At 71.5% G+C, this 57,671-nt stretch carries 45 protein-coding genes (1 of these 45 running past the window's edge); 18 read left to right on the top strand and 27 right to left on the bottom strand.

The annotated features are described in order from the left end of the window. Positions 1 to 133: the start of a beta-1,3-glucanase family protein gene (locus AB0G04_RS22410; RefSeq protein WP_360985792.1), read on the bottom strand. Its footprint begins 1,487 nt before the window's first position; only the first 133 of its 1,620 coding nucleotides appear in the window; its start codon is at positions 131 to 133; the stop codon falls past the left edge of the window. Positions 134 to 285: 152 nt separating this feature from the next. After that, positions 286 to 1,452: a dipeptidase gene (locus AB0G04_RS22405; RefSeq protein ID WP_360985789.1), complete on the bottom strand. Its 1,167-nt coding sequence runs from the start codon at positions 1,450 to 1,452 to the stop codon at positions 286 to 288. A gap of 170 nt (positions 1,453 to 1,622) precedes the next feature. On the opposite strand from AB0G04_RS22405, the gene AB0G04_RS22400 reads away from it, so the two are divergent. Continuing rightward, on the top strand, positions 1,623 to 2,669 hold the full coding sequence (locus tag AB0G04_RS22400; protein WP_360985786.1) for a glycosyl hydrolase: 1,047 nt from the start codon (positions 1,623 to 1,625) through the stop codon (positions 2,667 to 2,669). Between the two features lie 159 nt (positions 2,670 to 2,828). Here the strand turns inward: AB0G04_RS22400 and AB0G04_RS22395 are convergent, their stop codons facing one another. Beyond that, entirely contained in the window at positions 2,829 to 5,831 is a 3,003-nt protein-coding gene (locus AB0G04_RS22395) for a hypothetical protein (RefSeq protein ID WP_360985783.1), read from the bottom strand. A 238-nt stretch (positions 5,832 to 6,069) separates the two neighbouring features. Between AB0G04_RS22395 and AB0G04_RS22390 the strand changes: the two genes are divergently transcribed. Continuing rightward, positions 6,070 to 6,915, top strand: coding sequence for an isocitrate lyase/phosphoenolpyruvate mutase family protein (locus AB0G04_RS22390; RefSeq protein ID WP_360985780.1), 846 nt, complete (start codon positions 6,070 to 6,072; stop codon positions 6,913 to 6,915). 330 nt (positions 6,916 to 7,245) lie between these two features. On the opposite strand, the gene AB0G04_RS22385 is transcribed toward AB0G04_RS22390, so the two are convergent. Together AB0G04_RS22385 and AB0G04_RS22380 are read right to left on the bottom strand one after the other, a co-directional pair. After that, positions 7,246 to 9,933 carry a DUF6493 family protein gene (locus AB0G04_RS22385; RefSeq protein WP_360985777.1) on the bottom strand — a complete coding sequence of 896 codons (2,688 nt, stop codon included), beginning with the start codon at positions 9,931 to 9,933 and terminating at the stop codon, positions 7,246 to 7,248. Further along, on the bottom strand, positions 9,930 to 11,264 hold the full coding sequence (locus AB0G04_RS22380; protein WP_360985774.1) for an SWIM zinc finger family protein: 1,335 nt from the start codon (positions 11,262 to 11,264) through the stop codon (positions 9,930 to 9,932). The genes AB0G04_RS22385 and AB0G04_RS22380 overlap by 4 nt, the downstream gene beginning before the upstream one ends. Positions 11,265 to 11,492: 228 nt before the next feature. Between AB0G04_RS22380 and pgi the strand changes: the two genes are divergently transcribed. The 4 genes from pgi (at position 11,493) to AB0G04_RS22360 (ending at position 16,924) form a co-directional block, all read left to right on the top strand. Next, on the top strand, positions 11,493 to 13,121 hold the full coding sequence (gene pgi / locus AB0G04_RS22375; RefSeq protein ID WP_360985771.1) for a glucose-6-phosphate isomerase: 1,629 nt from the start codon (positions 11,493 to 11,495) through the stop codon (positions 13,119 to 13,121). Between the two features lie 33 nt (positions 13,122 to 13,154). Further along, complete coding sequence (locus AB0G04_RS22370; protein WP_360985768.1) at positions 13,155 to 14,222, top strand: winged helix DNA-binding domain-containing protein; 1,068 nt, start codon at positions 13,155 to 13,157, stop codon at positions 14,220 to 14,222. Between the two features lie 61 nt (positions 14,223 to 14,283). After that, positions 14,284 to 15,648, top strand: coding sequence for a glycosyl hydrolase family 18 protein (locus tag AB0G04_RS22365; protein ID WP_360985765.1), 1,365 nt, complete (start codon positions 14,284 to 14,286; stop codon positions 15,646 to 15,648). Positions 15,649 to 15,769: 121 nt separating this feature from the next. Next, positions 15,770 to 16,924: an alpha/beta fold hydrolase gene (locus tag AB0G04_RS22360; protein WP_360985762.1), complete on the top strand. Its 1,155-nt coding sequence runs from the start codon at positions 15,770 to 15,772 to the stop codon at positions 16,922 to 16,924. 13 nt (positions 16,925 to 16,937) lie between these two features. On the opposite strand, the gene AB0G04_RS22355 is transcribed toward AB0G04_RS22360, so the two are convergent. Continuing rightward, the gene (locus tag AB0G04_RS22355) at positions 16,938 to 18,092 is read right to left on the bottom strand and encodes an acyltransferase (RefSeq protein ID WP_360985759.1); all 1,155 of its coding nucleotides are present in this window, start codon (positions 18,090 to 18,092) and stop codon (positions 16,938 to 16,940) included. A gap of 26 nt (positions 18,093 to 18,118) precedes the next feature. On the opposite strand from AB0G04_RS22355, the gene AB0G04_RS22350 reads away from it, so the two are divergent. Next, the gene (locus tag AB0G04_RS22350; protein WP_360985756.1) at positions 18,119 to 19,147 is read left to right on the top strand and encodes an alpha/beta hydrolase-fold protein; all 1,029 of its coding nucleotides are present in this window, start codon (positions 18,119 to 18,121) and stop codon (positions 19,145 to 19,147) included. 5 nt (positions 19,148 to 19,152) lie between these two features. Here the strand turns inward: AB0G04_RS22350 and AB0G04_RS22345 are convergent, their stop codons facing one another. From AB0G04_RS22345 to AB0G04_RS22315, 7 genes are all read right to left on the bottom strand, one after another. Beyond that, complete coding sequence (locus AB0G04_RS22345; protein WP_360985753.1) at positions 19,153 to 20,058, bottom strand: nucleoside-diphosphate kinase; 906 nt, start codon at positions 20,056 to 20,058, stop codon at positions 19,153 to 19,155. A gap of 27 nt (positions 20,059 to 20,085) precedes the next feature. Continuing rightward, positions 20,086 to 23,568: an ABC transporter ATP-binding protein/permease gene (locus tag AB0G04_RS22340; RefSeq protein WP_360985750.1), complete on the bottom strand. Its 3,483-nt coding sequence runs from the start codon at positions 23,566 to 23,568 to the stop codon at positions 20,086 to 20,088. 106 nt (positions 23,569 to 23,674) lie between these two features. Continuing rightward, positions 23,675 to 24,088, bottom strand: a complete 414-nt coding sequence (locus AB0G04_RS22335) for a hypothetical protein (RefSeq protein WP_360985747.1) — start codon at positions 24,086 to 24,088, stop codon at positions 23,675 to 23,677. A 28-nt stretch (positions 24,089 to 24,116) separates the two neighbouring features. Further along, positions 24,117 to 24,494 (bottom strand): VOC family protein, encoded by a 378-nt coding sequence (locus AB0G04_RS22330; RefSeq protein WP_360985744.1) that lies wholly within the window; start codon positions 24,492 to 24,494, stop codon positions 24,117 to 24,119. A 62-nt stretch (positions 24,495 to 24,556) separates the two neighbouring features. Then, positions 24,557 to 25,369 (bottom strand): methyltransferase domain-containing protein, encoded by an 813-nt coding sequence (locus AB0G04_RS22325; protein WP_360985741.1) that lies wholly within the window; start codon positions 25,367 to 25,369, stop codon positions 24,557 to 24,559. After that, positions 25,366 to 26,547 carry a metallophosphoesterase gene (locus tag AB0G04_RS22320; RefSeq protein WP_360985738.1) on the bottom strand — a complete coding sequence of 394 codons (1,182 nt, stop codon included), beginning with the start codon at positions 26,545 to 26,547 and terminating at the stop codon, positions 25,366 to 25,368. Before AB0G04_RS22320 ends, AB0G04_RS22325 begins: the two co-directional genes overlap by 4 nt. A gap of 58 nt (positions 26,548 to 26,605) precedes the next feature. After that, the gene (locus AB0G04_RS22315; RefSeq protein WP_360985735.1) at positions 26,606 to 27,283 is read right to left on the bottom strand and encodes a nucleoside/nucleotide kinase family protein; all 678 of its coding nucleotides are present in this window, start codon (positions 27,281 to 27,283) and stop codon (positions 26,606 to 26,608) included. Positions 27,284 to 27,419: 136 nt separating this feature from the next. On the opposite strand from AB0G04_RS22315, the gene AB0G04_RS22310 reads away from it, so the two are divergent. Continuing rightward, on the top strand, positions 27,420 to 28,352 hold the full coding sequence (locus AB0G04_RS22310; protein WP_360985732.1) for a ScyD/ScyE family protein: 933 nt from the start codon (positions 27,420 to 27,422) through the stop codon (positions 28,350 to 28,352). Positions 28,353 to 28,546: 194 nt separating this feature from the next. Here the strand turns inward: AB0G04_RS22310 and AB0G04_RS22305 are convergent, their stop codons facing one another. After that, a complete protein-coding gene (locus tag AB0G04_RS22305; RefSeq protein ID WP_360985729.1) occupies positions 28,547 to 29,203 on the bottom strand; it encodes a hypothetical protein in 657 nt (218 codons plus the stop codon). Between the two features lie 271 nt (positions 29,204 to 29,474). On the opposite strand from AB0G04_RS22305, the gene AB0G04_RS22300 reads away from it, so the two are divergent. Further along, positions 29,475 to 30,287 (top strand): polysaccharide deacetylase family protein, encoded by an 813-nt coding sequence (locus AB0G04_RS22300; RefSeq protein ID WP_360985726.1) that lies wholly within the window; start codon positions 29,475 to 29,477, stop codon positions 30,285 to 30,287. After that, a complete protein-coding gene (locus AB0G04_RS22295) occupies positions 30,284 to 31,342 on the top strand; it encodes a glycosyl hydrolase (protein WP_360985723.1) in 1,059 nt (352 codons plus the stop codon). The genes AB0G04_RS22300 and AB0G04_RS22295 overlap by 4 nt, the downstream gene beginning before the upstream one ends. Here AB0G04_RS22295 and AB0G04_RS22290 read toward each other — a convergent pair. From AB0G04_RS22290 to AB0G04_RS22265, 6 genes are all read right to left on the bottom strand, one after another. Next, entirely contained in the window at positions 31,332 to 32,501 is a 1,170-nt protein-coding gene (locus tag AB0G04_RS22290) for a glycosyl hydrolase (RefSeq protein WP_360985720.1), read from the bottom strand. The two genes, AB0G04_RS22295 and AB0G04_RS22290, sit on opposite strands and share 11 nt — an antisense overlap. A gap of 24 nt (positions 32,502 to 32,525) precedes the next feature. Continuing rightward, a complete protein-coding gene (locus AB0G04_RS22285; RefSeq protein ID WP_360985717.1) occupies positions 32,526 to 33,308 on the bottom strand; it encodes a DUF1616 domain-containing protein in 783 nt (260 codons plus the stop codon). Continuing rightward, positions 33,305 to 35,563, bottom strand: coding sequence for a hypothetical protein (locus AB0G04_RS22280; protein ID WP_360985714.1), 2,259 nt, complete (start codon positions 35,561 to 35,563; stop codon positions 33,305 to 33,307). The genes AB0G04_RS22285 and AB0G04_RS22280 overlap by 4 nt, the downstream gene beginning before the upstream one ends. Positions 35,564 to 35,658: 95 nt before the next feature. Beyond that, positions 35,659 to 36,984, bottom strand: coding sequence for a glycosyltransferase family A protein (locus AB0G04_RS22275; protein WP_360985711.1), 1,326 nt, complete (start codon positions 36,982 to 36,984; stop codon positions 35,659 to 35,661). Continuing rightward, on the bottom strand, positions 36,981 to 37,937 hold the full coding sequence (locus AB0G04_RS22270; protein ID WP_360985708.1) for a glycosyltransferase family 2 protein: 957 nt from the start codon (positions 37,935 to 37,937) through the stop codon (positions 36,981 to 36,983). The genes AB0G04_RS22275 and AB0G04_RS22270 overlap by 4 nt, the downstream gene beginning before the upstream one ends. Before the next feature lie 48 nt (positions 37,938 to 37,985). Then, positions 37,986 to 39,035, bottom strand: coding sequence for a glycosyltransferase family 2 protein (locus AB0G04_RS22265; protein WP_360985705.1), 1,050 nt, complete (start codon positions 39,033 to 39,035; stop codon positions 37,986 to 37,988). 865 nt (positions 39,036 to 39,900) lie between these two features. On the opposite strand from AB0G04_RS22265, the gene AB0G04_RS22260 reads away from it, so the two are divergent. From AB0G04_RS22260 to AB0G04_RS22250, 3 genes are all read left to right on the top strand, one after another. Next, entirely contained in the window at positions 39,901 to 40,836 is a 936-nt protein-coding gene (locus AB0G04_RS22260) for a sulfotransferase (RefSeq protein ID WP_360985702.1), read from the top strand. A 68-nt stretch (positions 40,837 to 40,904) separates the two neighbouring features. After that, complete coding sequence (locus AB0G04_RS22255) at positions 40,905 to 41,816, top strand: hypothetical protein (RefSeq protein ID WP_360985699.1); 912 nt, start codon at positions 40,905 to 40,907, stop codon at positions 41,814 to 41,816. Positions 41,817 to 42,126: 310 nt separating this feature from the next. Beyond that, positions 42,127 to 43,077, top strand: coding sequence for a serine/threonine-protein kinase (locus AB0G04_RS22250; RefSeq protein ID WP_360985696.1), 951 nt, complete (start codon positions 42,127 to 42,129; stop codon positions 43,075 to 43,077). Positions 43,078 to 43,140: 63 nt separating this feature from the next. On the opposite strand, the gene AB0G04_RS22245 is transcribed toward AB0G04_RS22250, so the two are convergent. Then, positions 43,141 to 44,535 carry an amino acid permease gene (locus AB0G04_RS22245; protein ID WP_360985693.1) on the bottom strand — a complete coding sequence of 465 codons (1,395 nt, stop codon included), beginning with the start codon at positions 44,533 to 44,535 and terminating at the stop codon, positions 43,141 to 43,143. Positions 44,536 to 44,756: 221 nt separating this feature from the next. On the opposite strand from AB0G04_RS22245, the gene AB0G04_RS22240 reads away from it, so the two are divergent. Beyond that, the gene (locus AB0G04_RS22240; protein WP_360985690.1) at positions 44,757 to 45,104 is read left to right on the top strand and encodes an STAS domain-containing protein; all 348 of its coding nucleotides are present in this window, start codon (positions 44,757 to 44,759) and stop codon (positions 45,102 to 45,104) included. Positions 45,105 to 45,193: 89 nt separating this feature from the next. Here the strand turns inward: AB0G04_RS22240 and AB0G04_RS22235 are convergent, their stop codons facing one another. From AB0G04_RS22235 to AB0G04_RS22215, 5 genes are all read right to left on the bottom strand, one after another. Beyond that, positions 45,194 to 45,565, bottom strand: coding sequence for a TfoX/Sxy family protein (locus AB0G04_RS22235; protein WP_360985687.1), 372 nt, complete (start codon positions 45,563 to 45,565; stop codon positions 45,194 to 45,196). An 89-nt stretch (positions 45,566 to 45,654) separates the two neighbouring features. Then, complete coding sequence (locus tag AB0G04_RS22230) at positions 45,655 to 46,902, bottom strand: cytochrome P450 (protein WP_360985684.1); 1,248 nt, start codon at positions 46,900 to 46,902, stop codon at positions 45,655 to 45,657. Between the two features lie 59 nt (positions 46,903 to 46,961). Continuing rightward, positions 46,962 to 49,121 (bottom strand): glycoside hydrolase family 9 protein, encoded by a 2,160-nt coding sequence (locus AB0G04_RS22225; RefSeq protein WP_360986033.1) that lies wholly within the window; start codon positions 49,119 to 49,121, stop codon positions 46,962 to 46,964. 80 nt (positions 49,122 to 49,201) lie between these two features. Then, entirely contained in the window at positions 49,202 to 50,437 is a 1,236-nt protein-coding gene (locus AB0G04_RS22220) for a hypothetical protein (protein WP_360985681.1), read from the bottom strand. A gap of 15 nt (positions 50,438 to 50,452) precedes the next feature. After that, positions 50,453 to 51,415 (bottom strand): alpha/beta hydrolase-fold protein, encoded by a 963-nt coding sequence (locus tag AB0G04_RS22215; protein WP_360985678.1) that lies wholly within the window; start codon positions 51,413 to 51,415, stop codon positions 50,453 to 50,455. Positions 51,416 to 51,677: 262 nt separating this feature from the next. On the opposite strand from AB0G04_RS22215, the gene AB0G04_RS22210 reads away from it, so the two are divergent. The 3 genes from AB0G04_RS22210 (at position 51,678) to AB0G04_RS22200 (ending at position 56,411) form a co-directional block, all read left to right on the top strand. Then, positions 51,678 to 52,121 (top strand): DUF5990 family protein, encoded by a 444-nt coding sequence (locus tag AB0G04_RS22210; RefSeq protein ID WP_360985675.1) that lies wholly within the window; start codon positions 51,678 to 51,680, stop codon positions 52,119 to 52,121. A 129-nt stretch (positions 52,122 to 52,250) separates the two neighbouring features. Continuing rightward, complete coding sequence (locus AB0G04_RS22205; protein ID WP_360985672.1) at positions 52,251 to 55,283, top strand: SNF2-related protein; 3,033 nt, start codon at positions 52,251 to 52,253, stop codon at positions 55,281 to 55,283. A 66-nt stretch (positions 55,284 to 55,349) separates the two neighbouring features. Continuing rightward, the gene (locus AB0G04_RS22200) at positions 55,350 to 56,411 is read left to right on the top strand and encodes a hypothetical protein (protein WP_360985669.1); all 1,062 of its coding nucleotides are present in this window, start codon (positions 55,350 to 55,352) and stop codon (positions 56,409 to 56,411) included. 68 nt (positions 56,412 to 56,479) lie between these two features. On the opposite strand, the gene AB0G04_RS22195 is transcribed toward AB0G04_RS22200, so the two are convergent. Beyond that, on the bottom strand, positions 56,480 to 56,671 hold the full coding sequence (locus AB0G04_RS22195; RefSeq protein ID WP_360985666.1) for a hypothetical protein: 192 nt from the start codon (positions 56,669 to 56,671) through the stop codon (positions 56,480 to 56,482). A 264-nt stretch (positions 56,672 to 56,935) separates the two neighbouring features. On the opposite strand from AB0G04_RS22195, the gene AB0G04_RS22190 reads away from it, so the two are divergent. Beyond that, a partial coding sequence (locus AB0G04_RS22190) for a hypothetical protein (protein WP_360985663.1) occupies positions 56,936 to 57,671 on the top strand: 736 nt, incomplete at its 3' end.

Genomic DNA, 57,671 nt, shown 5'->3' with positions numbered 1-57,671 from the left:
TGTTGTTGGTGATGGTGACCGGCAGCAGGTCCGGGCCGATCGCCGCGGCGGGGATCTGGGCGACCGTGACAGCGATGGGGACGGCCATGACGGCGGCCGCCAGGGCACGGAGTGCCGTGGATAGGACCTTCATCGGCGGGCTCCTCTGGGGGTGATGTGAGAGCGCTCTCACAGCGTTATGCCGCGCAATGTCCGTGTCAATATCTTCAGTTAACTTTCTTGAAATATCGCCGTTCATCTTTGCCTGGCGGTGCGCCGGGCCGGTTCCGTGATCGCTCACGCCGCTCATCGGGGCCAGAGCGGCTCCTCGGCGTACTCCTCCGCGTCGCGTAGTGCGCGCAGGATGTTCCGGTTGGCGAGCCGGTCCAGATCGGCCTGGGACCAGCCGCGCGTGTGCAACTCCTCGAACAGCCGCGGATAGCACGACACGTCGGCCAGCCCGTCCGGCACCTCCGGGGTGCCGTCGAAATCACCGCCGATCCCGACATGGTCGATGCCGGCCACCTCACGGGCATGCTCGACATGATCGGCGACCTGGGCGAGGGTCGCCGACGGCTTCGGGTGCGCGGCCAGCCACGGGGCGAACGCCGGCTCCGCCGCGAAATCGTGGAAGGGGACCACCGGCACGTGCGCCGGCTCCTCGCCGGGAAGCGGGCCACGCGGCCAGTCCGCCCCGTACGCGGGAAGCCCCAGCCTGGCCCACTCGGCGTCGGCCGCCCGCATCCAGTCGCGGACCGCCGGCGAGACGAAGAAGGAGACGAACGTCAACTGGATCACGCCGCCGTTCCCGGCCAGCCGGACCAGCACGTCGTCCGGCACGTTGCGGGGATGGTCCGTCACCGCCCGGGCGCCGGAGTGGCTGAAGATCACCGGCGCGACGGCCTCGTCCAGGGCGGCGTGCATCGTCGCGGCCGAGACGTGCGACAGGTCCACCAGTACGCCCAGGCGCTGCATCTCCCGTACGATCGCCCGCCCCTGCTCGGTCAGGCCACCGTGCACCGCATCCTGCGTCGCCGAATCCGCCCACCCGGTGTGGTGGTTGTGGGTGAGCGTCACGTAGCGCACGCCCAGCCGGGCCAGCGACCGCAGCACTCCCAGCGAACTGCCCAGGCAGTGGCCGCCCTCCACGCCGATCAGCGACGCGATCCGGCCCCCGGCCACCGCCCGCTCCACATCAGCCGAGGTGTACGCGATCGCCAGGTCCTCCGGGTAGGCGGCCACCAGCCGGTGCACCAGGTCGATTTGCTCCAGGGTGCTCGTCACCGCGGCCGTCTCCGGCAGGTCCGACGGCACGTACACCGACCAGAACTGGCCGCCCACCCCGCCGGTCCGCAACCGCGGCAGATCCGTGTGCAACGGTGGCCGCTCGTTCTCCAGCCCCGACACGGCCGAGCCGTACCACTCGCGCAGCCGCATCGGCAGGTCGTTGTGGCCGTCGATGATCACATCCATTCCCTTTGGCTACCGGGCGCCGCCCGCCGGTGCAAGCGGATCACCCTTTCCGGTGCCGGAACACCGCAACCGGGTGGCACCGGCACGGGCACTCGGCCCGCACCCGCCGCCCTGGAATCTCTTTCACATGCCCGGCCGACAACGAGCCGGACAACTGGGGGAGTTACTGAATGCGACTGGCCAAGCTGCCGAAGTTCCTGACAGCTCTGACCGCCGTCTTCGCGGGGACTACTGCCGTCATGGCGCCGACCACTGCCGCGACCGCGGCCCCGGCTGCCAAGACCTGCGTCACCGACAACAAGCTCGTCCCGTCCTGCGGCGTCCTCTGGGGCGGCGCGGCCGGCGGATTCACCAGCACACCGCGTGACCAGGCCCTCAAGACCTGGGAGAAGGCCAGCGGCCGCACCGCGACGCTGTTCCACCAGTACCACAAGGGCGACGAGGTCTTCCCGACCAAGGCCGAGATCGCCATGACCCAGGACCCCGCCAACCCGCGCGTCCTGCTGCAGAACTGGAAGATCGCGTACGGCTCCTCCTGGGCCAAGGTTGCCAAGGGTGAGCAGGACAAGCGCATCGACGCCTTCGCCAAGCGCGCCAAGGCGTACGACAAGAAGTTCTTCCTCGTCCTCAACCACGAGCCGGAGAACGACGTCGTCGCGAAGAAGGGCTCCGGCTGGGAGGCCAAGGACTTCGCCGCCATGTACCGCCACACCATCGAGCGCCTGCGCAAGCAGGGCGTGACCAACGTGGTCAACGTGATGGCCTACATGGGCAACGAGAAGTGGATGTCGCAGTCGTGGTGGGCCGACCTCTACCCCGGCGACAAGTACGTGGACTGGATCGGCCTGGACTCCTACGTCTCGGTCGAGAAGGGCTACTACCACTACGGCACCTTCGCCGACCTGCTCGACCGTAAGCCCAAGAAGGGCGGCCTCGGCTTCTACGACTGGGCCGCCACCAAGCACAAGAGCAAGCCGATCATGGTCGCCGAGTGGGGCGCCTACCACCGCGTGGGCAAGATCACCGACAAGTCGTTCGTCTACAACAGCGTCGTCAACGAGCTGAAGAAGCGCCCCGCCATCAAGGCGATCGTGCACTTCGACACCAAGAAGGACGACCAGGGCGACCGCGACATCAGCATCGACAGCACCAAGGCGAGCCTCGCCGCGTTCAAGAAGCTCGCCGCCAACCCGATCTTCCAGGTCAAGATCGGCTGACTGCACTCCCCCTGAAAGAGAGACGCCGTCCGGTCCCCCGCCGGGCGGCGTCTCTCTTTCTGTGGTACGCGGCCTTTGCCGCCTTTTGCGGTGCGTGGCCTTTGCGGTGCGTGGCCTTTTGCGGTACGTGGCCTTTTGCGGTGCGCGGCCGGCTGCGTCTCACCGCGTCAGCAGGTCGTGGAGCCGGCGGGCTTCGGTGATCAGCCGGGACGAGCCCCGCCGGTTCGCGACCTCGGTCAGGCCGGGAATCTCACCGCGCGCGCCGGCCGCGTGTGCCACCTCCGCCGCGAGCGCCAGCATGTCCGGAAGGCCGCGTGGCGCCACCGGCAGCAGATGCGGAAGAGCCGTGCCGAGCAACTCCCACACGTGTCCGGTGACGCCCGCCCGGTGCGCGTCGGCCAGCGCCGGGACCGATCGGGCCACCTTGACCAGATCACCCAGGCCACCGAGCCGCCCCAGCTCGATGCCGGCCGCCGCCGCGAACGACCGGCCTCCGGCCGCGCGCGTCCCGGTCATCACGGTGGCTGACCCGCTCTTCGCCGCGGCCGGCCCGGTTCCCGCGGTGGCTGGCCCGGTTCCCGCGGTGGCTGGCCCGGCTCCCGCAGTGGCTGGCCCGGTCCCCGCAGTGGCCGGTCCGCCTCGCGCCGGACGTTGTGCGTCTTCGGCGGCGAGGGCCAGGAAGAGGTCCACGGCCGCCGCCCGGTCCGCTTCGTGCCGGGCGGTCAGGCCGTACACCAGCGCCAGGACGGTCGCCGCCCCGGCCGGACCGGTGCAGTCGGCGAGCAGGGACAGGCGCGACCCGCTGCCCCGTTCGTCCGTGGCGCCGGCCTGCGCGAGCTCGGACAACAGCCACGCGGCCACCGCGTCGCGGTGATGCGGCAGCACCATCGCGAGACCGACGATGTCGCCGGACGGCTCCCGGGAGACCCGGAACGGCAGCGGATCCCTGGTGACGGTGACCAGCTGCGTCTCCAGTGACAGCACACCGCCCCGGGCCGGCCGGAGATCGGCCACCACCCGCTCGACGGGTGTCGCGGCAAGGTCCACCCTGGTCGGATGGTAGCCACCCGGTCGCTGTTCGACCCGTACGCTGACCGGGTCGGGAAGGCCACCCTCCGCCAGCCACCCGGCGAACAGCCGCCCCGCCGGTGACGTCAGCCGCCCGGCGGCCGTCACCACCGCGGGGTCCACCCGGCGCGGCACCCGCAGCAGAGCCTGCTCCAGATCCAGGCGCCACGGCTGCCACCCTTCGGTCTCCGCCCGCAACAGCCGGGCCAGCAGAACCTCGGCGTCCAGACTGCCGTTGAGGTGCGTCGGCGTTGCCATCAGCAGCGGCACCGGCCGGTCGGTGAACCGGATCGCCGCCTCGGCGATCCGCGCCGCGAGAACACCGTCCGGCGTCCTCGCCAGCGCCGAATCGGGACCACCGCGCTGCCCGGTGTCCTCAGCGGTCCGGACCGCCTCGACCATCCGGTCCCACGCGGGTCCCGGATCGTCCGGATCGGACAGCCGCCGGATCGCCACCCCCAGGAACACCGTGGGCCGCTGCGCGATCCAGATCAGATGCTCGAAGTGATGGGGGTACCGCTCGAGGAACGGTGTCAACAACTCGGCTAGCTCCCGCCGGTGCCCGGCCGCGTGCAGGCTCACCAGGCCGGCGAGCACCCGCTCCCAGCCCGCCGCCGTCTCGGTGACGAGCAGGGAGGCGACCTCACCGGCCAGTTCGGCGGGGCAGGCGATCGGTTCAGGCATCGCCGCGGCTGTGCCGGTGGCGTCGGAGGACGGGTTCCCGTAGGGCGTGAATCCATCGGTGGGGTCCCCGGCCGGGTCCTCGCGGCGCGCACCTTCGCCGGTGACTTCGGTGGGCGGCGTGCTGGCGAGGGCTTCGTCCGGTGTGGCTGCGCCGGGTGCGGGTTCGTCCGGGTCGGTGAAAAGGTCGGCGGCCCGTTCGGCGAGGTCGCCGGTGAGCTGGGCGGCCGCCTCCCTCAGCCGGGCGACGCCGGTCGGTGACAGGGCGCCGATGTGATTGGTGACCAGGCCGAGCGCCCGCTGCCGAATCTCGGAGTGGGGGTTGCCGAACGCGGCGGCAACCGTGTCCACGATCTCGCCGATCCGGTCCGGATGCCGGGCCGCGACCCGGGACAACCAGATCAACTGCGCTTTCACCAGGGACTTCTCCGGGCGTACGAGGACCGGCCCGCTCGCCTCGAGGAGAACGTCAAGTTCAAGGCCACCAGCCTCGTCGACCGCGCGCACGGCACGCTGGGCGAGACCCGCGACGGTGGACGGCCCGTCCGGCAGCATCCGGGCATAGTCGGTGACCCGGACGGCCAGCTCCCCGATCGTGGGCGCGAGCGCGTCGTGCAGCAGGACGAAGGCGCGCAGACCGGCCGGGCGGCCGCCGTGCCCCAGCCGGCTGACCGTCGCGTCGAGGACCGTGGCACGGTCGAACCGGCCCCGATCAAGCAGCACCGGAACGACCGCCGGGAACCACGGCTCGCGGTCCTCGTGCTCCACCCCGGGATCACGGAACGTGACCGCCGCGTCCGTGCCGAGGCCTTCGATCTCGAAGAACGCGGGCAGCAGCCGGTCGAGGAACCGATCCTCGCCGAGCCGGTCGGCCAGCGATGCCGCTCCCCGTCCGGGCCGCTCCGGGCTCATGAGGTGCCGGATCCACCCGCGGGCGAACGCCTCGGTGACCGGCGGGCCGGCATCCGCCTCGTGCAGCAGAGCGGCGGCGAGGCTCCAGTCCTCGGGGCGGGCGTTCCGGACGGGCAGCCGCCGCGCCAGGCGGGTGCCGACGTCGGCGAGCCAGGACGTCTCCCGGCTCCGGCCGACCTTACGTAGCTGCTCCAGCCAGGAGTGATGCGACGTCCGGGCCGACAGCCTCGCCAGCAGCGCGGCGGCCTGCGCGGCACCGCGGACGCAGGCGACGACGGCCAAGGCGTGACCGGGCGCCGGGTTCACCGGGGCGCGCCCGCCGGACGGCCCGGCCTCCCACCAGTGGGCCGTTGTCGCGGACCGGATGCCGGCCTCGATCCCGGCCGCGGCGGCGAACCGGTCCGTCCCGGTCACGCCCGTCAGCAGGACGGTGATGCCGTCGAGGTCGCCCGCCACGGCGAGCCGGTTCACGGTCGCCCAGGTGAGCGCATTCCCGTCCATGCGGCTGTCCCTTTCTTCCGTCCATCTCCTCCGGACGGCGCCGGCCCTCCAGCGGTGGCTCCGGTCGCTTCGTCTCTTCCGTGCGACGGTCAGGTCCGATTCCAGCCAGACCGCCTTACCCGATGCTCCGGATACTGCTTCCGTGCGGTTGACGTCGGCCGGGCCGGGTGGCACCGACGGCGTGACGGCCCACCGGCATCCCAGCGCCGAACGTAACAATCCGTAACGAAGGGGCAGTATGACTGACGCCGTTCTGAACGCGAAGGCCCGTCGATTCCGGGAGCTGTGCAACGGACCGATCCTGGTGCTGCCGAACGTCTGGGACGCGGCTGGCGCTGCCCTCGCGGTGCGGGCCGGTGCCACCGCCGTGGCGACCACGAGCGGGGGCGTCGCCTGGTCACTCGGTCGTCCGGACGGCCAGGGCACCGGCCGGGAGGAGATGGCGCAGGCCGTACGCCGCATCGCGGCAGCGGTCGACGTACCGGTGACCGCGGACATGGAGGGCGGCTACGGGCCCGGCCCGGAGGATGTCGCGGCGACGGTCCGGGCCGCGATCGACGCCGGCGCGGCCGGTATCAACCTGGAGGACTCGCAGGCTGACGGGACGCTCGTGACACCCGAGCGGCAGGCGGAGCGGATCCGTGCCGGGCGCGAGGCCGCCGACGCGGCGGGGGTGCCCGACTTCTTCATCAACGCGCGGACCGACGTCTTCCTGTTCCGGGTCGGTGCCGAGGCCGGTCGGACCGACGACGTGGCGGCGCGGGCCGGGAGCTACGCCAAGGCGGGGGCTGACGGCCTCTTCGTGCCCGGCGTGCTGGATCTGGACGTACTGACCCGGCTGGTTGCCGCGGTGGCCCTGCCGGTCAACGTGATGGCCGGTAAGGGCGGCCCGAGCGTGACGGAACTCGCCGCGGTGGGCGTGCGCCGGGTGACCGTCGGCACGGCGATCGCCCAGGCCGCATACGGGTTGGCCGAGCGCGCCATGCGGGAACTGCTCGGCGCGGGAACGTGCGACTCGCTGGAGCCCGAGCTGACGTACTCGGAGCTGAACGCGTTGTTCGCCGCCGACCGGAAGCGGGCTTGATGCCCGCCATATGGCCGTTCCGTGTTGTCGGAGAGCTGCGGCCCGCCCTGCAACAGCAAGGAACGGGTCACCGACGTCAGACCGGCTGTCCGGTCGCGTGTGCTCATCCGCCCTCCGCGCCCAGCGCTACCGGCGGGCGAACCGCATCGATCCGATGAGCCACGTTCCCGGCGGCGGAGCGACCTCCAGCGCGGATCCGGCCGGCACCTCATCGGTCTCTTGGTGATCGACCGGCTGGGAGGCGCCGGGCCGGGTGGATGCCGGGCCGCCGAGGCGACCGGGTTGCCGCGGGAGTGGACGCCGGGGGAGCGGCGCCCACCGGGGCAGCGGTCAGGGGGCCAGCGTGGACTGGAGCCGCCTGGCCTCCTGAACCGTGCGGGACGACCCGGGCCGGGCGGCCACGTCGGCCAGGCCGGGTATCTCGGTGCGCGCGCCGAGGGCGACGGCGACCTGGGTGGCGAGTTCGAGCAGGTCGGGCACGCCACGGACCGTTGTCGGCAGCAGTGGTGGCAGTGCGGCGGCGAGCAGTTCCCAGACGGCGGCGGACGCACCGGCGCGGTGGGCGTCGGTCAGGGCCGGCAGCGCTCTGCTGAGTTTTGCCGTGCTGTCGGAGCACACGTCGCCCAGAACGGCGCCGACCGCCGTGGCGAACGGTTCGGGGCGGGCCGCCAGGGTGAGGAAGGCGTCGACGGCTGCGGCGCGGTCGGGCTCCTGCCTGGCGCAGAAGGCGTACGCGATCTCGGCCGACAGGGCCGGGCCGACCGGACCGGTGCACTCGGCGAGCAGGGGCAGCAGACACGCGGCGCCCTGCTGATCCTGGTCGGCCAGGGCCGCCACCTCGGGGAGAGCCCACGCCGCGGCCACCTCCCGGTGATGCGGCAGCACCATGGCCACCATCTCCTCGGCGCCCTTGAGTTCCCCGGGCATGTATCGCGGGGCGTCCGGCGGATCGAGGGTGAGCAGCTGCCGTTCCAGTCGCAGGCCGCCGTCGCGGGCCCGGCGCAGTCGAGCGGTCAGCCGGCGCGCCACCGGCTTGTCCCACGCGTGGCCGCCGCCGAGGCCGGTCGGGCGCTGCTGGACGAATCGCTCACTGATCGGATCGGGAAGCCCGCCGGAGGCCAGCCACTGCGCGAACTGCCGCCCGGCCGGGGACGTGAGAGCCGCCGCACCGGCCGTCACCTCGGCATCGACGGGACCACGCGGCAGGCGTAGCAGGGCCTGTTCCAGATCGAACGGCCACGGCTGCCAGCCCTCCGCCTCGGCTCGCGACAGCCGGTCCAGCAGGGCGGTGTGTTCGAGGCTGCCGCTCACGTGGGTGGGCGTGGCCACCAGCATCGGCATCATCGAGCCGTTGATGTGCACCGCGATCTCGGCCACGCGCAGTGCCAGGACACCGTCGGGCAGCGGGGACAGGCTCGACCTGCCCTCACCGCGCCGGCCCTCCTGGCGGGCGATCCGGACCGTCTCGTGGAGCCGCCGGTGGATGCCGTTCCGGCGCCCGGGATCGGTCGCCATCGTGATGGCGGCGCCCAGGCAGGTCAGGGCCTCGCCCTCGTTCCACGGTTGTTCGCCGAGGACGTCCGGGTAGCGGCCGAGCAGCGGGGAGAGATGCTCGGTCAGCGCCTCCCGGCCGCCGTCGGCGTGCAGGGCGACGAACGCGGCCAGAACCCGCTCCCACCGGACGCCGCTCTGCTCGTGGACGAGGACGGCGATCTCCTCCGCGAGCTCGGCGGCACTTCTGATCGGTGGCGGCATCGGGGCCGGACCGGTGTGCGGCGGCAGGTCGGGCACGGTCCTGGTGAGCACGGTCGTGCCGAACAGGGCCGCCGCCCGGGCCGGCAGGTCACCGGCGAGGACGACGGACGCCTCGGCCAGCCGGGCCACGGTTTCCGGTGGCAGGCCGGGCAGATGTTTGGCGACCAGGGTGAGGGCGCGTTCCTGGACGTCGAGTGCGGGGTGACCGAACGCGGCAGCGACCGTCGTGAACACGTCACCGGCCCGCCCGGGGTCGCGCCGGGCAGCCTTGTCCAGCCAGGAGATCTGGGCCTTCACCAGGGTCTTCTCCTTGCGGAGCAGGACCGGGAAGCTGGTCTCGAGCAGGGTGTCCAGGTCGAGCCGGCCGGTGTCGTCGAGGACGCGCAGGCACCGCTGGGCCACCGTGGCGACCGCACCCGGGCCCTCGGCGAGCAGCCGGGCGTAGTCGAGGGCATGGGCCGCGATCTCGTCGACGGTCGGTTCCAGCTCGTTGTGCAGCAGGACGAACGGGCGCAGCGCGTTGGGTTTGTCGCCGCGGGTCAGCCGGTCGACGGTGGCGGTCAGGATCGCCTTGCGTTCCAGCCGGCCCTCGGCGACCAGCGTGGCGACCGCCTGGTGGAACCGGATCGCCGATTTCGGCGGCACCGAGTCCTCACCCCAGGTGGCGTTGAAGATGTCCGAGCCCATGCCGTCGATCTCGAAGACGCCGGGCAGCAGCATGTCGAGATCGGGATCCTCGCGCATCCGGAGGCTCAGCGGTGGCATCCGCTCGCGCCGCGGCCGGATCAGCCTCGCCAGCCAGCCTCGCACCACGCCCTCGGTGACCGGCGGCGGTGTGCCGCCCGCTCGCAGGAACCGGGCGGTGAACGCCCAGTCGCCGCCGTCCCACACGTCGCGGGTGGGCAGCCGGGCGGCCAGCCGCAGACCCAGATCACCCAGCCAGTCCAGCTCGCGGGCCTCGGCCACCTGCAGCAGCCGGTCGAACTGGATCTGCTGCCACGAGTCGCGGATGCCGCGCCGCAGCAACAGGGTCGCGGCACGGGCGGCGTTCGGCGCGGTACCGATGGCGGCGATCGCGTAGCCGGGAGCGGGGTCGACCCGGGCCTGCCAGTAGACATCCGGGTCGACGGCCTTGAGACCCGCCTCGAACCGCTTGGTGAACGCGCGGCGCTCCGCCTCGGTGGCCTCGATGAACAGCCGTGCCACGCCGGGCTGGTCGCCGGACCGGGCCCGCCGGTCGACGGCCTCCCAGTCGAGACTCATGCCGGCACCTCCTCACCGGCGTCCTCGGTCACCACGCCGCTGAGAACCATGCGCACTGCCAGGGCGTGCTTGCACGGCCCCCGCTCGCCGCGGTGTTTCGCCCACCACGGGCAGGTGCACGAGGTGGCCTCGCGGACGTGGTAGGTCTCGCCGCCGCTGCGCACCACGGACACCTCGGGCCCGGCGGTGACCGCACCCGCGGCGGCCAGGGCCCGCGCGCCGGCCAGCCGCGGGTTCATCCGCTCGACCACGTCGGCGGAATACGGCAGGGTGCGGTGGAAGTAGCCCGCCTCGGCCACGTCGTAACCCACCCGGCCGGCCGTGCCGAGCTGGGTCAGCGCGTCGCGGACCCGATGCGCCGGCAGCCCGGAGGAGGCGGCGAGCGCGTCGACGTCGATGGTCGGGTCCCAGGACAGCAGGGCACTGATCAGGTCGGCGTCGTCGGCGGCCTCGTCGCTGGCCAGAGCGTCCAGCACGGCACCCTCGCCGGAGAAGCCGCGGTACGGCTCCGGCGACAGGGTCAGCGACAGCCGCAGCGACGGCATGCTCAGCTCCCAGGTGCTGGCCACCGGACCGCTGCCGGCGGCCACGGCCGGGCCGTGGACGCGCAGACTCTTCGCGTACCGCAGGAACGGTTTGAGGGCCGTGAGGCGCCCGGCGCCGGGCAGGCACACCGCACCCGGCACCGGCCGGGAGGTGAAGCGCACCGAGCGTCCCGCCGGGACCGCCCAGAGGATCGACTTGTCGCCTGCCGGCAGCCGGTTGAGCAGGATGCGCGCCTCGGCGACGCCGATCTCGGCGCGCGCGTCGAAGCGGGAGGTGAGCACCTGCGCCTCGGCGAAGCCGCGCAGCCAGCGTGACGGCAGCGGAACCTTGCGTTCGACCAGCTCACCGTCGAACGTGGTGACGGTGAGGTCGTCGGGGCCGACCGCGACGTGCATCGGATCGGTGCGGCCGACCCGGGTGAGGGCCCGCTGGAGCGGCACGTTGACGTCGACGTTGGTGGTGCCGTGCGCGACGATGTCGCCGTCGAGGCCCTCGGGCAGCACGTCCATCCGCGCGTAGACGCCGCAGCAGCCGGAGAACGACTCGAACCGCAGCCGGTCGGAGCCGGCGGTGACCACCGGGTCGAGGCTGGCCGGCGGCAGCGGCCGGAAGTATCGGGTCCGGGCGACCTCGGCGACCGCCAGCAGGCCGGTGGCGGCGGCGCCGGGGTCGGTCAGGAAACCGGTGAAGAAGCGGGGGTGCGCTGCGGGACCGCCGGAGGTCTGCAGGGTGAGGCCGTCGTCGAGGGCCGACGAGCCGAGGTACGAGTACGCCGCGGAAACCATGCGCAGAACCTAGAGTCCGGGTACGACATTTTCGACCGCCCGTCCTGTTCCCGCCTGCCCTGATCGGGCGGAACGGCCACGGGAGTGAGAAGCCGGACACCAAGGCGGCGAGGGTCGGTCCAGGGGACTAACCTCGCGGACAGGACACGACTGTGCGGCCGGTTCCTCCGGTGCCGGGCAGCGGATCGTGCCACGATTTGAGCGTCGTCCAGGTTCGGAGTGGGAGAGATGAGCGAACACGTTTCCGACAGCGCCGAGTGGCAGGCTCTTCAGGGACTGGCCGAGAAGTTCGCCGCGGTGCACCTGCGCGACCTGTTCGGCAGTGACCCCCAGCGTGGCGAGCGTTATGCCGCCGAGGTCGCCGGGCTGTATGTGGACTACAGCAAGAACCTCGTCACCGACGAGGTGCTGACCGCCCTGTTCGCGCTGGCGCAGCGGGCGAGGCTGAGCGAGAAGATCACCGGAATGTTCGCCGGCGAGCACATCAACATCACCGAGGACCGGGCCGTCCTGCACACCGCGCTGCGGCTGCCGCGGGACGCGTCGCTTGTCGTCGACGGCCAGGACGTGGTCGCTGACGTGCACGAGGTCCTGGACCGGATGGGCGCCTTCGCCGACAAGGTCCGCTCGGGCGAGTGGACCGGCCACACCGGCGAGCGCATCCGGACGATCGTCAACATCGGCATCGGCGGCTCCGACCTGGGCCCGGTCATGGCCTACGAGGCACTCAAGGACTTCAGCCAGCGCGACATCGAGTGCCGGTTCGTGTCGAACATCGACCCGACCGACCTCTACGAGAAGACCCGCGACCTGGACCCGGCGACCACCCTGTTCATCGTGGTCTCCAAGACGTTCACCACGCAGGAGACGCTGACCAACGCCAAGGAGGCCCGTTCCTGGCTCCTGGCGAAGCTGAACGACGACGCCGCGGTCGCCAAACACTTCGTCGCGGTCAGCACGAACGCCGCGAAGGTCGCCGACTTCGGCATCGACACGGCGAACATGTTCGGCTTCTGGGACTGGGTGGGCGGCCGTTACTCGCTGCCGTCGGCGGTCGGCCTGTCCGTCATGATCGCGATCGGCAAGGAGCGGTTCGCCGAGATGCTCGCCGGTTACCACGCCGTCGACGAGCATTTCCGCAGTACGCCGATCGAGCGCAACGTGCCGGCGCTGCTCGGCCTGATCAACGTCTGGTACGACACGTTCCTCGGCGCGCAGTCGCACGCCGTCCTGCCGTACGCGCAGTACCTGCACCGCTTCGCCGCGTACCTGCAGCAGCTCACCATGGAGAGCAACGGCAAGTCGGTGCGCCTGTCCGGTGAGCCGGTCACCTTCCAGACCGGCGAGGTGTTCTGGGGTGAGCCCGGGACCAACGGCCAGCACGCCTTCTACCAGCTCATCCACCAGGGCACGAAACTGATCCCGGCGGACTTCATCGGCTTCAGTGTGCCCAACCACGACATCGGCGAGATGCACGACCTGTTCATGTCGAACTTCCTGGCGCAGACCGGCGCGCTCGCGTTCGGCCGGACGCTGGAGCAGGTGCAGGCCGAGGGCACCGATGCGAAGGTGGCCCACCACCGGGTGATGCAGGGGAACCACCCGACCACCACGATCCTGGCCCACTCGCTGACGCCGCAGACGTTCGGGCAGCTGGTGGCCCTCTACGAGCACATCACCTTCACCCAGGGCGTCATCTGGGAGATCAACTCCTTCGACCAGTGGGGTGTGGAGCTGGGCAAGGTGATGGCCAACCAGCTCGCGCCGAAACTGACCGCACGGGAGACCCCGGCCGACGACGCCGACTCGTCGACCAACAACCTGATCAAGCGGTATCGGGCCCAGCGCGGCCGGTGATTTCTGTCGTACCAGTTCCCTAGGCTCGGGGCCGTGGACACCAACACGGCCCTGAGCCTTCGGATGACCAGCCTGCTGCTCGGTTCGCGGGGTCGGAGCAGCGTCGCGAGCGTCGTGGAGTGGTTCGGCGCCATGCAGGCGCAGGATCTCAACAGCGTGCTCTGGTCGCTGGGCGTGCGCCTGCCGGGGATGACGCTGCCGGAGGTGGTCGCCGCCACCGAACGGCGCGACGTGATCCGCACGTGGCCCATGCGCGGCACCGTTCATCTCATCCCGTCCGCCGACGCGTACTGGATGCTGGAGCTGGCCGGCGTGCGCTCGCTCAGCGGCGTGGCCAAGCGCTGGGAATATCTCGGTCTCGACGAGAAGACCGCACGTCAGGCGATGGACATCCTCGGCGCTGCGGTGGCGGCCGGCGGCGGCCGCCTGACCCGGTCGGAGTGCATGACCGCGCTGACCGAGGGCGGGATCTCGGTCGACGGCCAACGGGGCTACCACCTGCTCTGGTACGTGAGTCAGCGCGGCGTCACGGCGATCGCACCCAACCGGGGCAGTGAGCAGACCTTCGTGCTGCTGGACGAGTGGGCGGCCGAGCGCAACAGCCCGTCCCGCGAGGAGGGCCTGGCGATCCTTGCGAGGCGTTACTTCCGGTCGCACGGCCCGACCACGGTCAAGGACTTCGCCGGGTGGACCGGTTTGACCGTCACCGACTGCCGCAAGGGCGTGGCGGCGGCCGGCTTGGCGCGGGTCGAGGTCGACGGTGTGGAGATGTGGGCCGACCCGGAGGTGCTCGACGCCGGACCGGTGACGGGGTGGTGGGCGCTGCCCGGCTTCGACGAGTACATGCTGGGTTACAAGGATCGCTCCATGATGGCCGGGCCCGAGCAGATCGCGAAGATCATCCCGGGTGGCAACGGGATCTTCCAGTCGACCCTGGTCCGTGACGGCCGGGTGATGGCGACCTGGAAACGGGCGATCGGCAAGAAGGCGGTGACGGTCACGGTGCTGCCGCTCGCTGATTTCGACCCGGCGGAGGCGGTGAAAGCTTTCGAGCCGTACGCCGCCTATGTGGGCCTTCCGTTAATAGTTAAGAACCCTTGATATTTACTGATGTGAACGCCACTATGTGGTCACGCGCATCCGTACGTGTCAGGGAGACGGCATGAGAGTTCGACGCGGGTTGATGGCACTCGCCGCCGGCGTGGTGGTGGCGGCCGGTTCCGTGCTGGCGTTCCAGCCCACCGGGGCGGCGGCCGTCGCCTGCTCCTCGACGATCTGGGCCGAGGGAATCGCCTACACCGCCGGTCAGCAGGTCACCTACCAGTCGACGCTGTACCAGGCCCTGGTCACGCACACCGCGTGGGCCGGCACGAACTGGAATCCGGCGGCCACGCCGACGCTCTGGAAGAGCCTGGGCGCCTGCAGCGGCGGTACCACCTCGCCGTCGGTGTCGTCGAGTCCGAGCCGGAGCGCCGGCGCGAGCCCGAGCGTCAGTGTGAGCCCGAGCGTCAGTGTGAGCCCGAGCGCCAGTGTGAGCCCCAGCGCCAGTCCGTCGACGAGTCCGTCCACCCCCGCGGGTTGCGGCGTCCGGGGCCGTCCCGCCGGGAAGGTGCTCCAGGGTTACTGGGAGAACTGGGACGGCGCGGCCAACGGCGTGCACCCCGGCATGGGCTGGATCCCGATCAACGACAGCCGGATCACCCAGCACGGCTACAACGTCCTGATGGCGGCCTTCCCGGTGATCCGCTCGGACGGCACCGTGCTCTGGGAGAACGGCATGGACGCCGGCGTGAAGGTGCCCACCGCCGCCGAGATCTGCGCGGCCAAGGCGCAGGGCGCGACGATCCTGATGTCGATCGGTGGCGCGACCGCCGGCATCGACCTCAGCTCCAGCGCCGTCGCCGACCGGTTCGTGGCGACCATCGTGCCGATCCTCAAGCAGTACCACTTCGACGGCATCGACATCGACATCGAGACCGGCCTGACCGGCAGCGGCAACATCAACACCCTGTCGACCTCGCAGGCCAACCTGATCCGCATCATCGACGGGGTCCTCGCGGCCATGCCGTCGAACTTCGGCCTCACCATGGCTCCCGAGACGGCGTACGTGACCGGGGGATCGGTCGTCTACGGCTCGATCTGGGGGTCGTACCTGCCGATCATCAAGAAGTACCTGGACAACGGCCGCCTGTGGTGGCTCAACATGCAGTACTACAACGGCAGCATGTACGGCTGCGCCGGTGACTCGTACGGCGCCGGGACCGTTCAGGGCTTCACCGTGCAGACCCAGTGCCTGGCGAACGGCCTCACCATCCAGGGCACGACCATCCGCATCCCGTACGACAAGCAGGTCCCGGGCCTGCCCGCGCAGCCCGGCGCCGGTGGCGGCCACATGACGCCGGCCCTGGTCGCCCAGGCCTGGAACAGCGTCCCCGGCATCAAGGGCCTGATGACCTGGTCGATCAACTGGGACGGCTCGAAGAACTGGACCTTCGGTGACAACGTGAAGGCCCTGCAGGGTCGCTGACCGAACCTGGCGCCGCCCGCCCCGGACCGCCCCCGGGGCGGGCGGCGCTGTTTGCGGACAGGGATTGACATGCGGGAAAGGGCTTTCTAGCGTCGAGAGTCCATCGATGAAAAGGAATCGCATGAAGCGACGTTCCGTCATCTCGCTCCCCGCCGTGGCCCTCGCCGCCCCGCACCTGGCCGACGCCCGTGCGGCCGCCGGCTTCGAGAGCCCGTCCGTGATCGACGGCAACCTCCCGGTCTTCCACGAGAGCCTCAAGCGGGAGCTCACCTTCCCGCTGGCCTGGCCGAACGCGCGCATCCGTGACTTCCGGGACTGGAAACGCCGGGCCCGCGCCCAGTTCGAGACCCACCTCGTCGAACCCGCCGACCGCACCCCGTTCCGGCTCGAGGTCGTCGACGACCGGGCCGGGCCCGGATACCGCCGCCGTCAGCTGATCTTCAACGTCACCCGGCACAGCCGCGTCCGCGCCACCATGCTGGTACCCGACGGCCCCGGCCCGTTCCCGGCCGCGCTGCTCCTGCACGATCACGGCTCCAGGTTCGACATCGGCAAGGAGAAGCTGATCGAACCCTGGTACGACGAGAGCCGCCTGACCTCGGCCCGTGCCTGGTCGGCGAAGTATTTCAGCGGCCGGTTCGTCGGCGACCAGCTCGCGGCCCGCGGCTGTGCGGTGCTCGCCGTCGACGCACTCGGCTGGGGTGACCGTGGCGGCCTCACCTACGAGGGTCAGCAGGCCCTGGCGAGCAACCTGTTCAACCTCGGCTCCTCACCGGCCGGTCTGATGGCACGCGAGGACGCCCGCGCCGCGGCACTGCTCGCGACCCTGCCCGAGGTCGACCCGCGCCGGATCGCCGCCGTCGGGTTCTCCATGGGCGGCTACCGCGCGTGGCAGGTGGCCGCCCTCTCCGGCCATATCGCGGCGACCGTCTCCGTCTGCTGGATGACGGGTCTCAAGGAGATGATGGTTCCCGGGAACAACACTCTGCGTGGTCAGTCGGCCTTCTACATGCTGCACCCGGGTCTGTACCGTCACCTCGACATCCCCGACGTCGCCAGCCTCGCCGCACCCCGCCCCATGTTCGTGATGGGCGGTGAGCTGGACCCGCTCTTCACCGCCGAGGGCGTCGCGGCCGCCTACGCCCGGCTCACCCGCGTCTGGTCCGGCCAGCGCGCGGCGCACCGGCTGCGGACGCAGACCTGGCCGGGCCTCGGCCACCTCTTCACCGCCGAGATGCAGGACGAGGCGTTCACCTGGCTCGACCGCAACCTGTGACGCCCGAACGATGTCATCGCCGGCTTTCCGCCAGGGGGGTGTGCTGTCCGGCAGGCCGGGAACCCAGCCGCTGGCCGGGCACCTCGATGTACCGGTGGGTGAGCCACGAGACACCGAGGACGACGGCCAGATAGCCGGCCGCGAGCAGCGGATCGGGCACGGCCGAGCGCATGACCGGCCCCGCCAGTTCGATCACCGCGTAGTGCACCAGGTAGACGGAGTAGCTGAGCACGCCGATCCGGGCCAGCCAGAACGGTGTGCGGCGGTGGCGCAGCAGCATGCCGGCGGCGAACGAACCGCCGAAGACCAGCAGGGTGAGCACCGACCGGGTGATGTAGCGCGGGGTCAGCGCGTGCAGAGCGGCCAGCTCGCCGAGCCAGACGGCCAGCAGCGCGGCAGCGACCACGGCGATCACCGCTCCGGCCCGCGGCCACGACGTCTGTCCGTGGTCGGCCCGGTGGATCACCGTGCCGGTGAACATCACCGCCACGATCAGCAGCCCGTCGCGGGCGTGCGCCGGGTCCATGCCGAACAGCAGCAGGGTCAGTGCCAGCACGCCGAGCAGCAGACCACCGGCGACCTCGGCCCATCGGCGCCGGGACACCACCCCGGCCAGTCCGGCGGTCAGGACGACGGCCGTAACCCACGGGACGGTGCCGAGCCGGAGCGGGACGAGCGGCGCGGTGACCGCACCGGTGAGCGCGAAGAGGACCGGCGGGAGGAGGGAACGCTCCGCCCGTACCGCGAAAAGGGTCGTGACCAGAAGGTAGAAGACCATCTCGAAGGAGAGCGTCCAGAACACCGCCGTGACCAGCGGCACACCGGTCAGGAAGGGCAGCATCGTCGCGTGGCCCACCGCGGCGGTCAGCGGATCGGCCGGCGGGCGGGCGGTCGCGAGGACCGCGATCACCGCCAGGTAGAGCGGGAACAGCCGTCGCGCCCGGCCGATCCAGAACCGCCGCAGGTCGCCGTGCCGTTCCAGCGACGCCGGAATGATGTAGCCGCTGACCAGGAAGAACAGCATCACCCCGGCCGTGCCGGCGTGCAACCATTCCCCGGTCACGGCCCGCAGACCGGTGAAGGCGTACCGGGTCAGATGGGCATAGACCACCAGCAGGACGGCGACGGCGCGGAGCCCGTCGAGCCACGCCAACCTGGGTGCGGTCATCGCAGAAACATAGTTGACTCGGCTGCATGTCGATATGGACCAGTGAACTCGCCGGTACCCTGCACCACGACACGATCGATTCGCGGGCGCTGCGCGGCAATGTGCTCGGCGACCCGCACGTGCGGCCGCTGTGGGTCTACACACCGCCCGGCTACGAGCAGGGCGACCAGCGGTACCCGAGCATCTACGTGATCCAGGGCTACTCCGGCCAGGTCACCATGTGGAGCAACCGCACGCCGTTCCGGCAGCCGTTCGTCGAGACCGCCGACCAGGTTTTCGCCCAGGGGAAGGCGCCGGGCTGCATCCTCGTCTACGTGGACGCGTGGACCGCCTACGGTGGTTCGCAGTTCGTCGACTCACCGGGTACCGGCAACTACCACACCTACCTCTGCGACGAGGTGGTGCCGTACGTGGACGCCGCATACCGGACCATCCCGAACCGGGACTCGCGGGCCATCACCGGCAAGTCGTCCGGCGGGTTCGGCGCGATGATCACGCCGATGCTGCGGCCCGACCTGTTCGGCGCGCTCGCCACCCACGCCGGCGACGCCCTCTACGAGTACTGCTACCTCGGCGAGTTCGCCAAGGCCGCGCGGGCGCTGCGCGACTACGACCACGACATCCAGGCGTACTGGAAGGACTTCCAGTCGCGGGTCGCCTTCACCAAGGAGGACGACATGCTGCTCGTCCTCGTCCTCGGCTGCACCGCGGCGTTCTCCGCCGACCCGGACGGCACCCCGCGGCTGCCGTTCGATCCCCGGTCCGGGCGGATCCGGGAGGAGGTGTGGCAGCGCTGGCTGCACTGGGATCCGATCCGGATGATCGATCGGTACGCCGACGAGCTGCGCTCCCTGAACGCGGTGTGGATCGACGCCGGAACCCGCGACGAGTGGTTCTTGGACCTGGGTGCCGAGGCGTTCAAGGACGGCCTGCTGCGGATCGGCGTGCCCGCGGAGAAGATCGCGTTCGAGCTGTTCCCGGCCAAGCACGGCGGCATCGACTGGCGATACCCGCTGGCCGTGGAGTGGCTGGCGAACCGCCTTCGGCGCGACTGAACGCCTCAACGCTCCGGGACCCGGAACGGCTGCGGACGGCCGATACCGCAGTTGAGGATGCCGTGCTCGCGCAGCGCCCCCAGGCAGTCCCGGAGGGCGTTCTGGCCGCCCACCGCGATCGGGGTGGCGCCCGACCAGCCCGCATGCAGGGTCAGCAGCACGGCGCGGCGTGGCTCGACGCCGGGCAGCGCGTGCCACAGCGCGGTGACGGTCGAGTCGAGGGTGTGGTTGCGGTCCGGGCCCAGCAGGACGGCCCGTCCGAGGTCGCCGGAGTCCAGGCGGAACGGTCCGGGGTCGGGTGGCGGGCCCTGGACCAGCGGCCACACCTCGTCGGCAAGCGCTGTCACGTCGAAGAGCGGGCGGAAGTCGATGCCCGGCGGTCGTGGTGAGCTCGGCGGCGGATCCGTGCCGTCGCCGGAACGGCCGAGCAGGTGGTCGCGTTGCCGGTCCAGTTCGGCCCGCCGTTCGGCCGCGTGCACCACGTTGGCGAACGGGCCGTCCGCGTGCCGGGCGCGGATCTCCCGCTTGAGCCGGCGGGCCGCCTCGAACGCGTCCGGGCCGCTGAGGAGCAGCACCTCGGACGGTCCGGTGGTCAGATAGCGGTCCAGGAACGCCAGGGTCAGGCTGTGGCCGGCCTCGTCGTACTCCGACCACAGGTGACGCACGTCCGCGGGGGAGAGGGTGACCGGTTGCCGCCCGTCGATGCGCAACCCGGCGTCCCGGGCGAGCCGCTCGGCCTCCCCGGTCAGCCCGCGCCGCAGACAGTCCGGTTTGAGCAGGAGAAACGCGTGCTCGCTGATGCCGTCCTCCGGGCGAAACGATCGTGGCGACCGGCGGCGCGTTGTCGCACCGCAGGCCACCACGCTAGCCGGGGCCGGCGTCGGTGTGGTGACCGGCGGCACGGAGCGCACCGCCGGTCACCACGCGGACCGGGTGGGTCAGCCGGCCAGGTGACCCCAGCGTTCGGCCAGTTCGGACCACGGGCCCTGGTCCTCGGCCCGGCCGCCGATCAGCACCACCACCCTGTCGGCCTGGGCCAGGGCGGCCCGCTTGGACGTCGAGCCGACCACGGTCACCCCGTGCGCGCGCAGCGCCTCCCACAGCGCCAGCTCCGTCGTCACGTCCAGCGCGGACGAGACGTCGTCGGCGATCAGTAGCTCGGTACGCGGGGCCAGCGCCCGCGCCAGTGCCAGCCGCTGCAGCTGGCCACCGGAGAGCCGGGTCCCCTTGTGCCCGATCAGCAGCTGCAACCCGCCCCCGGCCGTGGCCAGGTCGTGTTCCAGCTGCGCGACCGACACCGCGCCGGCCGCGTCCACCTCGTGCCCGAGCTGGATGTTCTCGGCCACCGTGCCGGACAGCACCCGGGGCAGCTGGGCGACGTAACCCACCTGGTTCGGCCGCAGGAACAGTTCCGGCTCGTCGACCGGCTCGCCGTTCCAGCGCAGCTCACCGGTGTGGTGCACGATGCCGGCCAGGGCGCGCAGCAGCGACGACTTGCCGGAGCCGACCGGGCCGACCACCAGGACCAGTTCGCCGCGTTCGACGGTGAGGTCGACGTCGCGTACCCCCACGGCACCGTTCTCGTGCACCGCGGTGAACCCGGACAACTGCAGCGTTCGCAGCGGACTGCGCGGCGCGATCGGGGGCGCCGGGGCCGTACCCGCCGAGATGTCCACGCCCGGGATGTCCGCCGAGTACTCCGACGTGCCGGTCATCGCCGCCGTGCGACGGGTCCACACCTTCGCCGACGGATAGTGCGACACCAGCGACGCCGTCGTCCACGCGAACCAGCGGGCCGCGCCGAGCACCGACACCGCGATCAGCGTCGCCGCGGTCGTGAGGTGACCGCCCAGATAGAGGGCCCACGCCGCGATGGGCAGCAACCCGCTCGCGATCGACGGTGTGGAGCGGGCCCACACCTGGATCGAGATCTCCCGGCGCTGCAGCTCGCTGCGTGTCGCGTCGAGGGCGGCGAGGTGCGTCAGCACCGGACCGGTCGCGCCGGCCAGCTTCACCGTGCGCGCCGCGGACAGGGAGGAGACCAGCGACGTCGCGAACGCCGCCCGCGCCGCCACGGTCCGCCGGGCCGCCCGCTCCAGGCGTGGCCCGAACAGGGTCGCCGCCAGACCGGACAGCACCATGGTGCCGGCGAAGAACAGGCCCGGCACGATCGACTGGGAGAACAGCGTCATCGACGCCAGCGCGAAGATGGCGACGGTGTTGTCGATCAGGTTGTCGGCAAGCTGAACCACGCGTTCGGTGTCGCCGCCCTGCGCCACCACCTCGGCCGGGGTGTGCTTGCTGACCCGGCGCGGGCCGATCTGGCCGTGTGTCAGGCGCAGGCTGATCCGCAACATCTGCCGCACCCACCACTCCGGGAACCACGCCCCGGTGTAGTAGAGAGACGGGATCAGCACCAGCAGCCCGGCCGCGATGCCGAGTGCCGGCAGCATCGGGTCGCCCATGCCGTCGACCACGTGGGTCCAGAGCAGCGGCAGGATCGCCCCGTCGAAGCCGAGCAGCACCAGCATCAGGAAGAACCCGCACGCGGCCAGGCCGTACCGCTTGTCGTTCAGCGCGAGCCGCAGGATCTCCCGCATGGTGCGGGCCGGGGGCGGATCCGGCAGGGCCGGGGGCTCCACCGTGGGCAGGGGGTTGGACAGCGCGTCCGGTCCGAGCTCTTCGCGCATCGCGGTGTCCCAGTCGCGCTCGGCCAGCAGCACCCCGCCGCCGGCCGTGCTCGCCGCCGGCACCGACAGGTTGCTGCTCGCCATCAGCTCGGCGAACCGCTGCGACTCGCGCAGCGGGCCCGACTCCAGGACCGCGCCGTCGGCGAGCACGACCACCTCGTCGCAGCGCTGCACCGAGGAGAGCCGGTGCGCCACGATCACGCCGATCCGGCCCCGCAGCAGCCGGTCGGTGGCCCGCTGCACCCAGGACTCGGTGACCGGGTCCATCCGGGCGGTGGCCTCGTCGAGGATCACCACCTGCGGGTCGCGGACCAGGATCCGGGCGAAGGCCACCAGCTGTTCCTGGCCGGCCGAGAGCTTGTAGCCGCCCTCGCCCAGCCTGGTGTCCACACCGTCCGGCAGTCCGGCGACCCAGGCGGTCAGGCCCAGCTCGTCGAGTGCGGCGCCGGCCCGCGGCAGCAGGTCGCGGTCGAACAGCGCGATGTTCTCGGCAAGCGTGCCGGCCAGGATCTCGGTGCGCTGCGGCACGATCGCGGTGCGCCGGCGCAGGCCCTCGACGCCGATGTCGTTGATGTCGACGCCGCCGAGGAACACCGTGCCACGCGGCACGTCCACCGCCCTGGTCAGGATCTTGGCCAGGGTGGACTTGCCGGAGCCGGTACGGCCGATCAGCGCGTACGACCGGCCGCGGGCGAAGGTCACCGACACGTCCCGCAGCGCCGGCGGGCGGCCGCTGTCCGACTCGGTGTAACGGAACGTCAGGTTGCGCACCACCAGGTCACCGTCGATGGCCTCGACGCCGTCGACCGGTTCCTGCGGCACCTCGGCGAGCAGCCGGACCCGGCCCCAGGCGCCGAGCGCGTTCTGCATCTCGGGGACCATGCGGGTCAGGTGCTCGAGAGTGCCGCCGAAGCCGAGCGCCAGCAGCCACACCGCGGTCAGCCGGGCACCGTCGATGTGACCGGCCGTCAGGGCCCAGGCTCCGGCCAGTACCAGTCCGGCGATCAGCGAGCGGGTGATGGCGCCGGCGATCGTCGTCACCTTCGCCGACATCCGCCACACCCGGCGGCCGCGGCGCAGCACCTCGGCCGAACGCTGGGCGTAGAGGCTGCGGACGTACGGCGCGGCCAGGCTGGTCCGCACGTCGTCCTGCCCGTGGATGGCCTCCTCCATCACCGCGGCCAGGTCGGACCAGGCCTCCTCCTCGGCGATGCGGACCGGGCCGATCCGCTGGACGGGCTTGTTCATCACCACGAACAGCAGCGCGCCGACGGCGATCATCGCGAGCGCGGCCGGCCACCAGACGAAGAACGTGGTGACCACCGACAGTGAGGCGACCGCGAGGGACTGGGCCAGGCGCACACCGCTGCCACGCAGCTCGGCGCCGACCTGGTAGACGTCGGAGTCGATACGGTCGAGCAGTTCGCCGACCGGGGTGTTCTCCAGGGTGGGGATGTCCTGGCCGAAGGCGACCCGGTTGAGCTCGCGCCGGGTGCGGGCGGCCCAGTCGGCGGTCAGTCTCGCCACCACGAGACCGACGGTGACGTCGCTGAGGACGGCGGCGACGAGAGCGACGGCCAGCACGGTGAAGAGCGGGACGGAACGATCGACCAGCACCGGACCGGCCAGGGCTAACGCGCCTGCCGAACCGGACGCGCCGATGAATATCAGGAAGGCGACGAGCGCGGTGCGACTCCGGCTGGTGGCCCACAGGTCGCGAAGCAGACGCATGGAGAATCCTCGGCAGCGGTAGGGGAAGGCGGTTCTCTCATCCTGCTCGGCCCTTGGACCACCGCTCAACGGGTTTATTTACGGCATATCGCTCACGCAGTGGTGTCTATCGAGGACTGTCGCCGAGGGTCTGCCGCACCACGGCGTAGACCTGCTCCACGGTGAGGGCGTGTCGTCCGGCGATCAACCGGACGTCGTGTCCCTCGCTGTAGTCGGCCACGATGACCTCCGGGTCGCGGAACCCCGGCGGGGGAGGAGGCGCCGGGTATCCCGGCGCGGGCGGATGGCCGGGGTGTCCGGGCGCGGGCGGATGGCCGGGGTGTCCTGGCTGGGCGTAGGGCGAGTGCCAGCCCGGGCCGGGTGGCGGTCCGTAGTAGACGGGCGGCGGCGGGGCGACCTCATGCGCCACCACCGCGTAGACCTGCTCGACGGTCAAGCCGTACCGCGCGGCGATCTGCTCCACCGGGTATCCGTCGCCGAATTCCGCGACGATCCGGTCCTGCCAGGTCTGATCCGTCACGGGTCCACGCTACCGGCCGGCGTCGACCTCAGCCGTTCGGGCGGTACTCGATCGCCTGGAGCGTCCAGCTGTTGCCGTCCGGGTCACGGAACCCGACGAACCGGCCCCACGGCTGCTCATCGATCTCGCCCGCCTCGACGCCGGCCTCGATCAGCTGCTCCCGGGCGGCGTCCGCGTCGGGCACCACGACCTGGATCTCCTGGGTGCCGGGCGTCTTCTCGGTGAGTCCCCTGCCGATCGCGATGGAGCACGCCGAACCGGGCGGTGTCAGCTGCACGAACCGGAGACCCTCATGGATCGTGTGGTCGTGGTCGGCGATGAACCCGATCCGCTCGTAGAACGCCTTGGCACGGTCGACGTCGGTCACCGGTACCGGGATGAGCTCAATCTTCCATGTTGATGTCATGGGTTCATCCTGTCGCCGATTGCGGTCAGTTCCTGACCGCTGCGCGACATCAGCGCACGATGTCAGGGCACGATGCCGACACCCAGCACCGCGGCGGTCGGGAGCGCGAGCATCCCGTCGGCCGAGCGGTAGGGAGCGGTCCGCGCGTCGTACTCCGCCCGGATCCGGGTGATCGTTTCCGGCGTCTGCCGGCGCAACAGGTGCCCTTTGAGGCCGATGCCGGCGGCCGGCCCGTTCCACCAGGCGTCCGCGGAGATGTGCTGTGTCCAGGCGACCGTGCGGCCGCCGGTGTCCGCCAGCCCGGCCGCGGACATCAGATCCGCAAGACCCGATGGCGTACGTCCGAAGTCGTGCTCCGGGGCCAGGCGGGGCAGGTCGGTGGGCCGGACCACCCCGGCGGCGTCGAAGATCTCGTCCCAGAGCCGCTGCGCCTCGGGCAGCGGCTGCGGCCAGATCGTGACCGCCACCCGCCCGCCCGGCCGGACCACCCGGCGCAGCCCGGACAGCACGGCCGCCGGTGCACCGACATGGTTGAGCACGAAGTTGGCCACCGCCACGTCGAAGGCGTCGTCCGCGAACGGCAGGTCCGGCAGCACCGCCTGCTGGAAAGCAGCCGCCGGCACGCGCCGGGCGGCCAGCTCGACCATGCTCGGTTCGGCGTCGACGCCGGTCACCACGGCGTCGCGCTCGCACGCCAGCCCGGCCACCGTGCCGGACCCGGCGCCCACGTCGAGCACCCGCATCCCGGCGGTGACCCCGGCCGCGTCGAGCAGCGCCGGTGCCGCACCCGCGCAGAGCACCGCGAGGTTGTCCTGGTAGGCGTCGGCCTTCCCGGCCCACATCGCCCGTTCGTAGTCGTCGAACGAGACGGTCACGAGCCGGAGCGCAGGGTCAGCAGGGTGATCTCGCTGGGCGCGAAGATGCGGAACGGCGGGCCCCAGAAACCGGTGCCCCGGCTCGTGTAGAGCTGGGTGCGCTCGGAGTGCCGGGACAGTCCCTGCAGGCTCGGCTGGTCGGTGAGGACCAGGTAGTGGAACGGCCACATCTGGCCGCCGTGGGTGTGCCCGGACAGCTGCAGGTCGATGCCGTGCGCGACGGCGTCCTTGATCTGCTGCGGCTGGTGGGCCAGCAGCAGCACCGGCAGGCCGGGGTCGGCGCCGGCCAGTGCGGCCTCGTGGTCGGTGCGGTGACCGGGCAGGCCGGAGCCGCCCGCGGTGCGGTCGTCGACGCCGGCGACCACCAGCGAGTCGCCGCCGCGGGTCACCACCAGGTGCCGGTTGTGCAGCGTCTCCCAGCCGAGGTGCTCCATGTGTTCGACCCAGCCCTGGGCGCCGCTGTGGTACTCGTGGTTGCCGGTCACGTAGACGCGGGCGAGCCGGGCGCGGATGTCGCCCAGCGGCGCCGCCATCTCCAGGCGCTGCTCGACCAGACCGTCGGCGATGTCGCCGGTGTGCGCCACGATATCCGCGTCGAGGGAGTTGACCACCTCGGTGACGCCGCGCGACCAGCGGGTCCGGTCGATCGGGCCGTAGTGCGTGTCGGTGATCAGCACCACCTTCAGCCCGTCGAGCCCGGGACCGAGCCGGGGGATGGTCACCTCGACCGCGCGCACCCGGGAGACCCGCATCGCCTCGTGGTGACCCCACGCCAGCAGGACCGCCGCGATCAGCACCACACCGGCCGACACCACGCGTGACCGCACCGGGTCCTCGACGCCGAGGACGGCGAGCAGCAGTCCGGCGAGCTGGCCGAGCACCGACCAGGTGAACAGCACCCAGATCACGCCGAGCAGGGTGTCGGCGATCCGGGACTCACGGTCGCGGTGACCGCCGTGGCCGCGGAACATCAGCCAGGGGAAACCGCCGGCGACGGCGGCGAACAGCAGCGTGCCGGCCACGAAGACCGGCAGCGGCCAGTCGTTGCCGGACCAGACGAGGGTTGCCCAGGGCACCCCGAACAGCAGCGACAGCACCGCGACGAGCACCAGACCGAATCGCGCGAACCGTGGCCCGCGCCTGCGCGGCTCGGTCTCGACCGCCTCACCCACCGACATGACGGCAAGCATGCCACCCGGCTCGTTCCGGCGCCCACCGCCGGCCCTCAGCGTGCTCTCAGGCCGGCGGGGTGCCCAGCCGCGCGATCACGTCGGCCGGCACGATCAGATCGGCGCGCGACCGGGTGGCCGCGATCAGCTCGGCGTTGCGCTCGTCGGTGCCGGTGGCCCACGCCACCGCGGCCGCGGGCTCCTTGCCGAACCGGATGTGCCGCTCGATCAGGCGCCGCATCCGCTCGGCGGGTTCCAGTTCGGCGTACCAGACCTCGCTCAGCAGCTCCCGGACCGGTCGCCACCGCGGGTCGTCGAGCAGTAGATAGTTCCCCTCGGTGACGATCAGCCGGGTGGTTCGCGGCACCGCGATGCTCGCGGCGATCGGCTGCTCGAGGTCCCGTTCGAAGCCGGGTGCGTAAATCATCTCGTCGCGGTCCTCGAGGACCCGGCGCAGCAGTGCCGCGTACCCGTAGGCGTCGAACGTGTCCGGGGCGCCCTTGCGGTCGCGGGCGCCGAGCCGGTCCAGTTGCACGTCGGCGAGGTGGAAGCCGTCCATCGGCACGTGCGCCACCCAGCCGGTGTCCCGTCCGGGCGGCGGCCCGGCGGCGAGCGCGGCGACGAGTTCGATGGCGAGGGTGGTCTTGCCGGCCGCGGGCGGTCCGGCGATGCCGAGCACGGCCCGCCGCCCGTCCCCGGCCAGCGCGCGGGCCCGGGCCACGAGATCGGGGAACGTGGCGCTCATGCGGTGACCGTACCGCTCGCTCGACGGGGGTCGGATTCACGACTCCGGAGCTCGAACGTCCGTTCGGGCGATATGGCGCGGCGGAGTGCGGGCAGAGCCTGTTCGAGGACTGTCGACTACACGGGGAATTTACTTGATGACATTCCGTTCATATTTTGCTGCGCTTGTTACGGGCGGCGGCCTGCTGGTGGGTGATCCGGCGCTGCCACCACCGCTGCCGGTGCCCGGCCGCCCGGCCGTGGAGGTGGTCGCACGAGGGCTCGACAACCCGCGTGGCCTGGCCTTCGGTTCGCGCGGGGAGTTGTACGTGGCGGAGGCCGGACGAGGTGGTCCCTGTCATGCCGGCGCGGCGGGCGGCACGGTCTGTGCGGGCCGGTCGGGCGCGATCACCATCGTCGAGTTCGGTCGCCAGTGGCGGGTCACGCCGGGTCTGCCCTCGCTCGCGTCACCGGCCGGCACCGGGGCGTCCGGTCCGTCGGATGTGGTGGCCGGCGCCGGCGGCGAGCCGATCCTGACGGTGGGCGCCGACGGCTCCGCACCGGCACGCCTGTACCGCGGTGGGGACGTCCTGGCCGAGGTGGGGGGCGATCCGGCCGCGATCCTCGACACCGGCCGCGGATGGCTGGTGGTGGACGCGCAGAGCCGCGCGCTGCGCCGGGTCAACCCGCGCGGACGGCTTCAGACGGTCGCGGTCCTGCCCGATCGGGCGCCGCTGGCGCCGGGTTCGGTCACCGGGGGCCCGGACGGCGCCTGGTTCGTCGGTGAGAGGTCCCGGACGGGTGCGGTACGGCCCGGAGCCGCCCGGATCTGGCGCGTCGAATCCGGCCGCCCGCCGGTCGTCTGGGCCACCGGGTTCACGGAAGTCGTCGGCCTGGCCTGGTCATCGGACGGAGGGCTCTACGTACTGGAGCGGGATGCCCTGTTCCGGATCGGCCGCGATCACGTGCGCCGCCCGGTCGCCGGCGGTCTCAAGGACGCGGGTGGCCTGGCGCTGCGGGGCGGGTACGCGTACGTCTCCACCTGCAGCAGGTGCACCGACACCGGAACCGTCCTGCGGATCCGCCAATAGGCCCCGGCTGGCGCACACCGCTGCCTCAGCGCTGCTGAGACAGCGGTAGCGCGCAGCCGGGGAAGGAGCGAGCGGGGGCGGTGGTGCGGGGCAGCCGGTGACCCGGCGCTGCAGCCCGTGAGTCGCCTTGCCGGGCAGGAGCGATGCCCTCGTGGCGTTCCGCGACTCCGGGACTTTCGTGGCCCGTACGAGATCTAGGGGTGCAGGCCCAGGCGCAGACCGGCGACGCCCGCGGGGGAGAGCGGACGGGCGGTGGCCCGGGTGAGGTCGGAGCGGATCGCGTCCGGAAGTTCGTCGCCGAGCGCGCAGAGGGCCGGGAACAGGTCGAGGACCTGGCGATGGCTGAGCGCACCGACACCGATGAGCAGCCCGTTGAGGGCGGTCGGGCTCTGCATCAGGCTCATGCAGAGCTCCTGGCGCCAGGCCGGGTCGTGGACGTGGTCGGGGAACTCCCGGGCGATCCGGTTGCCGGATGGGGCGCGCAGGCCGCCGAGCGTGGTCTGCCGGAAGCGGGCGACACTCGGGGCGAGGCGGCAGGCGATGCCGAGGCGGCGTGCCAGCTGTGGCACGGTGAGCACGTCGAGGCCGGCGGCGCATCGTTCGCAGAGGCGTTCGTAGGTCTTGGCGTGGATCACGGACGCCGGGCGCTGGCAGGCACCGTCGAGCCCGCAGATGGGGTCGAGGATCACCTCGGTGAGGGTGCCCTCGTGGTCGAAGCGGCCGACGGCGAAATAGGTCGCCGGGGCGGTGCGGTAATGGGCCAGCGCCGCGCGTGCGCTGGCGTAGCCGTCGGGGTCGACGCCGATGCGTGGCACGCCGGCTTCGGTGTGCAGCTGGATGAGGCGGAACATGGTGCGCGCTCCCGGGGTTAGAGCGGTTTCGGTGTTGCCCTCCGGTACGTCTCCCATTGCGCTTCGGTTCACTTATCACTTTCAGTAGTGATCGTGTGACGTTATTCGCGCTGGTAGCGGACTTGAGGGACCCCGGACGTTACTCGCTGTAGTGTGAAATGGCCAGAGGTCCAGTCGAACGGATGAGTCGGGCCGACGATCACCGTTGGTAACGTTCGCGACCGGAAAGCGCTGGTCAAGCGCCGGAGAACAAGATCATGGGGAGGACGCGGTGACCGCATCAGTGGCCCGAACCTGGACCACGCTGCCCGCGCTGATGTACCACTCGGTCTCCGCGGTCGGTGGCCCGCTGCGGGACCTCGCGGTGCCGCCGGAGCGTCTGGCCGAGCAGCTCGAGGCACTCAGCGGCGCCGGATACCGCCTGGTCGGGCTGACCGAGGCGCTCGACCTGCTCGGTGCCGGCAGCACGGACAAGATGGTGGCCGTCACCTTCGACGACGGCTACCGCGACTTCCTCACCGACGGCGTGCCGGTCCTGCGCAAGGCCGGCGCCGGCGCCACCCTGTACGCCTCGGTCGGCCACCTCGGCGGCCACGCCGGCTGGCTCGGCGAGTGGTCGCCCGACTTCGGGCCGATGCTCACCTGGTCCGAGCTCGAGGAGGTCGCCGCCTCGGGCGTGGAGATCGGCAACCACAGCCTGATCCACCACCCGCTCGACGTGCTGTCCCCGGCACAGCTGCGCGAGGAGGTGGGGAGCAGCCGCGACCAGCTGGAACAGCGGCTGCAGCGCCGGGTGCGGTCGTTCGCCTACCCGCACGGCTACAACAGCGGCCTGGTACGCCGGACGGTCGAGCGGTCCGGGCACGACAACGCGACCGAGGTCGGCCGGCGGTTGCACACCCCGTCGGAGCGGCGCTTCGCGGTGCCGCGGTTCCAGCCCACCCCCGACCACACCGGCGCCGACCTGGTACGGCTCGTCGAGGGCGGCGGGCCGCAGCTCGCGGCGCGGCTCAAACAGTGCGCCCAGCCGGGGTGGCGGATGGTGCGCCGGCTGGCCCGCAAGGCCGGGCGGAATCTGACATGACGGCCGGGCAGCGCCGCCGCGACGAGAGCGTCAGCCGTCGCGGCCTGCTCGGGCTGACCGGCCTGGGGGTGGCGTCGGCGGCCGGGGCCTTCGGCATGTGGAAGGCGGCCTCGCGGGAGTCGCCGGTCACGGTGAGCGGCACTCCCACCGCGCCGCCCTCCTCGCCGGCGCCCACCCCGCCGCCGTTCGCCGACAGGGGCCCGTGGAAACTCGGCGGCTCGGTGCCGTTCGTCGCCGGCCGGGCCATGCTCGGCTCCTACCTGAGCCTGGACGGCATGAGCTATCGGGACGCCGTGAAGCTGCGCCGCAAACAGCTCGGCCGCGACCAGCGGATCACGCACGTCTTCTACGCCTGGCCGGACCGGCTGCCCACCAGGATCGAGGGCATGCCTAGGAAGTCGGTGCCGCTGGTGTCCTGGCGGGGCCCGCGGTACGACAAGATCCTCAGCGGTGACTCCGACGACCTGATCGCCGCGGCCGCCCGCCGGATCCGCGACCTGGACCGGCCGGTGCTGCTGCGCTGGGGCTGGGAGATGAACGGCCGCTGGTACGAGTGGAGCGGTTTCCAGAACGGCCGGGACCCGGAGGGCTACGTCAACTGCTTCCGGCACCTCCGGAAGATCTTCGACGCCGAGGGTGCCGATCGGGTGTCCTGGGTGTGGAGCCCGAACTGGAACTCCGCGCCGCCCGACGCGTGGAACCGGATGGAGGCCTACTACCCGGGCGACAAGTATGTCGACTGGGTGGGCGTCTCCGGCTACAACCTGAACCAGGAGTCGCCGGCCGTGCTGTTCGACCCGGTCTACCACCGGTACTCGGCCCGCAAGCCCATCATGATCACTGAGGTGGGTGCCAAGGACCACGGCGGGACCAGCAAGGAGGACTGGATCAAAGCCTTCGCGGCGTACGTGGAGCAGCGCCCGGCCATCGGTGGCGTCGTCTGGTTCGACACCGACACCCACGACGCGTACACCGAGCACTGGCGGTTCGACACCCGCGCGGAGTCGGCCGCGGTGTTCCGTCAGATGGCCGCGAGCCAGCGGTTCAGCGGCTGAAGAGCTCCCGGTACACCGCCGAGGAGCCGGTGTTGGGCAGGCACTCGGGGTCGTCCGGCCGCAGGATCGCCGACTGCGAGAAGTCGCCGTCGCAGCGCTGGAACCAGGCCTCGTAGACCAGGTGGGGCGCGTGCTCGGCGAACCATTCGTGCATCCACCGTACGAAATCCGGGTTGTCCTTGCCGGAGTCCCCGGTCGGCATGACCCCCCACTCGCCGACCGAGAACGGCTTGCCGTGGGCGCGGGCGAAGGCGAAGAGCCAGTCCAGGCCCTCCGGCGCCGCCGCGGTCCGGTCGAAGTCGGCTTTCGTCGGTGACCACGGGTGGTGGTCGTAGTTGTCGATGCCGATGATGTCGACGTAGGCGTCGCCCGGATAGCAGTTGGTGCTCAGCCCACCGCACAGGGCGGCCGGCGTGTTGTGCCCGTTGATCGTCCAGTCCAGCACCACCTGCGGGTTCGTCTCCCGGATCGCGTCCGCCGCGGTCCGGTAGCAGGCGATGTAGTCGTCGGTGGAAAGGCCCCGCCAGGCCATCGAGGACTCGTTCATCTCCCAGCCGAGGCGCACGATCGAGTCGCCGCGCCCGTGTTTCACCATGAGCGCGCCGAAGTCGCGCCAGTTCTGGTCGTAGTCGCCGGCCGCGCACCCGGCGACCAGCTTCTCGCCCTTGTCCGGCACCAGCGCCTGCGAGATCACCAGGACGCCGTCGAAGTCGGCGAAGAACTCGAATACCCAATCCGAGTCGCGGGTCATCGAGTCGTAGTTGGTGCGGTCGGTGTAGGTCTGCGCCATCGTGCAGGGCCGGCCCCGGGCGGTGCAGAACGCGGTGACCGAGGCGGTGTTCAGGATCGGGAAGCCGTTGACGCCGGAGAGCCCGTGCTCGCCCGGCCAGACGCCGGCCACCCGGGGTGCGGTCAGATGCGCGCGGGCCGAACGTGACGGTCTCGTGGCGCCGGCTGCGCCCGCGGACGGTCGCGCGATGCCGGTCGCGATCGAGGACGGTTTCGTGGCGCCGGTCGCGCTCGGGGACGGGGCCGCGGCGGGTCTGTCGTCGGCCGGGTTGACGGTGATGGCGACGGCGATGCCGATGGCGAGGACGGCGACCCCGGCGGCGGCCAGCCAGAGGCGGCCGTGCCGGGGCGCGTCCGGGACGTCCGACATGCGGGCGGCTCCAGGTCTGCGGCGCTACTGGCTGGCGATGATCAGCGTACGGAACGCGGTGGCGTCCCCACCTCGGAAAAGGTTCACGGTGACCCGTTCGTCGCCCGGTACGGTGACCTGCCCCGTCCAGACGCCGCCACTGCCCGGCACGATCTCCCGGGTGCCCAGCTGGGCCCCCGCGTCGCCGATCCACACGATCCGCCACGGCCCGTCGGCGGACGCCAGCCCGGTCGCCGACATCTGGACGACCCGGTTGCCCGCGGGGTCGGCCGGTCCCGGCGGCTGGGCCGACAGGCTGCTGACCGCGACGTCGTAGGTGTCCACCGAGTCGGCGTACGACCACACGCCCGCCCCGGCCACCAGCAGCACCGCCAGGGTCAGCGGCAGCACGTCCCGGATCAGGCGTTCCTGGGTGAAGGTCCTCGGTGCCGTCCCGGCCGCCTGCGGCGCGGTGTCCGGATCGCCGGCCCGCAACGTCCGGTAGTAGGCGGTCCCGGTGGCGATCAGTGTGGTTACCGCGCAGACCAGCGTCCAGCTGGCCCGGTTCAGGTGCCCGCCGGCGCTCCACAGGACCAGGCCGCCGAGCACCAGCACGGCCAGGCTCAGCGACGGCACCAGCACGGCCCGTTCGGCGAGGCCGATGTCCCTGCGCCCGGGCCGGAAGACCGCCTCGTTGAGGGCCACCCCCGGCAGCACGAAGGCCAGCAGCAGACCGGCCGGCAGGGACAGCGGGAGCGGGCCGAACTGCGCGGCGACAGCGGCCGCGACCGTCAGGCCGGCGAGCACACCGGCGCGTACCGGGTTCACGGGCGCCCCAATCGGTAGATCCGTACCGTGCCGTTGTCGTAGAGCCGTGACACCGGATCGAGCGTGTCGAACTTGCCCAGCTGCACGTCGCTGAGCGGCTCGGTGATCCGGCCGGCCATCGGGTCGTCCTGGAAGTAGGCGTTGCCCGCCGGCACCCGGTCGCCCAGCCGGTGGTCCACCACCAGGTAGTCGATCGCCAGCTGCCGGACGACCTCGTCCTCGGCCGCCGTCCACGCGGGCGCGTAGAACAGCGGGCCGACCTCACGTACCGGGTCGATCCGCCCGTACGTCGAGGAGAGCGCCACCGCGGTGATGTCACCGCCGACCCGCGCGGCGCGGGGCAGGTTCTCCTCCTGCCAGTGGGCCGCCGCCACGCCGAAGGCGTCCACCGACCGCTCGTAGGAGGCGGGCAGGTAGGGGCCCGGCAGCAGCGCGGAGACCGGCGGCCAGCCGCCGGTACGGGCGCCGACCATCAGCAGGGTGATCAGCGTCGTCCCGATGTACACCTGGCGGGCCAGTCGCCGCCCGGTGGTCACCGCGACCCCCGGCGGTGGCACCGACAGCCACCGGCGGCCGTTCCCGTCCTTGGCCGGGACGATCTGGACCGCGTGCACGATGGCGATCGCCGCGATGATCGAGATGGGGATGTAGGTGAAGGTCGACAGCCGCCCGGCGATCTCCGGGCCGCCCGAACCGAGGAACCGGGCACCGTTGCCGGCGAAGAACGCGGCCCCGCCGACCAGTGCCGCCCAGCGCCAGGTGTCGCGATCCTTGCGGAGGATCATGTCCCGGGCCACCGCCAGGAAGAGGATCAGCAGGCCGAGCAGGCCGAGGCCCTGCACGGCGAGCTGCAGCAGCGGAACCGCGTCGGCAGTGCCCACCGCCCCGTCCCCGGCACCGCCGAACATCTGGTTCAGCGCCGCGGCCAGCCGCTGCACCGGGGCCTCGAGGTACGCGATGACGTCACGGGCCACGAACCCGATCCAGCCGCACACCACGGTCAGCGCGACGGCCGGCGGGATCAGCGTCACCCAGGGACGCGGCCGTTCCAGTGCCAGTTCGGTGACCGACAGCAGCACCAGCGTCGCGACCAGGGCGAACGCGGTGACGTGGTGGCTCACCGTGGTCATCACGATGCCGGTCACGGCCAGCCCCAGGAACCGCTGCCCGCCGCCGGTGCGCCACCTGCGGTGTGCCCAGACCGTGAGCATGAAGTACGGCAGAGCCGCGGTCGCGTACAGGAACATCGAGTTGAAGAACAGGTAGTGCATGGCCGTCGCGTAAGTCACGCACGCCACCCCGGCCATCGCCGGGGAGTTGCTGGCCCGCAGCACGGCAGCGAACAGCCAGCCCACGAACATCAGGTGCGCGATGCCGGCCACGATGACCCCGGCCGCGGTCACCGGCAGCCCGGTGAGCAACGACAGTCCGGCGCCCATCTCGGCCAGGCCGGGGAAGTGCACGGCCGGTGGCAGCGCGTTGTTCTGCCGGAACAGATCGCCGGACTCGACGATCAGCGTGGTGGCCAGCCAGTGCTGCAGCTCGTCGGGGAACCGGAACTGGTCCGGGCTGTACATCCACTTCAGCATGTACTGATTCGCGGCGAGCCCCATCACCAGCACGAACGACTCGGCGACCCCGGCGAGGCGGCTGAGCAGCCGGAACACGACGGGGGAGAAGACGATGACCTGCCCGATCCAGTAGGCGGTCATGGCCCAGCCGGTCTCGTGGCGGCCGCCGGCGTAGGCCAGTGCGACGAGCACCACGCCGAAGCTGGACATCGCAAGCACCCAGGGCGCCCAGCCGAGGCCCGTGGGGTGCCCCGATTCGGACCGGGGTTCGGCGGGCAGCCGGATGACGACGGTCTCGTCGCGGGCCAGCTTCTCGTCGACGGGGACGCGGCCGGCGGCCTTCTTGCCGGTGGCCTGCGGCAGGCGGATCACGACGGTGTCGTCGCCGGCCTGCTTGCGGACCGTGGTGAGCGCGCTGGTGGCCTTCGGCTTCGGGCCCGCCTTCGCCGGGCCGGACTTCGGCGGACTGGGCAGCCGGATGATGACCGTGTCGTCGCCGGCGGTCTTCCTCTTCGTCGCCGGGCCGGATTTCGCCGGTGACCCGGGCAGCCGGATGATGACCGTGTCGTCGCCGGTCTTCTTCGCCGCCGGGATCACCACGGTCTCGTCGGGTTGCGCACCCGCCGGTTCCGCGGTCGCTTCCTCCGGCGTCCCATCCTTGCCGGACGTCGGCTGGTCACCCATGAAAAGACCCTCCACAGGTCGAGGAGCATGCGGCGGCCGCCCGTGTCCCGGTGTGCTCCGGGCACGGGCGGCCGGCGCCTGCGTCAGCGGTTCGGTCAGCGGGAGCCGCGCGGCCGCGTCCGTGCGGCGCGGCGTCCCCGCAGGTAGGCGGCCGGTCCGGCCATCATCCCCCGCCGGTTGGCCGTGAGTAGCCCACGTGGGAAATCGGCCTGCAGAGTCGACACCCGGAGGCTGTCCGAGCCGGTCAGGTCGCGCAGCGCGGTGGGCGCCAGCCGGATCAGCCGCCAGAACAGTCCGGGGCGGCGCAGCAGCAGGCCGGTGTAGGCGGCGGTCAGGCCGGTGCCGTACCCGACCATCTGCTTGTGCAGGCCGGCGAAGTCGCGCCGGTGGTAGTGGTGGGTGACCGCGGTCGGCTGGTAGACGATCGTCCCGCCAGCCAGCAGCACCTGCGTGAAGGCCAGGGTGTCCTCCGAGCCCATGGCGGGGGTGCCGGCACCGAGCGCGGTGTCCCAGCCGCCGATCCGCTCGATCACGCCGGGCCGGAACGTCATGTTCGCGCCGGTGCCGAACGGCGGCAGCGGGTAGAGCGGGCTCTGGAGGTGCGCGGTGTGCGGGCCGAACGTGTCCGGCTTGAACCCGCGTCCCTTGCTGTGCCCGCCGAACTGCTCGAACCAGATCTGTGCCCGGGTCTCCAGCTCGGCCGGCACGATCACGCCGGAGATCACGTCCGCGTCCGGGTTCTCGACCAGCGCGCGGGCCACCTCGGCCAGCCACCAGCGGTCGGCGAGCTCGTCGTCGTCGATCCAGGCCACGATCTCGCCGCGGGTGGCGGCCTCGGCCGCGTTACGGGCGAAGGAGAGACCGGGCCGGGGCTCCTTCAGGTAGTCGACCGGGCCGCGGCGGGCCGCCGACCGGACCACCTCGGCGGTCGCACCGGTCGCCGGGGCGTTGTCCACGACCAGGACGCGGGCCGGCATGTACTCCTGGGCGAGAAGGCTGTCCAGGCAGCGGGCCAGCGCGCCGGGCCGCTCCCGGGTGCAGACGACCACGGTGATGTCCGGGGCGGCGGCCAGCGCGGCCCGGCGACCCGCCAGGAACGCCGGCTCGGCCGCCGGGACGAATCCGTCCGACGGCACCGGGAGCCCGCCGAGGCGGGGCCGCAGCACGTCGCCGAGCGCGGCGTCGATCGCGGCGGCCAGGCCGGCCGGGGTGAGCCCCCGCTCGGGCACGTCGACCAGGAGCGTGCCGAGCGGTTCGGTGAAGAGCCGGACCAGGGCCCAGGCCTGCTGGATCCGCCGGCCGTCGGCCGCCGTCGCGCCGACGGACGGCAGCGGCTCGGAGATCTCCAGGTCGAGCACGACAGCGGGCAGGACGTCGTGCTCCTCGTCGAGCCGCGGAGCGGCCGGGAACGTCGCGGTCACGGGGTGGCCTCCACCGGGGTGCGGCGGCTGGGCCGCCGGGAGCTGACGGTCTCGACGACGCCACCGAACCCGGCGGCGGCGACACCGGCGACCACACCGCCGGCGCGCAGGAAGTTGTCGGCGCCCCGGCCGGCCAGACCGGCCCGCAGGTGGCGGAACATCGCCAGGGGAAGCGACCACAGGTAGTTGCGCTCGGCGCCGAGCGCGTCGTTCTCGTGCAGTCCGGCCATCTGGACCTTGCCGCGCCCTTCGGCGTAGCAGCGGCGCACGAAGAAGCGGAAGCTGGCCCGCTCGGCGGGTACCTCGTGCTGGATCACGGCGCTCGGCACGTACATCCAGCGGCCCCCGCTGACCTGGCTCATCCGCAGGCACAGGTCGGTGTCCTCGGGCCGGTTGCGCGACCCGAGCTTGCCGAATCCGACCCGGAACCCGCCGGCCGCCTCGAAGACGTCCTTGCGGACGATCATGTTGGCGGACCAGACGTTGCGGATCGGCGCGGTCCGGGTGGGCATGCCGGCGTACGAGCCGCCGACCGCCCACAGGAACTCGGCAGGCATCCAGCGCGGCGCCGGGCCCTCCCACGCCGGCCGGATCGCGCCGCCGGTGCCGACCACAGCCGGGTCGGCGAACGGTTCGATCTGGCGGGCCAGCCAGTCCCGGTCGGCGATGATGTCGTCGTCCAGGAAGGCGATCAGCGGTGTCGTGGCGTGGAAGGCACCGGTGTTGCGGTTGCCGGACACGCCCTGGGCGTACGCGTTGCGCAGCACCGTGACGCCGGGCAGCTCACGCTGGATCCGTTCGAACATGGCCGGGTTGTGGTCGACCACGACGACGATCTCGGCCGGGGTGTGGGTCTGGGCCCGGGCCGATGCGAGCGTCCGGGTCAGGTACTCCCAGCGCACTTCCGAGTAGGTCGGGATGACGATGGTCGTGGCGAGGGGGGTGTGGTTCACGGGGGGAGGGCTCCTGTGGGCTCAGTCGTTCCGGTTCAGTCGGCTCGCTCAGTCGTCGAGCGAGGTGCGGCTGCCGGCTTCGTCGAGCACCCGGGACCGGGCGGCGCTGAGGTCCTGGGTGGGCTGCAGGCCGAGGTCGTCCATGGCGCGGGGGCGCGCCCGGTTGATCAGGCCGGCGTCGCGACGCGGGTCGGCCGGGTGCCGGCTGGCCGCCGATGAGGCCGCCGGCTGGGCCGGGGCGGGCTGCACCGGGGCCGCGGGCCGTGGGCCGCGCGGGGTGACGCCGGCGAGGATGATGCGGTCGACGAACGGGCGGATGCCGGCCCGGCGGCGGCGGCGCATCCGGCCGTACTCGCTGAAGATGGTCCGCAGCACCCGGAAGCCGTCGCGGAAGGTGTTGAGGTTGCTCTCGCCGAAGATCCGCTCGTGCTCGGTGCTGCCGACCTCGCCGACCTTCAGCTTCTCGGCGACCGCCCGGATGTTGATCATCGTCTCGATCTCGAAGCCGTCGCCCCACAGCTTGCGGCCGTCGGCGGGGCGGGGCAGCGCGGTGGCGGGCAGGTCGAGGGCCGGCACGACGGAGCGCCAGAAGGCGTTGTAGCCGTAGCACAGGTCGGTGAAGTTCGTCCGGAACAGGATGTTCACGACGAGGTTCAGGCCGTCGTTGCCGGCCTTGCGCAGGCGGGTGATGTCGTGGCTGTGCCCGCCGTGACTGAACCGGGAGCCCTTCACGAAGTGGTCCCCGCGGATCAGCTTGTCGACGAAGAGCGGGATCTCCGCCGGGTCGGTCGAGCCGTCGGCGTCGATCATCACGATGATGTCGCCGGTGCAGGCCGCGAAGCCGCAGGCCAGCGCGTTGCCCTTGCCGATCCGGGTCTGCTGCACGATCACGGCGTCCGGGCGCAACTGGCGGGCCACCTCGACGGTGCGGTCGCGGGAGCCGCCGTCCACGACCACCACTTCAGTGATCATCGGCGGGAGCTTCGCGAACACGTGGGGCAGATTCCGCTCCTCATTGAGGGTCGGAATCACGACGCTCACGGTCGGTGATTTCGGGTAGTTACTGTCAGTGTTCGAGTTCACGTGCGAAAGCTCCATGTCGGTCCCTTCCGGGGGCGGCAATACGACCGGTGCGTGTAACTCCCGGATTCGGGGCTGCACCGCCGCTCGCTTCGAGAGATCAACCTAGCAACGGATTACGCTGCGTCAACAGTTCAAATGGACAGTGCATGTCACACCTCAAGTAAAGCCACTGTTCAGAGCGCTCATAACGCTTAGTTGCGCCGCACGAGCGGGCTCAGATGTGACTCTTAGTAATGGACACCGATGGTCGCCGGGCGCACCAGGGAACGTCTCCGGCGAATGCCTGGAAGGTGTACTCGGTCATGTCAAAATAGGACAAGGTCGACGTGACCCGTTATCGCGGTGTGAGAGGCCGTCGTCACCCTGCGTTCGATCGAGAAACTGCCAGCGTGGTTGCGTAGTTGCGGCGCGTGAGTATCCCGGTCGGCTAACATCGATCTTGTTCACGGTGCGTGGCTCTGCACCGCTCCGAACCGTTGGTGGGGAAGATGGCGACTGAAACCGGACTCTGCGTCTGCGGGCACCCGTACCGGGCGCACGAGCACTACCGTCCCGGCACCGAATGCGTGCTTTGCGAAGCCGGCCGCTGCCGCCGGTTCCGGTCCGTGACGCCCTGGTGGCGCCGCCTCCTGGGCTCCCGGTGACCCTCGGCCGAACGGCCCGTGCCGGATCGTCCGGTGCCCGGCGGATCGGCTGAGCGGCGCTCCGCCTGTCCGTCTTATTCGCCTCGACGGCTACCGGCCGGATCGCCGGATTTGGGCGTACGTGGGGCCGGGGCCGGGCATGATGTTCGCAACAGGGCGGTCCGCCAGGTGGGCGAGCGGCTGCGAAATCCTAGTGGATCTGTAGGCTAAGTCTCACTTCAGCCGAGGGGATCCACATGTCTCTTCCCGACTTCCTGATCGCGGGCGTGCCCAAAGCCGGAACCACCGCGCTGCACGCCGCGCTGACCGGCCACCCGGATCTGTACCTGTCGCCGGTCAAAGAGCCGAAGTTCTTCCTCTCCGACGGCCCGCCACCGGCCGTCGGCGGTCCCGGCGACGTGCAGACCTACCAGGAGCACGTCTGGCGGCGCTCCGATTACGAGAGCCTCTTCGCCGCCGCGCCGCCCGGGGCCCTCAAAGGCGAGGCCACCCCCTTCTATCTGTACGACCTCGCGTCGCACGACCGGATCAGAGCGCTCATCCCGGACGCCAAACTGATCATCCTGCTCCGCGACCCGGTCGACCGGGCGCACTCCAACTGGACGCACCTCTGGGTGGCCGGGCTGGAGCAGGAGGCGGACTTCCTGGCCGCGTGCCGCGCCGAACAGTCGCGCCGGGAACGCGGGTGGGCCGACTTCTGGCACTACATCGGACTGGGGCTGTACGGCCGGCAGCTGCAGCACCTCTACGAGCGTTTCCCCCGCGACCAGGTGCTGCTGATGCGCTACCGCGACCTCAAGGACAGCCCCGCCGAGACGCTGGACCGGGTCTGCTCCTTCCTCGGCGTGCGGACCGGCGTGCTCACCGCGATCCCGAGGGAGAACGTCAACCGGCACTACGTCGAGGACAACGCGGTCAACCGGGTGCTGCGCGGCCTGTTGCGGGCCGGCGGCAACTTCGGGCACCACTTCCCGGTGCCGCTGCGCCTGGCCGCCCGTGGTCCGCTGCTCACCCTGCTCCACCGCAAGCACGGCAACCGTCCGGTGACCACGCCCGGGGAGCGGGAGGCCCTGCTGCCGTACTTCGCCGAGGACATCGCCCTCCTGCAGGAGGTCACCGGCGAGAACTACGACGACTGGCTGAGCCTGGACCGACACGCCCGCACCCGGTAAACCCCATCAGTTCGATAGATGATGCAAACTTGGCGAGGTCCGTTGCCGCCTACCCCCGGGGAGTCGTCTTGACCATCGGAGTTACCACGCTGCCCCTGCCCGGCTGGGAGGACTCCACCGTGGTGGTGGAGCCGCCCGGCACCGAACCCGGCGCCTGGTCCGGCGCCCCGAGCACGATCACCGCCGACGGGTACGTCTACCTCGCGTACCGGCTGCGCCTGCCGATCGGTGCCGGCCGCGGGATCGCCAACGTGGTGGCCCGTTCCGCCGACGGTATCGACTTCACGGTCGTGGCCGAGATCGGCAAGGACCGCTTCGGCGCCGAGTCGCTGGAACGGCCCGCCCTGGTCCGTACCCCGGAGGGCCGGTGGCGGCTCTATGTCAGTGCCGCCACGCCCGGCACCAAGCACTGGCGCGTCGACCTGCTCGAGGCCGCCACCCCGGAGGGTCTGGCCGACGCCCCGGCCCGGACCGTGCTGGCCGGTGACGAGACCGTGGGCGTCAAGGATCCGGTGCTGCACCACGACGAGCACGGCTGGCACCTGTGGGCGTCGGTGCATCCGCTGGAGTCCTGGGACGACGCGGACCGGATGACCACCGAGTACGCCACCAGCCCCGACGGCGTGCACTGGACCTGGGTGCGGACCGCGCTGGCCGGCCGGCCCGGCGCCTGGGACGCCCGCGGGGTCCGGATCTCGTCGGTCGTGGTCGACGGCGATCGGATCACCGCCTCCTACGACGGCCGCGCCACGGCGGGGGAGAACTGGGAGGAACGGACCGGTGTCGCGCACGGTGTGCGCCTGGCTGACGGCACGTTCGGCGAGCTCACCGCCGAGGACCGGGAGCCCGTCGGCAGCCCGCACGAACCGCACGGTCTGCGGTATCTCAGCATCGTCGCACTGCCGGACGGCCGGCAGCGGCTCTACTACGAGGCCACCCGTCACGACGGGGCGCACGACCTGCGTACCGAACTGTTCTGAGATCCGGTCACCCACAGTGTCCGCGTACGGGCGCAGGATGATCAGTTGAGAGCGTAATCACCCCTGCTGGGGGCCGTTTCGAGTCCCCGGCGGCGATGACCTAACGTAGTGCCCGGCGTCAGGCGCGTGCAGAGAAACGGCCGCACTGTCGATATGGCGGAGCCCTTTCCCACAAGGAAACCGGCTCCGCCATTTCCGTACCACGAACGACTGGTTCCGAGCTCCATCGAACGCCGTGCACCGCGGACGGCGTTTGTGCCCGGCCGCTCCGGGTAACGGCAACCCTTGACGCGCGACACAGGGGGTGCGGATGCGGACGCTGGGCGGCCGATATCGGCTGGTCGACCGGATCGGCCTGGGCGGAATGTCGGAGGTGTGGCGCGGGCACGACCGCGTGCTCGACCGCCCCGTCGCCGTGAAGATCATGACCCCGGCGGTCGAGGGCACCCTCGGCGAGACCGGTGTGGCCCTGGTCCGCGCCGAGGCCCGCTCCGCCGCCCGGCTCGCCCACCCGAACGTCGCCGGGGTGCACGACTTCGGCACCTCGCCGGGTGCCGACCGCGAGGTCCCGTACATCGTCATGGAGCTCGTCGAAGGGCAGACCCTGAGCGAGCACCTCGCCGCGGGACCCCTCGACTGGCGCATCGGCGTGCGGATCTGCGCCGAGGTGGCGGCCGCCCTGGCCGCCGCCCACGCCGAGAACGTCGTGCACCGCGACATCAAACCGGCGAACATCATGCTCACCCCCTCCGGCGCCAAGGTCCTCGACTTCGGTATCGCCGCCGTGATCGGCACCCCCGACCCGGACCCGGACGGCCCGGTGATGGGCACCCCCGCCTACATCGCCCCGGAACGCTTCGACGGGCACCCGGCCACCCCGGCCGCCGACATGTTCGCGCTCGGCACCCTGCTCTACCACTGCCTGTCCGGACGGCTGCCATGGTCGGCGCGCACCCACACCGAGATGGTGACGGCACAGCGGTTCGCCGACCCGGAACCGCTGCCGCACCTGGACTTCCTGCCGCCCGAGATCCTCGACCTCTGCTCCCGCTGCCTGGCCCGCGACCCCGCGGAACGGCCCACCGCCCTGGTCGCCGCCCTGCTGCTGGCCGAGGCGGTGGACGCGCGCGTCTTCGTCCCGCTGCGCGACATCTCGCCGCCCACCCGCACGTCCACGGTGTCGCCCTGGAACGAGCGGGCCGCCGAGGCGCCGACCTCCGCGGTGGCCGACGACCACGTCGGCCGGCACCGCGCGAGCTGACCGGGGAACCGCACCTGGGGCCTCCCCGTGACAGGAGGCCCCGTGCGGCTCGTCGCGCTCGGATCAACGCAGGCGGGAGTGGCGGTACCCGTAGAGGAAGTAGATGAGCAGGCCCGCCGCCATCCAGAGCATGAACCGCAGCCAGGTGTCCAGCGGCAGGTCGGTCATCAGGTAGACGGCGAACGCCACGCCGAGCAGCGGCAGCACCGGCGACCACGGGACCCGGTACGGCCGCGGCATGTCCGGACGGGTCCGCCGGAGCACGATCACGCCGATGTTGACCAGGACGAAGGCGAACAGCGTGCCGATGTTGACCAGTTCGACGATGGTGCCGAGCGGGACCAGCGCCGCGAGCACGGCGATCAGCAGACCGAGGACGACGGTCAGGCGCGCCGGCGTCCCGTACCGCTGGTTGACCGCCGCGAGGCGCCGCGGCAGCAGGCCGTCACGGCACATGGCGAAGAAGATCCGGGTCTGGCCGTAGAAGATGACAAGCACCACGCTGGTGATCGCGACGACCGCCCCGAGCGCCAGGATCGCGGCCGCCCAGTTCAGGCCGGCGCCCTGGTCCAGAGCCGCGGCCAGCGGCGCGTCCGAGTCGCTCATCTGCGCCGGGCTCGCGATGCCGATCGCGCCGACCACCGTGAGCACATAGAACACCGTGCAGATGGCCAGCGAGCCGAGAATGGCCACCGGCAGGTCCCGGGCCGGGTTCTTGGCCTCCTCACTGCCGGTGGAGACGGCGTCGAAGCCGATGTACGCGAAGAAGATGATCGCCGCCGCCGAGGTGATGCCGTCCACCCCCTCCGGCGCGAACGGGGTGAAGTTGCCGGTGCCGAAGTTCGCGAACGCCACCACGATGAAGAACACCAGCACGGCCAGCTTGATCACGACCATCACCAGGTTGGCCTTGACGCTTTCGGTGACGCCGCGGACCAGCAGGAACGTGATCGCCAGGACGATCAGGGCGGCCGGCAGATTGACGACGCCGCCCTCCTCGGGAGGGGCCGAGATCGCGTCCGGCAGGGCGAACCCGAACGCCGCGTCGAGGAACGCGTTGAGGTTGCCGCCCCAGCCGACCGCGATGGCCGCGACCGACACCCCGTACTCGAGGATCAGGTCCCAGCCGATGATCCAGGCGACCAGCTCGCCGAGAGTGGCATAGGCGTAGGTGTAGGCGCTGCCGGAGACCGGGATCGATGATGCCAGCTCGGCGTAGGAGAGCGCCGAGAACGCACACGCGACGGCCGCCAGCACGAACGACAGGATGACCGCCGGACCGGCGATCGACGCTCCCTCACCGATCACCACGAAGATGCCGGTGCCGATGATCGCGCCGACGCCCATGGCCGTGAGCTGGGTGGTCCCGACCGCGCGCTTGAGCTGGGTGCCCTCCGTCGCCGTCTCGCCGACCAGCGAGCCGACGTCGCGGATCGCGAAGATTCCGTGTCTCGCCATCGACAGACTCCTCTCCGTAACCTGCCTGCCACCGTCACCCGGCGGCGTCCCGTGTCGCAAGCTGATCGGCGCGATGCGCCGAAATCCGTTGCTCCGGTTGCGGTTTCCGTCGTTCGACCCCCCTGAAACCTTCTCAGGCGTACGCCGTGTGCGCCGTGTCCGTCCGCTTGTGCGGGAGCCTTCGACCCGGACGGGACCGGTGCCGGAGCAAAGGACGCATGATGGGCGAGGCCGTGATGACGACCCGGCGCCAGGCCGATGGCGCGACCGTCGTCGAGCTGCGGGGGAGCCTCGACGCCGCCGGCGTCGAAGGGGTGCGCGCGGCCCTGCTGGACACCCTGCACCGCGATCGGCCGCGCCTGATGATCGTCGATCTGACATTCGTGACGTTCATGGACTCGGTCGGCATCGGCATGCTCGTCGCCGGCCACGACGCGGCGCGGGACGTGGGCGCGGGGTTCGTGCTGCGCAATCCGAGCGAATTCGTGTTCCGGCAGCTGCGGATCACCGGCCTGACCGGCCTGTTCGGCCTGCCCTCGGCTCCGGGCCCGCGAAACTACCGGCTGTGACGGGTCCGGGCGGACCGGCCGGTGGCCCGGTTCGCCGGACGTGGCCGCCGGTGCGGAGCCCGCCGCTGAATCGTGTCGAAATGGTTGCGCTACCTGATGTTGCTCCTGGACCTCGTCGATTGCTTTTCGCCCGAGCCGTGCGCGTGGAAGGACAGCGCCGCCGTCATCCAGTACGCGAAGTCCTTCTCATCAGCGAAGGCCCTCTTGTCGACCGTGATCCACCCCTTGCCCATCGAACGATCCCTGCCCATCTCGGCGCGTGCCGCACCGGGCCTCTCCAGGTGCTGCGCGTCGCTGTCCGGTGATACCCGCACGAGCAGGTCGGAGCCACCCGCCGAGACGCAGACGACCATCCGCTCGTCCACCATGAAGGCCAGCCCGCCGAACATCTTGACCTCGCGGACCTGTCGACCGGCCAGCGCGGCCCGGACGCGCCCGGCGGTTTCCGAGTCGTACGCCACGACCAACCCTCCTCAGTCCAGTTCGCTGTTGTGAGGCAACGTACGTCATCTTCGCCCGCTCGACCCCGCAGGTCCGCCCGGCACCGGCCCTAGGCAGACGCGACCGGGAAGTGGATCGGCCCGCGGATCAGGCCCGAGCTGCGGCGGCGGATCGTTCCGGCACGCCGCAGGCCGGGCATCCGCTCGGCGAGCCGCTGCAACGCGATCGTCGCCTCGAGACGGGCCAGCGGAGCACCGACGCAGTAGTGGATGCCGCTGGAGAAGGCCAGGTGGTCGGCTTCCGGCGGGCGGTGGATGTCGAACCGGGCCGCGTCCGTCCAGACGGCCGGATCACGGTTGGCGCCGCCGATCAGGGTGACGACGAACTGGCCCGGCCGGACCGTACGCCCGGCGATCTCGGCCTCCTCGAGGGCACAGCGGGCGGTCCGCTGCACCGGCGGATCCCAGCGCAGGGTCTCCTCGACCGCCGCGGCGGCCAGGCCCGCCGGGTCGTCGCAGAGCGCCCGCCACTGCTCCGGGTGGCCGAGCAGCGCGTTGACCGCGTTGCCGATCAGATTGACCGTCGTCTCGAACCCGGCGACCAGCAGCAGCCGCAGCATCGGCAGGATCTCCCGCTGCTGGATCTGGTCGCCCTCGCCCGCGAGGATCCGGCCCACCACATCGTCGCCCGGTTGCGGTGCGGCCCGCCGTGCGGCGAGCAGACCGATGAACACGTCGTCGAGCTCGTTGCTGGCCGTCATCAGCCGTGCGGCGTGCCGCAGCGAGCGGACGCCGTCGAGGGCGCTGCCGATGACCGCGCCGTGCTCGGCGAACCGCGCCGTCTCCGCGTCCGGGACACCGAGCAGGTCGCTGATCACCGCGATCGGCAGCGGCGCCGCGAACGCGCTGACCAGGTCGAACGTTCCGGACTCGAGGGCGCGGGCGAGAAGCTTGTCGACCGTCTGCTCGACCTGGGGACGGAACGCGGCGATCTGCTTCGGACCGAACGACGGCTGGGCCAGGCGCCGCAGCCGGGTGTGGTCGGGCGGGTCCCGGTCCAGGAACGACATGTCGACCTGGTTCTCGGTGGGCAGCGTGCCGGTGGTCGCGCTGGCCCGCACCCCGAACCGGCGGTCGCGCAGCACCGCGTTGCAGACGGCGTGGGCCGGGCTCACGAAGTTGCCGAGCCGGGTCGGCACCAGGTCGCCCTCGGCCCGGAGCGATTCATAGATGGTGTACGGGTCGGCGCGACCCGGAGCCAGGCGCATCAGGCTCATCGGGTCGCGCCGGACATATCCGTGGTAGGCGGTGGACAGGCGGTTGACGTACAGATCGGTGGCGAATGTGATCGCTCGCACGGGTCCCTCCCAGCCTCGCTCGTGACTCAGCCTAGGAGGAACCCGCACCGCGTGGTGTGTCAGTCGAGTTCGGACACGTACCCGATCAGGTGGGCCAGGGCCGCGTTCCAGTTGATGGTCAGCTCGTTGGTCGCCCAGGAGCCGATGTCGTCGACGTAGCAGAACTGGCCGGTGCAGCCCTTCAGCAGGCTCTGCGCCACCGGGTCCTGGATGGACGAGTTCGGGCCGCCGGAAAGGGTGCCGGCCGGCGGGTGCGGCAGCGACGGGTCGAGCTGCGCGGCGTACCAGCGGCTGTGCTGGTTCTGCGAGGCGACCTCGCCGTACCCGGTGACGTAGGAGATGTTCAGCGCGTTGCGGCCGAACAGGTAGTCCAGGCCGGTGAGCAGGCCGTCGCGGTACCGCTGCTTGCCGGTGATCCGCTCGGCTGCCGCGACGACGACCAGGTTGTTGGCGATGACGCTGCTGGAGCCCCAGTCCCACACGTTGTTCGCGGGGGCGTAGGCGACGCCGTACGGGTGCTGCCGCTGGATCGCCAGGTACTTGTCGGCGCCCGCGACCACCTGAGCCTTGACCTTGTGCAGGCCGGGCAGCCGGTTCCGCACCAGCGCCAGGTCGATCTTCGCGGCCGCGGCGGTGGACGCCCAGTCGAACGCGACCGGCCCGAACACGTCGGCGGTGTGCTCCGGGCTGGCCAGGATGTCGGCCGCGTACTTCTTCTCGCCGGTGGTCAGGTACAGCTCGGCCGCCGCCCAGTAGAAGTCGTCGGACACCTTGGCGTCGTTGTACGCGCCGCCGCCGACACCGTCGGACTCCGGGGCGAGCCGGTCCGGGTTGGCCTTGGCCGCGTCGTAGGCGGTACGGGCCGCGGCGAGCGCCTCGGCGGCGAACGCCCGGTCGTAGTGCTTGTACAGTCGCGCGGCCTGGGCGCCGGTGGCGGCCAGGTTCAGGGTCGCGGCCGTCGACACCGGGTGCAGCTCACGCGGCTGCGGGTCCAGGTGCGGCAGCAGCGGCAGACCGGTCCACGCCTGGTCGTGGATCTTGTGGTGGGCCATGCCGGCGAACGGCTTGCCGGCCGGGACCTGCATGCTCAGCAGGAACTCCAGCTCCCAGCGGGCCTCGTCGAGGATGTCCGGAACCCGGTTGCCGCTCTCCGGGATGGTCAGACTCACCCTGCGGGAGCCCTTGTTGTGTTCGTACTCGGCCAGCAGCTCCCAGACCGAGATACCGCCGTTGACGACGTACTTGCCGTGGTCGCCGGCGTCGTACCAGCCGCCGCGCACGTCGAGGGTGTAGTCGCAGACGCCCGCCTGGCACGGGACGGCGCCGTCGCCCTGGTTCGGGGCCACGTCGACGTGACCGGCGGGACGGGCGTACCCGGGCCGCAGGTCGTCACGGATCTCGATGCCGCTGCGCTGGGTGTAGTAGAACTTCAGGGCGTCGGTGCGCAGCTGGTCGTACGCCCGCCTGGTGATGTCGAAGGGCCGGCTCGTCTCGCCGTCCGCGGTCAGGGTGAGGCCGGTGGCCTTGTGGCGGTAGCCACTGAAGTCGATCGTGTGGACGTTCTGTCCCGAGGACACATCGACGCCGCGGGGTGTCGACCTGCCGCTCTTCACGACTCGGCCGGACCTGTCCTTGAGCTGCCACGGCAGCGCGGTCGTCGACTCGGTCACCAGGGTGGCGGCCTTCGGTCCGTCCGGCAGGTAGGCGACCTGGTTGACCCGCACCCGCGGGCCGGTGTCCGGCACGTACACCTCCGGCGGCACGCCGCCGACCAGCGAGACGTTGTCCAGGCAGAAGCGCCACGGGTCGGGGCTGCCGCCGACCTGGAACGCGACCTGACCCTGCGCTGTGCTCGAGTTGGCGGTGAACGTGTACTCGTAGTGCGTCCAGTCGCCGAGGACGGGCGACTGCTCGAAATAGGTGTCGTACGGCGAGACCGCGAGCCCGGTGACGGCCCGGACCACGTGGCCGGCGTCGCCGCTCGCGTCGAAGCTGAACCGGTACGTCTCGCCCGCGACCAGATCGATGTCGTTCTGGCCGACGGTGGCGTCCCAGCGGTTGACGGTGCCGCCCGGGACATCGACGCACGCACGTCCGTCGGCCAGGCCGATCGTCATGCCCGCATTGGTCCAGAACGGGTCGGTGCCGCTGTCGAAACCGCCGTTGACGACCTGTTCGACTTCTTCGGCATGGGCCGGGGCCGAAGCGCCGGCGACCATGAGGACGGTGATGGTGGCTATCTTTAGGGAGCGCTCCCATAGAGGCATGGACACATATTGGTTGCGGACATGTTGCGGCGTCAACGCCCTTGGTCACGGATCCACGCATCGGTCAGCCCGCCGAAGTGGGCCAGGAACTTCTCGTGCTCGTGGACCGGGTAGTGCGCCCGCACCGTCTCGCGCAGCAGCGAACGGAACTCCTCCGACGTGACCCAGTCGTAGACGATGTCGTCGACGACGGCCAGATTCTTCTCGCAGAACTCCCGGTACCTCTCGACCTCGAAGTACTCGTCCGCCAGCTCGCGGTAACCCTCCAGCTTCTGCTGATACGTCCGGCCCTCGTCGGCGATCGCGAAATACGCCGTCGTGTCCATGTCCAGCCGGGGCCGGCGCCCGGTCACCACACAGAACACCGTCCAGCGCAGCAGCGCCGACATCGCCCACGGGAAGTAGTAGTGCAGCGACGTCAGGGACACGTCCGGGCAGGCGTTGGCGTAGTCGATCGGGTGCACGTCATCGCCGCGCACCAGCGACTCACAACTGTTGAACTCCCATCGGAAGAACGCGTTCACCAGCCGGGAGATCGTCACCACCTCGTCGCCGGCCTCCGCCGACAGGAAGTTGTGATCCACCTCGTAGCGGGCGTGCAGCGGCTGCTCCGGCCGGAACTTCATCACCATCGTCTCCGGCCCGATGCTCAGGGACCGGGTGAACACGTCGTAGCCCTCGACCGAGGCCTGCAGGTGCATCAGCCGCTCACCCGACGCGTCGTAGGCGGCGTGCAGTTCGGCCGCGTTCCGGATCTTCGACACACCCACCCACGCGCCGCCGTCGTACGGCTTCATCCACAGCGGGTAACCCACTCCCGCGGCCGTCGCCTCCAGATCGAACGGGCGGTTGTACCGGGCCGCCGTGTATGCCCACCGGGAATTCTCCAGCGGGTTCTTGAACGGCACCAGCACCGTCTCCGGCACCTTGAGCCCGAGCCGCATCATGGCGCAGTACGCGGCGTGCTTCTCCATCGACTGGAACGTGAACGGGCTGTTCAACAGGTACACGTCGTCCATCAGCGCGATCTTCTTGAGCCACTCGCGCGGGTGGTAGTACCAGTACGCCAGCCGGTCGATGACCAGGTCGTGCTTCGGCTTGTAGCGCAGATTGAACGGCTCGATCGTCACCCGTACCGGCCGGGCCCGGTGACTGCGCCCGTCCGCATCCGTCACCGTCCCGAGCCGCCGCAGCAGCGACTCGTAGGCACGCGGCCAGTCGTCCTCGGTACCCAGCAGCATTCCGATGGTGTGCTCGACGTCGGCCACGTCGCCTCCCTCAGGTCAGTCCGGCCATACCCGACGCAGAAGCCCGGTCAGGTGCGGATGCAGCGCGTCCCGCCAGCCCGTCCAGGTGTGTGCGTCCGGGTTCTCGGCGAGATCCACGGGGTACCCCCGCTCGCGCAGGACATCCGCCAGATCCCGGTTGTTCGCCAGGTTCTCCTCCGCCGCCCCGCAGGTGAGCGTCACCGGCACCGCCGGACCGGCCGCCGCCCGGCGCAGCTGTCCGGTGAAACCGGCGATCCGCCGGAAATACCGGAAGCCCGACTCCTGGGGGTCCAGCGCGGCCTGGAAGAAGCTCCCCGACTGCAGGAACAACCCGGCGAACCCCTCCGGATGCCGCCACTGCGCGTGCAGCATCGCCAGAGCGCCGAGACTGACACCCGCACCCACCACCGGCCGCCCGCCGAGCCGCGCCCGGACCCGGGGCAGTGTCACCGTGGCGAGCTCGCGGGCATAGTCCGGGTCGGCTGAATACCGCCGTTCCCGGTCCGCCGCCGACAGCAGCACCAGGTGGAACGGCGGAACACGCCGATCCGCGATCGCCGCCGCCGCGAACCGTCCCAGCCCGCCCAGCCGGTCGTAGTCCGGCCCGTCGTGCGCCACGAGCACCCGGTCCGTCGGCGTCTCCGGCGACCACACCCAGGCCTCGTCCACCGAACTCCAGCGGCCGGGTGCGGGCGGCGAGTCCAGCCAGTCCGGCTCCACGTAGTCCGGGCAGCGCAGCTCTCCCGCGGTCGCCTCCTCGCGCGAGCCGTCGGGGTGAGTCAGCTCCAGGCGGTAGTCCAGCCGCCACAGCGGGGGCCGCTCCCGGCACAGTTCCCACGCCCCCGCGTCGTCGCGGAACTCCAGGTCGGCGCGGAACGCCGAGGACTGCAGACGGACGCCGGCCAGGCGGTGCCCCGGATCCGGATACCGGAACCGGAGCACGGCGCCTTCGCACCACGCCCCGCCCGTACCCTCCATGAACGCACCCTAGCGCCGGTCGGGCACTCCACGCCCGGCGTGCCGCAACCCCGCCCTTTCCGGTACGGGCTCCGCCGTCCCGCATCTCCACGCCCACCCGGGTGGCACCAGCGCGAGAGGGCGGTCCGGCGAGGTCCCGGCGCGGCTCACGGGCTTCGGCGTACCCGTACCGGACCCACCCACCCCCCGGCCCGCCGGCCGTACGCCGGGCGGTCATGGGGGTGTCTGGTGTACGGCTGGTGGGGTCTCTAAGGTCGGGGACGTGCGGATCCGGATCGAGGGTGACGAACTGCCGGGGCGGGCCGGTGCCCCGCAGGGGGAGGCGTTGCGGCTCGGCGGCGTGCAGGTCGGTGTGCAGCGCCGGCAGGAGGTCGTCGACCGGGTCCCGGTCCACGAGGAACGTGCCGTCTGGGAGCTGGACGTCGACTCCCGCGAGGTGGACGGCCTCCTCGACGTGGGCGGGCCCTGGGTGCACGGCCGGCCCGGTGCCCGGTTCCTCTATCTGAGCTGGGGCGCGACCGCCACCGGCGAGTTCGCGATGTTCCGCCGGGCGAAGCTGATGTTCGGTGACGTGCCCGGTGAGCTGCTGCGGGCGTCCGCGGCGGGGGAGGGCGTCCTGGTCGGGCGGCTCGGCCTGACCGGTCCGGACGGTGGCCCGCGATGCGCCCGGGTACGCCCGCCGGACATCACGTGGACCCTGCAGTGACGTGACGGTGGTTACGATCCGGGCCGGCGGGGCGAATTCGCCGGCGGCGCGACGGGAAGTGTCGTACCGGCGGCCTAGAGTCGGCGACATGTTCAGCGACAGCCGGTTACGGCGCTTCCAGGGCCAGGAATGACCGAGGTCAGCCGGGCCGGCGGGGCAGCCGTGCGCGTGCTGCACGGACTCGTCGGGAGTGACGGCCGGCTGAGCCTCTGGGCCGAGGACGGTGCGGTCGCCACCGGCTTCACCGCGGGGCGAGGCGCCGCCCCGCCCCACCCGTTCGCGGTCGCGGCCGACGGGCTACCGCTCGGTGACTCCCGGCCCGACGCCACGGTCATCCTGCCGTCCACCGGCTCGGGGCCGCTGCCCTCGCCACATCTCGGCCTGCCGCCCCGGCGCGGGACGCCGCGGGCCCGGGCCTGGCGGGTGCCGGCGGTGGGTGTGCCGTTCGCCGACGAGGACCTGGTGGCCGAGTTCGACGGCCGGATCGCCCCCTCGGCGCGATGGGTCGTCGAGTTGTGCGCGTTCGCGGCCGGCCTGGTGCGGCGCGGGCGGGTGCTCCCCGGCGTGCGCATCGACGGTCCCCGGCCGGTGGCGCTGTGGCGGCCGGTGGTGACGGGCTCCGACGCGGTCCGCCGGGCCGCACTGCTCGATCACCTGCCCCCGGCGTGCCTCGCCGAGCAGCCGCCGTCCGCCCTGGCCGGCGTCGTCGAGCCGGCCGATCGAGCCGGCCGGGCGGCCGGAGAGCAGGCGGCACGCGTGACCGCGGCCGCGCTGGAGCGGCTGGTCGACGGGCTGGTGCGGACCCGGCTTGCCGAGGCCGGCGTGACCCTCGCCGACTACGGCTGGCTCGCGGCGCTGACCGGCGAGCCCGAGTTCGAGGCGGCGGCGCCGCTGGCCGACACGCTCGCCGGGCGGCTCGACGCATGGTTCGAACAGGCGGCCCGCGGCGCCGAGGTGCGGGTGTGCTTCCGGCTGAGCGATCCGCGCGAGCACGAGCCCGTCATGCCCGACGAGGTGCCGCTGCCGGAGGACGTGTGGCGGCTCGAGTTCCTGCTCCAGGCGGTCGACGAGCCGAGTGTGCTGGTCCCGGCCGCCGACGTGTGGCGGGACCGGTCGGCTCCGCTGCGGCGCTGGACCGCCCACCCGCAGGAGCGGCTGCTGGCCGGGCTCGGCCGGGCGGCGCGACTCTACCCCGCCCTTTCCGAGGCGCTGCGCGGAACCCACCCGGGCCAGATGCTGCTCGACACCGAGGGCGCGCACCGGTTCCTCAGTCACGCCGCGGTGCTGGAGGAGGCCGGTTACGGCGTGCTGTTGCCGGCCTGGTGGCGGCGCCGGCCCAGTCTCGGCCTGTCACTGGAGGTGCGCGGTCGTGACCCGGTCTCGCACGTGCTCCGCGACCGGGCCGTCGGGCTGCGGGAACTCGTCGACTTCCGATGGGGGCTGGCGCTCGGCGGGCGCACCCTCACCGAGGACGACCTCACCGACCTGGCCCGGGCCAAGGTGCCGCTGGTCCGGCTGCGGGGCCGGTGGGTGTTCCTCGATCCGGAGCGGCTCGCCGCGGGCCTGGCGTTCCTGCGGCGCGGCGGGGGCCGGATGACCGCCGGTGACGCGCTGCGCATGATGCGGCTGCTGCCACCGGAGGACCTGCCTCTTCCGGTGACCGACGCGCGTGGCGAGGGGTGGCTGGCCGACCTGCTCAGCGGGCGCCTCGACCAGCGGTTGGAGGTGCTGCCGTCGCCGGCGGGGTTCGAGGGGGAGCTCCGGCCGTACCAGATCCGGGGTTTCTCCTGGCTGGCCTTCCTCGACTCGCTCGGGCTCGGCGCTTGCCTCGCCGACGACATGGGGCTGGGTAAGACCGTGCAGCTGCTGGCGCTGCTGCTGCACCACCGGGCGGGTCCGGCGCTGCTGATCTGCCCGCTGTCCGTGCTCGGCAACTGGCAGCGGGAGGCGGCGCGGTTCGCTCCCGGGCTGCGGGTGCGGGTGCTGCACGGCGCGGGCCGCGACGACCCCGCGCTGCTCGCCGCCGAGGCCGATCTGGTGCTGACCACCTACGCCACCGCGGTCCGTGACGCCGACGCGCTCGCCGCGATCTCCTGGGACCGGGTGGTGCTCGACGAGGCGCAGCACATCAAGAACAGCGGTGCGGCCACCGCCAGAGCGGTGCGCCGGTTCCCGGCCCGCAACCGGATCGCGCTGACCGGCACTCCGGTCGAGAACCGGCTGGCCGAGCTCTGGTCGATCCTCGACTTCGTCAATCCGGGGGTCCTGGCGTCGGCACACACGTTCCGGGCCCGGTTCGCCGTGCCGATCGAGCGGTACGCGGAGGAGGACGCCGCGGCCCGGCTGCGGCAGGCCACCCGGCCGTTCCTGCTGCGCCGCACCAAGGCCGACCACGCGATCGCCGCCGAGCTGCCCACCAAACGGCATGTCCGTCATCTGTGCGGGATGACCCTCGAACAGGTGAGTCTCTATCGCGCGGTCCTCGACGACCTGCTCGAGCGACTCGCCGAACCGGGCGAGAAGTGGCGCAAGGGCCTGGTCCTGGCCGCCATGACCAAACTGAAGCAGGTGTGTGTGCACCCGGCGCTGCTGCTCAAGGACGCCTCGCCGCTGCCAGGCCGGTCCGGCAAGATCGACCGCCTCGAGGAGATCGTGGATCACGCGCTCGGGGCGGGGGAGAGCGTGCTGTGCTTCACCCAGTTCGCGCGGTTCGGCGGCATGCTCACCCCGCATCTCGCGGCGCGGTTCGGAGTGCCGGTCTCGTTCCTGCACGGCGGCACTCCGCGTGGTGCCCGCGACGCGATGGTCGCCGAGTTCCAGCGAGCCGAACGGCCGGGCGTGTTCGTGCTGTCCCTGAAAGCCGGCGGTACCGGGCTCAACCTCACCGCCGCGAACCACGTCGTGCACATCGACCGGTGGTGGAATCCGGCCACCGAGGCTCAGGCGTCCGACCGGGCGTTCCGCATCGGTCAGCGCCGTGACGTACACGTGCACACCCTGGTCTGCCTCGGCACATTGGAGGAACGCATTGACCGGGTGCTGTCCGACAAGGGCATCCTCGCCGAACGCGTCGTCGGCACCGGCGAGGGCTGGCTGAGTGCCCTCTCCGCCCAGGAACTCCGCGATCTGTTCGCCCTCGCCCCGGAGGCCATCGTTGACTGATCGCACCGTTCTCCGGACGGGTGTCCCACGGCCCCCGCACTTCCCGGTCCGTGGCGGAGATGCCCGATGACCGATTTCTCACCGGCGTTTCTCGGCATGTTCGAGTCGCTGCGGATGGGGCCGACGTTCGCGCGCGGGCGACGTGACGAACGAGCTGGTCACGTGCGTAGCCTCACGGTGTCCGGCAGCCTGGTCGTCGCCCTCGTGCGCGGCCCGGACGATCCGGAGGCGTTCCGGGCCCGGATCGCGGTCCGGGCCTTCGGCGCCTCCGAATGGGCCCGGGTGGAGACCGCGCTGGTCGCCGAGGCCCGCTATGTCGCCGATCTGCTGGACGGGCGGATGCCGCCGGGGATCGAGGAGATCTTCGCCGGGGCGGGCCTGAGTGTGCTGCCGCTGTCGCTCGACGAGGTGGCGATGGATTGCACCTGCGAGCGCTGGCCCAAGCCCTGCGCCCACCTGGCGGCAACCTGCTATGCCCTGGCCAGGGCGTTCGAGAGTGACCCGTTCGAGGTCTTCACCTGGCGAGGACGGCCACGCGACGAACTCCTGATGCGCCTCCGCCGGCTTCGGGAGGCCGCCGCGGTCGATGCCTCCGGCTCCGGCGGAGCGGCTGGTCCGGACGGGTCTTCCGGCGCGTTCACCGATACCGCTGGTTCCTCCGGAGCCGCTGGTTCTTCCGGCTCCGCCGGGTCCGGTGGTTCCGGCGGCTTCGATGACGGGACGGATCCGGGTGCCTCGGGGCGGACCGGCACGGGCGGTGGAGGCCGTCGGGGTACGGGCGGGGCCGGGCCCGCCACGGTGCGTCATCCAGCGGCGGACCCGCTGAGCTTCTGGGGATCCGTGCCCGCCACCGGATCCGAGGTGCCGGGTGTCGCCTCGGGGGATTCCGGGATGGACTCGGGCTCTGCTGAGCAAGCCACCGGCGTCGCCGGGCAGGCGCGCCGCGCCGGTACGGCCCGGCCGGATGTCACCGGCGGCCTCGGCGTGGCCGGGACGTCCGGTGGGCTGCGGCCTGACGCGCTTCTTGATCAACTCGACGCGCCGGGGCTGTCCCATCTGGGGCAGCCCGTGGCCGAGGTGCTGCGACCGGCCTATCTGGCACTGCCCGATACGGAGGACGCCGGCTGAGCAGGGGCCGGGCGTGCGGGCCGCGCCCGGCTGAGCGGGCGACGCCGACGGTGCCGTCCCCGGCGGCCTCAGCGGCCGCGGCAGGTGTAACCGGGGTGGCGTGAGACGCGGCCGTCGCCGCGGTCGACGCACATCTCATCGGTGCCGCGATCGATCCAGTATGTCTGGCCGGCGTCGATGAAGGTCGGCTCGATCAGGTGGAAATGGCGGCCTGCGGAGTCGGCCAGGATGAGCCGCTCGACAGTGATCCGTTCAGGCATGAAGTCCCCATCGACCTTTATGTCGGTCCTTTTTGATCCGCCGGCTTATGACATCCCGTCGGCCCGCAGTGCTCAAGTGGATTTCGGAAGTGATAAAGCCGCTGGTCAGAGCGTTCTACGGGTTAAACATGGTGGCGCGGAACTTGACTCTACGGACACCGGGCGGGTCGTCCGAACGGTCAGCTTTCCACTAAAAGCCGGACCTGGTTTCGGGGCCATGGTGAGCTACGCAAGTCATGGCGATTTGTCCTGAAAAGGTGTGACATGAAGAATCCGAAGCGAATGCTGGCAGTCGCCAGCATGAGCCTGGCGGCTGCTGGACTGCTGGGGATACAGATCCCCACATCGGCAGCGGTTGCCAAGCCGGCTGTCAAGCCGGTCACGGCGTCGGCCGTCGAGATGGCGGAAACCACGTCGTCGCCGCTCCAGGCGATCGGCTGGGACGACGACTACGTGGTCGGCTACTACAACAACCAGTGGCAGTGCAAGAAGGCTGGCTACTGGGGCGAGAAAGTCGGCGCCTGGAGCGACTTCTACTGCTACCCGGCGTTTGTCCCCGGCTACGGCTGGGTGTGGGTCCTCGAGGTCGAAGAGGACTTCTGGTACTGGGACTACTGGATGGGCGGCTGGCCCAAGGGCTGGCCCTACAAGCCGAAGTACCTGGTCCACGGGAACTACCACATCGGTGGGGCGTACAAGCATCCCTTCAAGTACATGAAGGGCATCCAGTACGGACCCCTCGGGCAGTTCCCGAAGGGCTTCCCTAAGTGGAAGAAGCCCGGCTGGCCGGGCGGTGGCCACGGTGCTCCGGGCGGGGCGCCTGGTGGTGCTCCTGGTGGTGCTCCTGGTGGGGCGCCTGGTGGGGCGCCTGGTGGGGCGCCTGGTGGTGCTCCTGGTGGGGCGCCTGGTGGGGCGCCTGGTGGTGCTCCTGGTGGGGCGCCTGGTGGTGCTCCTGGTGGGGCGCCTGGTGGTGCTCCTGGTGGGGCGCCTGGTGGTGCAC

This window comes from Actinoplanes sp. NPDC023801 (assembly GCF_040639655.1).
Lineage (GTDB): Bacteria > Actinomycetota > Actinomycetes > Mycobacteriales > Micromonosporaceae > Actinoplanes.
This window is presented reverse-complemented; position numbering and strand designations above follow the sequence as displayed.

What these genes read in the sequence shown, in the direction of transcription:
- AB0G04_RS22405 (WP_360985789.1), bottom strand. Translation starts at nt 1,452, where the DNA reads ATGGATGTGATCATCGACGGCCACAACGACCTGCCGATGCGGCTGCGC.
- AB0G04_RS22400 (WP_360985786.1), top strand. Translation starts at nt 1,623, where the DNA reads ATGCGACTGGCCAAGCTGCCGAAGTTCCTGACAGCTCTGACCGCCGTC.
- AB0G04_RS22395 (WP_360985783.1), bottom strand. Translation starts at nt 5,831, where the DNA reads ATGGACGGGAATGCGCTCACCTGGGCGACCGTGAACCGGCTCGCCGTG.
- AB0G04_RS22390 (WP_360985780.1), top strand. Translation starts at nt 6,070, where the DNA reads ATGACTGACGCCGTTCTGAACGCGAAGGCCCGTCGATTCCGGGAGCTG.
- AB0G04_RS22385 (WP_360985777.1), bottom strand. Translation starts at nt 9,933, where the DNA reads ATGAGTCTCGACTGGGAGGCCGTCGACCGGCGGGCCCGGTCCGGCGAC.
- AB0G04_RS22380 (WP_360985774.1), bottom strand. Translation starts at nt 11,264, where the DNA reads ATGGTTTCCGCGGCGTACTCGTACCTCGGCTCGTCGGCCCTCGACGAC.
- pgi (WP_360985771.1), top strand. Translation starts at nt 11,493, where the DNA reads ATGAGCGAACACGTTTCCGACAGCGCCGAGTGGCAGGCTCTTCAGGGA.
- AB0G04_RS22365 (WP_360985765.1), top strand. Translation starts at nt 14,284, where the DNA reads ATGAGAGTTCGACGCGGGTTGATGGCACTCGCCGCCGGCGTGGTGGTG.
- AB0G04_RS22360 (WP_360985762.1), top strand. Translation starts at nt 15,770, where the DNA reads ATGAAGCGACGTTCCGTCATCTCGCTCCCCGCCGTGGCCCTCGCCGCC.
- AB0G04_RS22355 (WP_360985759.1), bottom strand. Translation starts at nt 18,092, where the DNA reads ATGACCGCACCCAGGTTGGCGTGGCTCGACGGGCTCCGCGCCGTCGCC.
- AB0G04_RS22350 (WP_360985756.1), top strand. Translation starts at nt 18,119, where the DNA reads ATGTCGATATGGACCAGTGAACTCGCCGGTACCCTGCACCACGACACG.
- AB0G04_RS22340 (WP_360985750.1), bottom strand. Translation starts at nt 23,568, where the DNA reads ATGCGTCTGCTTCGCGACCTGTGGGCCACCAGCCGGAGTCGCACCGCG.
- AB0G04_RS22330 (WP_360985744.1), bottom strand. Translation starts at nt 24,494, where the DNA reads ATGACATCAACATGGAAGATTGAGCTCATCCCGGTACCGGTGACCGAC.
- AB0G04_RS22320 (WP_360985738.1), bottom strand. Translation starts at nt 26,547, where the DNA reads ATGTCGGTGGGTGAGGCGGTCGAGACCGAGCCGCGCAGGCGCGGGCCA.
- AB0G04_RS22315 (WP_360985735.1), bottom strand. Translation starts at nt 27,283, where the DNA reads ATGAGCGCCACGTTCCCCGATCTCGTGGCCCGGGCCCGCGCGCTGGCC.
- AB0G04_RS22310 (WP_360985732.1), top strand. Translation starts at nt 27,420, where the DNA reads ATGACATTCCGTTCATATTTTGCTGCGCTTGTTACGGGCGGCGGCCTG.
- AB0G04_RS22305 (WP_360985729.1), bottom strand. Translation starts at nt 29,203, where the DNA reads ATGTTCCGCCTCATCCAGCTGCACACCGAAGCCGGCGTGCCACGCATC.
- AB0G04_RS22295 (WP_360985723.1), top strand. Translation starts at nt 30,284, where the DNA reads ATGACGGCCGGGCAGCGCCGCCGCGACGAGAGCGTCAGCCGTCGCGGC.
- AB0G04_RS22290 (WP_360985720.1), bottom strand. Translation starts at nt 32,501, where the DNA reads ATGTCGGACGTCCCGGACGCGCCCCGGCACGGCCGCCTCTGGCTGGCC.
- AB0G04_RS22280 (WP_360985714.1), bottom strand. Translation starts at nt 35,563, where the DNA reads ATGGGTGACCAGCCGACGTCCGGCAAGGATGGGACGCCGGAGGAAGCG.
- AB0G04_RS22265 (WP_360985705.1), bottom strand. Translation starts at nt 39,035, where the DNA reads ATGGAGCTTTCGCACGTGAACTCGAACACTGACAGTAACTACCCGAAA.
- AB0G04_RS22260 (WP_360985702.1), top strand. Translation starts at nt 39,901, where the DNA reads ATGTCTCTTCCCGACTTCCTGATCGCGGGCGTGCCCAAAGCCGGAACC.
- AB0G04_RS22250 (WP_360985696.1), top strand. Translation starts at nt 42,127, where the DNA reads ATGCGGACGCTGGGCGGCCGATATCGGCTGGTCGACCGGATCGGCCTG.
- AB0G04_RS22245 (WP_360985693.1), bottom strand. Translation starts at nt 44,535, where the DNA reads ATGGCGAGACACGGAATCTTCGCGATCCGCGACGTCGGCTCGCTGGTC.
- AB0G04_RS22240 (WP_360985690.1), top strand. Translation starts at nt 44,757, where the DNA reads ATGGGCGAGGCCGTGATGACGACCCGGCGCCAGGCCGATGGCGCGACC.
- AB0G04_RS22225 (WP_360986033.1), bottom strand. Translation starts at nt 49,121, where the DNA reads ATGGTCGCCGGCGCTTCGGCCCCGGCCCATGCCGAAGAAGTCGAACAG.
- AB0G04_RS22215 (WP_360985678.1), bottom strand. Translation starts at nt 51,415, where the DNA reads ATGGAGGGTACGGGCGGGGCGTGGTGCGAAGGCGCCGTGCTCCGGTTC.
- AB0G04_RS22205 (WP_360985672.1), top strand. Translation starts at nt 52,251, where the DNA reads ATGACCGAGGTCAGCCGGGCCGGCGGGGCAGCCGTGCGCGTGCTGCAC.
- AB0G04_RS22200 (WP_360985669.1), top strand. Translation starts at nt 55,350, where the DNA reads ATGACCGATTTCTCACCGGCGTTTCTCGGCATGTTCGAGTCGCTGCGG.
- AB0G04_RS22195 (WP_360985666.1), bottom strand. Translation starts at nt 56,671, where the DNA reads ATGCCTGAACGGATCACTGTCGAGCGGCTCATCCTGGCCGACTCCGCA.